Genomic DNA, 57,671 nt, shown 5'->3' with positions numbered 1-57,671 from the left:
CAAGCCCGCTCCCACATGTGATCTTCGCTGCTTTGAAGATTGCCTTCGCTTAACTGGGCAAGCCAGCTCCCACACAAACCCGTCCTGACAGGATCAGCCGCGTTCGCCGACCAGCCACTGCAGTTGCACTTCGTGCTGGCCGCGGTCATCGGTGACGAAAATCGTGCCTTCGCTGATCATCACATCCCACTTGATCACCCGGGGCATGTCCTTGGCCAGGGTTTCCAGAATTTCCTGGGGCACGGCGGCGATATGCACGTTTTTCAGGTTGTTGGCCACCGGCACCACCTTGCCTTCCCACACCCGCAGGCTGCCGTAGGCCAGCAAGCTGGTACGTTCGGTACGGCGCGAACACCAGGTCAGGCGGTCGGCATCGGGCTGGCCGACTTCGATCCAGTGCAAAACCCGATCATCCAGGCTTTTTTCCCACAGGGCTGGTTCGTCTACATCTGACAGTCCGCGACCAAACGACAACTGCTCGTTGTACCAAAGGGCGTAGGCCAGCAAACGCACGGTCATGCGTTCTTCGGTTTCCGAGGGGTGACGGGCGATGGTTTGCTTGACGCTCTCGTACACCGAACGATCGAGGTCGGTCAGGTTGAGTTCAAACTTGTAGGTCGTGGACGGCTGGGCCATGAACGGACTTCTAGAGACAGGGAAAGGCGGCCAGTCTAACCGATGGCGGGGTCATTCAACGAATCCTGCGCTGCATCATCCTTATCCCTGCAGCACTCGCCTATGTTAAAACGCAATACATACCTTCCTGCGTTAGTAAGGATCCTCATGTCGTTTACCGCCAAACCGCTCGCCGGCCTGAAAGTCATCGAACTGGGCACCCTGATCGCCGGCCCGTTCGCCTCGCGCATCTGCGCCGAGTTCGGTGCCCAAGTGATCAAGGTCGAATCCCCCGACGGCGGCGACCCGCTGCGCAAATGGCGCAAGCTGTATGAAGGCACGTCGCTGTGGTGGTTTGTCCAGGCACGCAATAAACAGTCCCTGACCCTCAACCTCAAGCATCCCGAGGGGCTGGCGATCCTCAAGCAGTTGCTGGCAGACGCCGACATCCTGATCGAGAATTTCCGCCCCGGCGTTCTGGAAAAACTCGGCCTGAGCTGGGACACCCTGCACGCCCTGAACCCCAAGCTGGTAATGGTAAGGCTCTCGGGCTTTGGCCAGACCGGGCCGATGAAGGATCAACCGGGCTTCGGCGCGGTCGGTGAATCCATGGGGGGCCTGCGCTACATCACCGGCTTCGAAGACCGCCCGCCGGTGCGCACCGGGATTTCCATCGGCGACTCCATCGCCGCGCTGTGGGCGGTGATTGGCGCGCTCATGGCCCTGCGCCATCGCGAGGTCAACGGCGGCCTCGGTCAAGTGGTGGATGTGGCGCTGTATGAAGCGATCTTCGCGATGATGGAAAGCATGATCCCCGAGTTCGATGTGTTCGGGTTTATCCGCGAGCGCACCGGCAACATCATGCCGGGCATTACCCCGTCATCAATCCATACCACCGCCGATGGCAAGCATGTGCAGATTGGCGCCAATGGCGATGCAATCTTCAAGCGCTTCATGCTGACCATTGGCCGTGAAGACCTGGCCAATGACCCACAACTGGCCAGCAATGATGGCCGCGATAGCCGGCGCGACGAGCTGTACGGCGTAATCGACCGCTGGGTCAACAGCTTGCCACTGGCCCAGGTGGTGGAGCAGTTGAACCAGGCCGAAGTGCCTGCCAGCCGGATTTACAGCGCCGAAGATATGCTGGGCGACCCGCAATACCTCGCCCGGGAAATGTTCCTCAAGGCCCAGTTGCCCGACGGCAAGGATTTCAAGATGCCCGGCATCGTGCCCAAGCTCTCGGACACCCCAGGCAGTTGCGAGTGGGTCGGGCCAGAGCTGGGCGAACACAATGCCGTGGTTCTGCAATCCCTGGGCTACGACAGCGACGCCGTGGCCCGTTTGCGCAAGGATGGCGCGATCTGATGCCCCGTGGAGCACTCTCAAGATAATGGCCGGCCGTTTTATCAGGGCGTTGCGGCGCCTATGGCTCATCGCCCCGCTGCTGGGGATGCTGCCACTCTCGAGCCAGGCACAGGACACCCTGACCTGGCTGGTGCGTGACCTGCCACCGATGACCATTTTCGATGGCCCGCAAAAGGGCCAGGGCAGCGTCGATAAACTGCTGCCGCTGTTGATCGAGCGCCTGCCGCAGTATCGCCACCAGATCCTGCACGTCAATCGCGCCCGAGGCCTGCAAATGCTCAACACGCCCTCCTTCACCTGCGATCCATCGTTGGTATGGACCCCCGTGCGGGCCAGGAACATTGTGTTTTCCGCACCGGCGTTCGCCGTACTGAGCAATGGCATTGCGATTCGCCGCAACCAGCAGGACGCCCTGGCAAGCTATGTGGTGGATGGCCAGTTCGATCTGGTGAGGTTCCTCGATGTGCAGCAGATGCGTCTTGGAATCGTCGCCGAGCGTAGCTACGGACCTGGGGTTGACGACCAGTTGAATCACGCCGATCCGCTCAAGCTGACCCCCCATTACGGTAACGATGCACTGGGCAGCTTGCTGCAGATGCAGCGTCTGGGGCGGCTGGAAGCCGTGTTGGGCTACTGGACGGAAATCCGATACCAGGCAGCGCAACAGGGTATTGATCCGCAAGACCTGGTGTTCTATCCGATCAAGGGCACGGCGCGCTATCAGCGGATTCATATCGGTTGCTCGGACACCCCGATGGGGCGCGAGGCCATTAGCCATATCAATCGCGAGTTGCAGAATATTCCCCAGGAGACGTTGCGCCAGACCTACGCCAACGGGCTGGACCCGCTGATGCGCGAGCAATACCTCAAGGACAACCCGAGGTTTTTCAGCGAAACGCCGCTGCCCTGATAAATCCAGGGCAAAAAGAAACCCCGAGCAGTGGGGAGACAACTCGGGGTTAAACGTGGCCTACAAAGACCAGTACAACAAGCTACAAGCACCGGAGCACAATGCTTGATCCTGCTGTTACATGGTCTGACTGGCCTTCCTATAGGAAGGTTCCGAAGATAAAAATTTCTTCACGCCTGGACGCTGATGCGCGTCTGGGCGGCGTTGCGCAAAGCCGCGATTACCGAAGGTTCCAGGCGCCCTTCGGCGATTTTCAGGTCGCGGAGCAGGCAGTCCACCACGTCCACCAAGGCGCGCTTGTCGGTCAATTGCGCACGATCCACTTCGCGTTCGACCACGATTGCGCCCGTGGGGCTCTTCACTGTCACCAGGCTCTCGCCGTGTACACCCGAGGTAGTCAGCGTGACCTGATAAGGGCTCAGCGCTTCACCGAGCAATAGGCTGATACTTTCCATCTCGATCACCACTCAATCATGAGAAAAATAAATAACCAGTGTAGGCGCGAGCTTGCTTGCGAAAAACCTGAGAGCGCCACGTTCGTTCAGGATGCCCTACATTATCGTTGACGTTTTTCGCGAGCAAGCTCGCGCCTACAGATAAGTGACCTACGCCAAAAGCACAAAGTTCGCCTTTGAGCTGAGCTTATCGAGCATGCATGGCAAATATGACAGAGAGAAAACAGCCGCCGACAGGCTAGAATCTCCTGATTATTGCCGGAGTCCACCGTGAGAGACGCGTCTGAACAGCCCTTGCGTATTGTCATCGCCGACGATCATCCGATTTTCCTGATCGGTTTGCGGGCAGTGCTGGAGCGCGACGAGCAGGTGCGCATCGTCGGTGAGGCCACCTCGCCCCAGGCCCTGGCCGCCCTGCTGCAACGCTGCCCCTGCGATGTACTGGTCACCGATTTCATGATGCCCGCCGAGCCCCAGGCCGATGGCCTGCGCCTGATCGAACACCTGCGCCGGCATTACCCGGACCTGCCGATTGTGGTGGTGACCATGCTCAACAACGCCGGCCTGTTCCACTCGATCCTGGAACTGGGGGTCATGGGTCTGTTGAGCAAGGCCAGCCTGGCCGACGAGTTGCCCGAAGCCATCGACAAGGTGCGCCAGCAGCGGCCCTATGTGGCCCGCACCATTGAACAAGCGCTCGCCCTGGCCGGTGCAGTGGGGGCTGATCGCCTGCACTCGCAGCACCAGTTGTCACCCCGGGAACTGGAGGTGATCCGCCTGCTGGCAGGTGGCAAGACGGTGGGCGAGATTGCCGCGCACCTCAATCGCAGCAAGCAGACCGTCAGCGCGCAGAAAGTCAGTGCCATGCGCAAGCTGGGGTTGATCAGCGATGCCGCGTTGTTCATCTATGTGCAGGAACACGGGTTGGCCTAGGTTTGTGCAGCGGCCGGCTTGCCGGCTCCTACAAGGCAATCGCCGTAGATTTCGCCAGCCAGTGTTGCAGCGCCTGGGCACTCATCGGATGAGCGATCAGGCAACCCTGCAGCCAGGCCGGCCCCAGCGCGCGCACCGCGTCACGGTCGGCGGGGGTTTCAATTCCGGTCACGACCACGCCAACCCCCAGGTGCTGGGCCATGCTCATGGCCCCGGCGACCACCGCACACTTGCGTTCGTCACCCGCCATCCCGCTGGCAAACGCCGGGGGAATCTTCAGCTCGGTGAACGGCAGCTCCAGCAACCGCTGCAGGCTGGTACCGCCGATGCCGAAATCGCCAATGGACAACTTGCAACCGATCATCCGCAGGCGCAGCAAACCGGTGACATGGGCGCTGTCGGTCTTCAGGCGCGAGGTTTCCACCAGTTCCAGGGTGAGGTTGCGCGCCGGGACGGCAAAGCGCTGCAGCAGGCCTTGCAGCGTGAGCGCGAAGTGTTCCTGATCCAGCAACCGCCCGGGAATGTTGACTGACACCGGCAGTTCCAGGCCCGTGTCCCGGGTCACCTGGGCGCATAGGCGCAACACCTGGTCCAGCACGTACCAGGTAAAGGCCTGCTCCAGGCCGGCCAACTCCAGCAGCGGCAGAAACTCGCTGGGCATCAACTGGCCATGCTCCGGGTCTTGCCAGCGCGCCAACGCCTCCACGCCTTGCAGATCACCGGCCTGGCTGACGATGGGTTGGTAGCAGACACGGGCGTAACGCTCAAAGGCGGCCTCGCCGACCTCAGCGCAAAGTTTCTCGGTCGCGAATTCACTCACTCCCAGCATCTGGTGCACACGCTCCCAGGACAGCGCTTGCGGGCTCGGCCGCAAGCGTTGCCGGCAGGCATCGAGCATCTGCCCGATGGAAGTGGCGGAAGCCGGCTTGGGCATGCACCCCAATACGTTCAACCCCGCATGACGCGCCATGCTCGCCACGCCTTCCAGTACATCCGGTTCGGCGTCGCTCAACAGGACCAGGACCTGGGCCTGGCTGTGCTCAGCCATTTCGCGGATCAGCCCCAGTGAGTCGCCATGCTCCAGGTACAGATCGCAGATGGCGATATCCACCGGCCCCTTGCTCGCCAGCGACTGGCGGGCGACCTCGACGCTGTCGGCCGTAAGCACGTTGAACACGCCGTTGGCGTTGAGCATCTGGTGCAGGGCCATCAGCTGGAACGGGTGATCTTCGAGAATCAGGACTTTGAGTGAGCGCATGGAAAACTCTGGGGCTGCGTGCAGGATGGCCCACATTAGCCAAAACCCGGACGCGACCACATAGGACGCGTCCTATTCTTGCTCCAGATAAGGCTGAATCTCCTCTCGCAGTGCCAGCAATGCCTGCGACAAGGCTTGCCAGCGCACTGGCAGCTCAGCGTCGCGGTGTTCCCGCGCACTGCTTTCAAGGGCGATGCAGGCCTTGGCCAGCGGCAGCGCATCCACCAGGCAACAAATGCCCTTGAGGCGATGCAGGCTGGCCCGCACCTGCACCAGGTCGTGCTCGGCCATGGCGTTGCCCAACAGATGGTGCTCGTGCTCCAAATTGTTCGCCAACTCCTGCAACATGCTTTGCAGAATCGGCCCGTCGGCCTGGGTCATCTTGCGCAGGGCCTGCAGGTCGAAGGCCGGCACCGCCGTGACCCGGGCCAGCACCCGCGCCCACTGCTCCAGGGTCACCGGCTTGACCAGCAGCACATCCATACCCGCCTGCTGGTCGCGCTGGCTTTCGTCCTCCTGGGCCGCAGCGGTGCAGCCAATCAACGCGCAGCGCGGGCGCTGCTCCTGGGTTTCGATCTGGCGAATAGCCTCGGCCAGGGCATAACCGGACATGCCCGGCATATGACAATCAGTCACCAGCACGTCGAACGCCTCGCTGCGCCAACGCTGCAATGCGGCCTCGGCACTATTGAGGGCCACCACCTGGTGCCCGAGGAATTGCAACTGCTGGACCAGCACCAAGCGGTTGGCCGGCAGGTCGTCGACAATCAGCACCGACAGCACCCGGCCCGCAGCCAGCACCGGCGCGGCGGCCACCGGCGCCGGCAGGTCGTCACTGCCGACCCGGTCCAGGCGCAGGTCGATACACACGGTGGTGCCTTCGCCCAGGGTGCTGCGCAGGGTGATTTGCCCGCCCATCAGGTCCACCAGTTGCTGGCAGATACTCAAACCCAGCCCGGTGCCGCCATGTTCGGCGGCCGTCAGCGGGCTGCCCTGGATAAACGGCCGGAACACTCGTGCCTGCTGTTCGACGCTGATGCCGGGGCCAGTATCTTCGACGCACAGGTGCAAGTATTCGTGACCCTCACCATCCACCTGGCAGGCGACACGCATACGCACATCTCCGCTTTGCGTGAACTTCAGCGCATTGCCCAAAAGGTTATGCATGACCTGGCGCAGGCGCAGCGGGTCGAACCAGTAAAAGCCTTGGGCCTGGGGATCGAACGCCAGGGTCAGGTGCAGGCCCTTTTTCTGCGCAGTGGCTTCAAACAGGCGCTGGATACCTTCGAAGAAACCTTTCAGGTCAGTGGTCTGTGGCGCCAATTGCAGATGGCCGGCTTCGATCTTCGCCAGATCAAGGCTATCTCCCATCAGGGCAATCAACTCCCGTGCCGAGCGATGGGCCACCTGCAACGCCTCGGAAACAGGGGCGCCCGAGGCCAGGGCGCGCTCCTGTTCCAGCTCCAGCAGGCCGATAATCGCCGTCATCGGCGTACGAATCTCATGACTGAGGTTCGACACAAAGGCACTCTTGGCGTAGTTCGCTTCATCGGCAGCGCGACGCGCGTCCATCAGTTGGGTTTCCAGGACCTTGCGCTCGTTGATATCGACCCAGCCCCCGAGCAAACCCCGCAACTGGCCCTCGGCATCGTAAAACGGCACGGTCCATTGATAGACATGGGCGATACCGCCGTTGAACTCCAGTTGGCGGTCGATAAACAACGATTGCTGCGTCTCCAGTTGCTCCATGTGCCCCACATGCAGGCGCAAGGCGGTGGCGGCCGGCAAAATTCCACTCTCCGGCAGGGTCAGGCCCTGGATCAGTTCAAGCCGGGTGGCCAACTGCTGTTCATAGCTTTTGTTGCAGGTGACCAAACGGCCAGCGAGGTCACGCACAAACACCGGGTTGGGCATGCCATCGAGCAGGGCGCGCTTGAACGCCAGTTGGTCATTGAGCCGTCGCTCGGCCTCCACACGCTGGCGAATCTGACGCTTGAGCCGGCTGTTCCAGACCAGAGATACCAGCACAAACAGCAACGCCGTGGCGACCGTCCAATAGGCCCATGGCGGCACACGCTGCCAGGCGGGCACCGGGACCGCCACCGCGCCCATCCAGCGCAGGCGCAACGCGCTCAGTTCGGCTACCGGCAAGGCTTCCAGGGCCTTGTTCAAAATACTCAGCAGCTCGGGATGGTCCTTGCGCACTGCCAGGTTGTCACTGGACCACTTGCCATCGACACTGCGACCGACCCGCAACTCATCGTTCGGATAACTCTGCACCTCGACTTCACTCTGGATGGTCGCAGCCGCTTCTCCCCGGGCTACCAGAGCGCGGGCCTCGGTGTAGTTGGCCACCGAGCGCAGGCGGATCTGCGGGTATTCACGCCGGATGTCGCCTTCGAGCACATGCCGCGCCGGCAGCGCCAACACCTCGCCCGAAAGCTGGCTGAGGCTGGTCAGCGGTGGCGTATCAAGACGCTCGACAAACACCCAGCCGGCACCGCCAAAGCCGTGGCTGAAATCCAGAAACCGCCGGCGTTCGGTGCTTTCCACCAGGGTAGTGCTCATATCCGCACTGCCCTTTTCCAGGATAGCCAGGGTCTGCGCGGTGGAAAACACTTCCTCCATGACGAACTGCAAACCGGTCATGCGCGACAGGCGATTGAGCAGATCGACATTCAGCCCGACCCAGCGCCCGTCCTTGTCTTTGAACACATAGGGCGAGTATTGCTGGGACGCCACCACCACATGGGGATGCTGCAGCACCCAGGCCTGCTCGGCGGCCGACAGGGGAATACGCTCACCGACGACGTCCACCCCCAGCCCGGTGGTCCAACGGGCCAGGATCTCACGGCGCACCGAGTCATCAATGCTCTGCAACGCCCGGTCCATCATCTTGCCCAGCAACGGATCGGCCTGGCGCGTGGCGAAGGCAAAACCAATCGGCGCCAGGCGGCTTTGCTCCTTGATCTGCATGCTCAGGTAAGGACGCAGGGACTTGTAGGCGCGCACGATCACTTCATTGCCGATAAACGCATCCACATCACCCTGCTCCAGGGCTTCGAGGCCGCTATAGAGATTGGGCGCCAGCATGATGTGGCTTTGCGGGTAGGCGGCATGCACGTTCTTGACGTTGGCGTAGCCATCGAGCAACACCACCTTCTTGTCCTGGAGTGCGTCGTTTGGCGTGGCGTCGGCACCGCGCGTCACCACCACCGAACGGTCGGGCATATAGTCCGCCGTAAAGGCCAGGCCGGGCACGTCACGTTCATAGCCGTTGGCGCTGGTGAGGATATCGATAGCCCCGCTGCGCAACGCCTCCACGGCCTGGGCCCGCTCGGCGAAGCCCATCACCTGCATCGACACGCCGAGTCGCGCCCCCACCAGGCTCAAGTAGTCGGCACTGATGCCCTGGTAGCGATTGCGATCGCGGGTGATGTCGATGGGTTGGTAGTCATCAATGGAAATCCCCACCCTCAGGGTTCGGTGTTGCGCCAGCCACTGGCGCTCGGCGGGTGCCAGGGGGATGGGCGCCAGGGTGATAAACGCCGGCACCAGATTGAACGGCAGGCTGACGGCGGCCAGGCTTGCAGGCAGGTGGCCGAGCAGCAGCGCGCTCAGTAGGCACAGGTGCCATCGGGTCGTGAACCGCACCGTAGGGGTTTCCTTGTGGGTTATTTTTGGTTCGGTGGACATATCCGTTGCAGGGGTAACGGGGCGCCCCGGATCAAAAACAGGGTGCGATACCCGCCAAGAAAAACGGCGCTTCCCCATCTCTGGACAAGCGCCGTTTGCCTTATTCGTGCAGCCTTTCAGAACTCAGAGCGGCTTACCACGATTGCCATGCTGGCTGACGAACGCCTGAATAGCCTTCAGGTCATTAGGCAATACCGTGCAACGCTCTTCCCGCTCAAACAGGTCAGCCAGGTGCGGCGGCAGTTCCAGAGCCTTGCCGACACCGGCCTTCTGCACCGCCTCAGGGAATTTCACCGGGTGGGCCGTGCCGAGGATCACCATCGGGATGTCCAGGCTGCGCCGGCATTCGCGCGCGGCCTTGACGCCAATGGCGGTGTGCGGGTCCAGCAGCTCGCCGGTCTGGGCATAGACTTCAGCGATGGTCTCGCAGGTCTGGGCATCGTCCACGGCCAGGGAGTCGAACAGCTTGCGGGTTTCGGTCCAGCGCTCCTGATCGACGCTGAAACCACCACCCTGCTTGAAGCTGTCCATCAGGCCGGCCAGGGCCGCGCCGTTACGACCGTGCATGTCGAACAGCAGGCGTTCGAAGTTCGACGAGACCATGATGTCCATCGACGGCGACAGGGTCGCGTGCAGGGTTTCCTTGACGTACTGGTTGCCGCTCATGAAGCGGTGCAGGATGTCGTTGCGGTTGGTGGCGACGATCAACTGGTTGATCGGCAGGCCCATGTTGCGTGCCAGGTAACCGGCGAAGATATCGCCAAAGTTGCCGGTCGGCACCGAGAACGACACCGAACGTGCCGGCCCGCCCAGCTGCAGCGAGGCGTGGAAGTAGTAGACGATCTGGGCCATGATCCGCGCCCAGTTGATCGAGTTCACCGCAACCAGACGCGTGCCTTTGAGGAAGCTCTGGTCAGCAAAGCTGGCCTTGACCATTTCCTGGCAGTCGTCGAAGTTGCCTTCGACCGCGATATTGTGGATGTTCTCGCCGAAGATGGTCGTCATCTGCCGGCGCTGCACCTCCGATACGCGGTTGTGCGGGTGCAGGATGAAGATGTCGACGTTTTCGCAGTGCTTGCAGCCTTCGATGGCCGCCGAGCCGGTATCACCGGAGGTGGCACCGATGATCACCACGCGCTCGCCGCGTTTCTCCAGCACGTAATCCAGCAGGCGACCGAGCAGTTGCAGGGCGAAATCCTTGAACGCCAGGGTCGGGCCGTGGAACAGCTCCAGCACCCATTCGTTGCCGTTCAGCTGACGCAGCGGGGCGATGGCGTTGTGCGAGAACACGCCGTAGGTTTCTTCGAGGATCTTCTTGAAATCGGCATCGGGGATGCTGCCGGTAACGAACGGGCGCATGACCCGGAACGCCAGCTCGTGGTACGGCAGGCCAGCCCAGGAGGCGATTTCTTCCTGGGTGAAGCGTGGCAGGTTTTCCGGCACGTACAGGCCACCGTCAGTGGCGAGGCCTGCGAGCAGGACGTCTTCGAAATTCAGGGCCGGTGCCTGGCCGCGGGTGCTGATGTAACGCATGACTGGCTCCTCTACAACATTCTTGAACAGAGGCCGCCGAACCTGCGGGGCCTCTGCAACCTATCGTTAGTTCAGGTGTTCGACGCGGATCCGCACCACCGGCCCGACCACGCCCTGCAGGGCTTCCAGCGCGGCAATGGCATCGTTCATGTGCTGTTCCAGCACACGGTGAGTCAGCAGGATCATGGGCACCAGGCCGTCGTGTTCTTCGACTTCCTTCTGCATGATCGACTCAATGTTGATGCCGCGCTCCGAGAGGATGCTGGCCACCTGGGCCAACACGCCCGGGTGGTCCTTGGCCTGGATCCGCAGGTAGTAGGAGCTTTCGCAGGCTTCGATCGGCAGGATCGGGTGGGCCGACAGCGAATCCGGCTGGAAGGCCAGGTGCGGCACGCGGTTTTCCGGGTCGCTGGTCATGGCGCGGACCACGTCCACCAGGTCGGCGATCACCGACGAAGCCGTCGGCTCCATGCCGGCACCGGCGCCGTAGAACAGGGTCGAACCGGCCGCATCACCATTGACCATCACCGCGTTCATCACGCCATTGACGTTGGCGATCAGGCGGTCGGCCGGAATCAGGGTCGGGTGTACGCGCAATTCGATACCGGCAGCGGTGCTGCGCGCCACGCCCAGGTGCTTGATGCGGTAGCCCAGGGCTTCGGCGTAGTTCACGTCGGCGGTGGTCAGCTTGGTGATGCCTTCGGTATAGGCCTTGTCGAACTGCAGCGGGATACCAAAGGCGATGGACGCCAGGATGGTCAGCTTGTGCGCCGCGTCGATACCTTCTACGTCAAACGTCGGGTCGGCTTCGGCGTAACCCAGGGCCTGGGCCTCGGCCAGCACGTCTTCGAAGGTACGGCCCTTCTCGCGCATTTCGGTAAGGATGAAGTTACCGGTGCCGTTGATGATGCCCGCAACCCAGTTGATACGGTTGGCCGACAGGCCTTCGCGGATCGCCTTGATCACCGGGATACCGCCAGCGACGGCGGCTTCGAACGCCACGATCACGCCCTTCTCGCGGGCCTTGGCGAAGATTTCGTTGCCGTGCACGGCAATCAGCGCCTTGTTGGCGGTAACCACGTGCTTGCCGTTTTCGATGGCCTTGAGCACCAACTCACGGGCGACGGTGTAGCCGCCGACCAACTCGATGACGATGTCGATTTCAGGGTTCGTGGCCACATCGAAGACATCGTTGGTAATCGCAATACCGGTCGTTTGGTACTGAGGCTTTGGCGTACGCATGGCAATTTGTGCCACTTCAATCCCGCGCCCTGCACGGCGGGAAATCTCCTCAGCGTTACGCTGAAGTACGTTCAAGGTGCCGCCACCGACGGTCCCTAACCCACAGATGCCTACTTTGACCGGTTTCACTGAAGAACTCCCCATGAAACGGCCGACTCAAGGTCGGCCGTGAAAAACAGCCGCACAACTGCGGCTCTCTGTTAATGACCCGTCGACGTGTCGGCGGGCCTGATCGTCAAAGGCTCGACAATACTGTTTATTTGGCACCCAGTGCCAGTTTGGCGACTTGTGGCGCAGGCTGGTAGCCCGGAATCACCTGGCCGTCAGCCAAGACGATGGCCGGCGTACCGTTCACCCCGATGGACTGACCCAGAGCGTACTGCTTGGAAACCGGATTGGCACACTTGGCGGACTTGATTTCTTTGCCATCGACCATCTTGTCCATGGCTGCTTTCTTGTCGGTTGCGCACCATACCGCTTGCAGTTGCTCGTCGCCCGGCGAACCGAGGCCCTGGCGCGGGAACGCTACGTAACGCACTTCGACACCCATCTTGTTCAGCGCAGGTATCTCGGCGTGCAGCTTGTGGCAGTACGGGCAAGTGGTGTCGGTGAACACAGTGATGTGGGTCTTGGTTTCGCCAATCGCGGGGTAGACCACGGTCTCGGCCACCGGGATACCGTTGATCAGCTTGGAGATCCCAACGCGCTCAGCCTTCTCGGTGAGGTTGACCGGCTTGCCGTCTTTCAACTGGAACAGGTAGCCCTGAACGATGTACTGACCGTCGGCGCTGGCATACAGCACGCGGCTGCCCTTGAGCTTGACTTCATACAGGCCGGCCATCGGGCTGGCGCTGATGCTTTCGACCGGGGTTTCGAGCTGGAGGCTTTCCAGACTCTTACGGATTGTCTTCTCGGCGGCGTCATCGGCGACGGCAAAGGTTGAAACCAACGCAATGGCTGCGGCGGCAAAAATCTGGGTCAAGCGCATGGGAACTCCTGAAGGCAGATGCAGGGACGAAGGCCAGGACGCCGATCTGGAAACACGGCTCGGGACCGTCCCCTTTGTAAACCGGCAAAGCCTACCACAATTGGGCGCCAGGGCAGACGCTGGCGGCCAAATTGGGGCCTGTCAGCCCCTTGGGTGATGTTTGGCATGCAGGTCCTGCAACCTTGCCCGCGCCACATGGGTATAAATCTGCGTGGTGGACAGGTCGCTATGACCCAGCAACATCTGCACCACGCGCAAATCCGCACCATGGTTGAGCAGATGGGTGGCAAATGCATGGCGCAGGGTGTGGGGGGACAGCGACTTGCCGATCCCGGCGACCTTGGCCTGGTGCTTGATGCGATGCCAGAAGGTCTGGCGGGTCATCTGCTCGCCGCGCAGGCTGGGGAACAGCACGTCACTGGGGCGCCCGCCGAGCAGCTCGCTGCGGGCATCGCGCATATAGCGCTCGACCCACACGATTGCCTCTTCGCCCATGGGCACCAGGCGCTCCTTGCTGCCCTTGCCCATCACCCGCAACACACCCTGGCGCAGGTTGACCTGCTCCAGGGTCAGGCTGATCAGCTCGGTGACGCGCAGGCCGCAGGCATACAAGACTTCCAGCATCGCGCGGTCGCGCTGGCCGATGGCCTCGCTCAGGTCGGGCGCGGCCAGCAGGGCTTCGACGTCGGCTTCTGACAGGGACTTGGGCAACGGCCTGCCGAGTTGCGGCATATCGACTTGCAGGGTCGGGTCGACAGCAATCAGCTTTTCCCGCAGCAAATAGCGATAAAACCCACGCACTCCCGAGAGGAATCGCGCAGTGGAGCGCGGCTTGTAGTTCTGCTCAAGGCGCCAGGCCAGGTGATCGAGGATCAACTCACGCCCGGCGTGGCTCAGCTCGAGGTTTCTCTCCAGCAACCAGCCATTGAACAGGGCCAGGTCGCTGCGGTAGGACTGGCGCGTGTTGTCCGACAGGCCTTTTTCCAGCCAGAGGGCGTCGAGGAAGCGGTCGATCAGGGGATGGTCAATGGCGGGCATGGGGGCTCAGGCTGAGTACTTTAGTGTCTGGTAGATCCTATCGCAGGCAAGCCCGCGCCCCCAGGGAAATGCATGGCTAATGTGGGAGCTGGCTGGCCTGCGATAGCGGCGACGCGGTCTCGGATCAGTCTACAAACCCAGGCAGCACTGGCACCGGGCGCTTATCGTCATCAATTGCGACAAAGCTGAACACACCCTGGATCGCCTTCTCGCGGCCATCGGCACTCATGCTCTCGACAAACACCTCCACTTCCACCTTGAGGCTGGTGTTACCGACTTTGATCACGCGGCCAATCAGCTCGACGATGGAACCGGCCGGGATCGCATGATTGAAGTCGATACGGTCGGTAGACACCGTCACCAGCGGCAAACGGCAAAACCGCGTGGCGGTGATGAACGACACTTCATCCATCCAGGCCAATGCAGTACCGCCAAACAGCGTGTTGTGGTGGTTGGTGGTCGGCGGAAATACGGCTTTGGTTACATGGGTCACGGACAGGTCGGTGCGGCGCTGGATTTCTTCGAGGCGGGTGGTCATGAACGGGTTCCGGGCAAGGGGCAAATTTCAGGCACAAAAAAGCAGCCCGTAGGCTGCTTTTTTCTGCATCGGGAAGCTGGACTTAAGCCAGTTTTTCCTTGATGCGAGCTGCTTTACCGGACAGGTCACGCAGGTAGTACAGCTTGGCTTTACGTACGTCACCGCGACGTTTAACGGCCATGCTGTCGATTTGCGGGCTGTAGGTCTGGAAAGTACGCTCTACGCCAACACCGTTGGAGATTTTACGAACAGTGAAAGCACTGTTCACACCACGGTTACGCTTGGCGATTACGACGCCTTCGAACGCTTGCAGACGCGAACGGTCGCCTTCCTTCACTTTCACCTGAACGACAATAGTGTCGCCCGGGGCAAAGGTAGGGATCTCTTTGGTCATCTGCTCTGCTTCGAGTGCAAGGATGATTTTGTTAGTCATGCTGTGCTCCTAAGGTAGATCGTCGGATCTACCATCGATACGTTGTTAACTATCGTCCCGCGCGAGGATGTATTCCTCGAGCAGCTTCTTCTCTTCTCCAGAAAGCGAGCGGCTTTCCAGAAGATCGGCGCGTCGTTCATAGGTCCGACCAAGGGACTGCTGTAAACGCCAACGCCGGATGTGTGCGTGATTGCCACTTAGCAACACGTCGGGAACACGCTGATCCGCATACACCTCCGGTCGGGTGTAGTGCGGGCAATCCAGCAAACCATCCGTGAAGGAATCTTCCTCCGCGGAGTCCGCATGCCCTAAAGCTCCAGGCAGCAGTCGTGTAACCGCATCTATCAGGACCATCGCCGGCAGCTCACCGCCAGACAGGACATAGTCCCCAATCGACCACTCTTCATCGACATGAGCTTCAATAAAACGCTCGTCAATGCCTTCATAGCGACCGGCAATCAGGATCAGTGCTTCCTCATTCGCCAGTTCGCGTACCGCCGCCTGTTTCAGCTGACGGCCTTGAGGGGACAGGTAAATTACCTTCGCCTTCTCCCCTGCTGCTGCCTTGGCCTGAACCAGGGCGTCTTCCAGGGGCTTGATCTTCATCACCATGCCCGGGCCACCGCCAAATGGGCGATCGTCCACAGTGTGATGTCGATCCGTCGTGTAGTCTCGCGGGTTCCAACAAGTGAGCTGCAAGAGCCCTTGTTTCACCGCCCGACTGGTGATGCCGTACTCGCTGATGGCAGAAAACATCTCGGGAAACAAACTGATCACTTCAATGCGCAAATTAGCCACGCTTAGAAGTCCGCGTCCCATTCCACCTTCATCTCGCCCGCTGCCAGGTCGACAGCCAACACGCATTGCTCGGTATAGGGCAACAGGCGTTCGCGATCATCCAGGCTGCCAGCGCAAGGCTTGACCACCATTACATCATTGGCGCCGGTTTCCAGAAGATGGTCGATTTTCCCGAGCAATTGCCCGAGTTGATCAATAACCTTCAGACCTTCCAGCTGGTACCAGTAGTACTCGCCGTCGGTCAATTCAGGGAACAGGTTGCGCGGCACGCAGATCTCATAACCGGCCAGAAGACGCGCTTCTTCACGATCATCGAGACCCTTGAGCTTTGCGACCAGGAACTTATCGTTCCCGCGTCCACTGACCAGCTCGACCTGTTTCACACTACCTTCGCGCTTGAGCGTCCAGGTCTTGTACTGCAACAGGTTTTCAGTCGGATCAGTAAAGGAATACACCTTCACTTCGCCGCGAACGCCATGAACAGAGTAAATCTTGCCGATAACGATCAAATCATCAGCAACAGCTGGCGTCGCGTTCATATTGCTCAGGCTGCGGCCTTAGCCGAGTCCTTCAACAACTTGGCAACACGCTCGGAAGGCTGTGCACCAACGCTCAGCCAGTAGGCTACGCGCTCTTGGTTCACGGACAGACGAACTTCTTGACCACGAGCAACAGGATTGAAGAAACCAACCTGTTCCTTGTGCGAACCGTCGCGCGGGTTGCGGCTGTCGGTTACGGTCAAGTGGTAAAACGGGCGCTTTTTGGAGCCGCCAAGGGCAAGACGGATTGTTAGCATGTGAACATCGTTCCTGTAGTCGGTGCTGCAAATCTAAATGCACAGCGGGCATGGGTGCCCGAAAGGCCGCATATTCTAAGGAATATCCGGACTTTTGCAAATGTCTTTTTCCGGCGCCTGACCGCGTGCCATTCAGATCTGCTATAGAGCCGTCGGTTAAAACGGCGAGTCAGCTCCCGCCAACGGCGGGTTTGCTGGAGATCCCACATCCTTGTGGGTCTGCGCAAGAGCAAGCCCTTGCGCGAATTCTTTACATCTTCGGCATGCCACGGCCGGGCATCATACCGCCCATGCCGCGCATCATTTTGGCCATGCCGCCTTTGGCGGAGAATTTCTTCATCATCTTTTGCATCTGCTTGTGCTGCTTGATCAAGCGACCGATGTCCTGCACCTGGGTGCCGGAACCCATGGCAATCCGACGTTTGCGCGAACCACTGATCAGCTCAGGGTCGCGGCGCTCGGCCGGGGTCATGGAGTTGATGATGGCTTCCATCTGCTTGAACTGCTTCTCTGCCGCACCCTGGGCATTGCCCATTTGCGCCAGGTTCACACCGCCGATGTTCGGCAGCTTGTCCATCAGGCCGCCGAGGCCGCCCATGTTCTTCATCTGTTGCAGCTGATCGCGGAAGTCTTCGAGGTCGAAGCCCTTGCCCTTTTTCAGCTTCTTGGCCAGTTTGTCGGCCTTGTCCTTGTCGAGGGTCTGCTCGGCCTGCTCGATCAGGCTGAGCACGTCGCCCATGCCGAGGATCCGCGAGGCAATCCGCTCAGGGTGGAACGGCTCGAGCGCTTCGGTCTTCTCGCCCATACCGATGAACTTGATCGGCTTACCGGTGATTGCGCGCACCGACAGTGCGGCACCGCCACGGGCATCACCGTCGACCTTGGTCAGGATCACGCCGGTCAGCGGCAGGGCATCACCAAAGGCCTTGGCGGTGTTCGCCGCGTCCTGGCCGGTCATGGCATCGACCACGAACAGGGTTTCTACCGGGTTGATCGCGGCATGCAGCGCCTTGATCTCGCCCATCATCTCTTCGTCGATGTGCAGGCGACCGGCGGTATCGACGATCACCACGTCGATGAACTTGAGCTTGGCTTCTTTAATGGCAGCGTTGGCGATGTCGACCGGCTTCTGGCTCAGGTCGGACGGGAAAAAGGTCACGCCGATTTCACCGGCGAGCATTTCCAGCTGCTTGATCGCGGCCGGACGGTACACGTCCGCCGACACCACCATCACGGATTTTTTCTTGCGCTCTTTAAGGAAGCGCGCCAGCTTGGCAGCGGTTGTGGTCTTGCCCGCCCCCTGCAAACCGGCCATCAACACCACGGCCGGCGGCACGGCGCTGAGGTTCAGGTCTTCGTTGGCCGCCCCCATCAGGCTTTCGAGCTCGGCCTGGACGACCTTCACAAAGGCCTGGCCCGGCGTCAGGCTGCGGGACACTTCAGTGCCGACCGCACGCTCCTTGACCGAGTTGACGAAATCCTTGACCACAGGCAAGGCAACGTCGGCTTCGAGCAACGCCATGCGCACTTCGCGCAGGGTGTCTTTAATATTGTCCTCGGTCAGCTTGGCCTTGCCGGTGACATGGCGCAGCGTCTGCGAGAGACGGTCAGTCAAGTTTTCAAACATGCGCGATCCTTTCAGGCCCTATTCATCGAAGTGCATCGGTAGACCGAGGTAATGGCGGCCCAGGCTGTGTAAATCGCTATTAAAAACAGCGCTTGGCGAGCCTGCGGCGTGGGCAGGTCGCGGATTATAGCGAAGACTGCCGTCATGCACACCCGCTGTCTGGCCCGCTGGTCTTTCGTGGAACGCAGGTGTGTGCCAAACTCATCGGCTTTCGGGCTTGCCTAACAGGATTTATGCTCCCTTTGTCACCCAGTTTGCTACCCAGTCTCGCCGCCGCACTCTTGTATGCCGCTGCGACCCTCTACCAGGGCACCCGTCTGGCCCAACGCGCCAGGGCGGACAAACGCCTGCTGGCCGGCCTCGGCGTGTTCGCCTTGCTGGCCCACGCTGCCAGCCTGTTCACCCACCTGATGACACCAGTGGGCCTGGGCCTGGATTTTTTCAGCGCCGCCAGCCTGATTGCCGCTGCGGTCATTGCCTTGACGCTACTGGCCTGCGCGCGGATCCCGGTGGAGAACCTGCTGTTGCTGCTCTTCCCCCTGGGGATGCTGACAGTGCTGCTGGCGCAATTTGCCCCCACTGGCACGGTGCAGGTGATCGACGAGGAGCCGGGCATCCTCGCGCATATCCTGCTGTCGATCCTCGCCTACGGCATGTTCACCATCGCCGTGTTCCAGGCGTTGCTGCTGCTCTTGCAGGACCACCAGCTCAAGCACAAGCACCCTTCCGGGCTGATCAAGAACTTCCCGCCGCTGCAGACCATGGAAAGCCTGCTGTTCGGTTTCCTCTGGGCCGGCTGGACGCTGCTGTCGCTGTCGCTGATTTCCGGCTGGCTGTTCGTCGAGAACCTGTTCGCCCAGCACCTGGTGCACAAAACCCTGCTGGCGTGCCTGGCCTGGGTGGTGTTCAGCGTGCTGCTGTGGGGCCGCAATCGCCTGGGCTGGCGCGGGCACAAGGCGATCCGCTGGACCCTGGCCGGCTTCTGCCTGCTGATGCTGGCGTATTTCGGCAGCAAGCTGGTTCGCGAATTCATCCTGCATATCTGACGGGCGGCAATCATGCACAACTTGCCCCTTGAGCCGATGCTCGCGGTAGTCGCGCTGCTGGTCTTGTGGTCGGCGCTGTTTACCGCCATCGAGGCGGCCCAGCACCATTTGCTGGCCCTGCGCCCCGGTACGCGGCAGGGCGACAAGGCCGCCGCCCGCCTCAACTTCCCGCGCAACAGCCTGATCCTGTGCAACACCCTGTGCCGCGCGGTGGTGGTGATTCTGTGCACCCTGCTGGCGATCTATGCCTGGGCCGAAAACGGTCCCTGGCTGGGTTGGCTGGTCTCCAGCGGGCTGTTGCTGGTGCTGGCCGACTACCTGCCGCGCACCCTCGCCACCCGCTATCCGCACGCGGTGCTGGGGTTTGGCAATACGCTGCTGGGTGTGCCGCTGAAAATCCTCTATCCCCTGGCCTGGCTGCTCAATGGCCTCAGCCTGCTGTTGCTGCGCCCTTTCGAACGCAAGTCGGGGATCGTCAAGAAAAGCGACGAGCCACAGAGCGACCCGTCCGACGAGCAAGCCTCAGACGCGAACGACGACCCTCGGCCGGGTATGCCGGGTATCCACGCCCTGGACAACATTACCGTCAATGACATCCTGGTGCCGCGCAGCGAAGTCGATGGCATCAACCTCGACGACCCTATCGAGGAGATCATCGAACAACTGCGCAGCTCCAAGCGCACGCGGCTGCCGGTGTTCCACAGCGATATCAACCAGGTCGAGGCGGTGCTCAACACCCGGCAGATCCAGCACCTGCTGCCCGATGCCAGCCTGACCAAGGAAGCCCTGCTCGCAGCCTGCCACGAGCCGTACTTCGTCCCGGAAAGCACGCCGCTGCAGCTGCAATTGCTCAACTTCCACAAGCAGCAACGCCGCCTGGGCATGGTGGTGGACGAATACGGCGAAGTGCTGGGCATCGTCACCCTGGAAGACATTCTGGAAGAGATCGTCGGCGAATTCGAAAGCGAGCAGAGCCTGGATAACCCGCTGATCCAGCCCCAGCCTGACGGCCGCTATGTGATCGACGGTGCCGTATCGATCCGCGAGCTGAACAAGTGCCTGGGCTGGCACCTGCCCAGCGACGGCCCCAAGACCCTCAACGGCCTGGTGACCGAAGCACTGGAGACCATTCCCGATTGCTCGGTGTGCGTGAAGATCGGCCGTTATCGCCTGGAAATCCTCGAAACTGAAGACAATCGGGTGAGCAAGGTGTTGATCTGGCATATCGGCTCAGCGCCGATTGCCACCTGACTCACGGTGGACAAGCCCGTGTGGAAGCGGGCTTGCCCGCGATAGCCTCACCTCAGTGTCACTGATACCCCGAGGCGCCCGCTTCTCCCACATTTGATCTTTTCAGCCCCTAAGACCGCGCTCCAGCCCTTGTTTGCAGCGCAACCCCCTTCCTATAATCAATCGCGCTTACCCAAGCCCTGCCCGACCGCGTGCTATCCGCACTGAGCGTGTCCAGGCACCGCAACCCCGTGTCTGACCGGTACCCGCTCCCATCCCGAGCCAACGCCGCGCACTGCCCTGATCCATGGGTGCAAGACCAATAATAATCCGCGCCAAGCGCGCAATGACCATCAGGGATACCTCAATGAGCACCACCTATAACGAGGCCGCTCCCGCCGCCCCGACCAACTCGACCAGCCGGGTCGCCACCGCGAGCATCATCGGCACCGCCATCGAGTTCTACGACTTCTATATCTACGCCACGGCCGCCGCGCTGGTGATCGGCCCGGTGTTCTTCCCGCAGAGTTCCGGCACCGCGCAGATGCTGGCGGCGTTCCTGACCTTCGGTATCGCCTTTATCGCGCGGCCACTGGGTTCGGCGCTGTTCGGCCACTTCGGTGACCGCATCGGGCGCAAGTCGACGCTGGTGGCCTCCTTGCTGCTGATGGGCGTGTGCACCACCCTGATCGGCCTGTTGCCGGGTTACGACACCATTGGTGCCTGGGCCCCGATCCTGTTGTGCGTGCTGCGTTTCGGCCAAGGCCTGGGGCTGGGCGGGGAATGGGGCGGCGCCGCGCTGCTGGCCACCGAGAACGCGCCCAAGGGCAAGCGTGCCTGGTTCGGCATGTTCCCGCAGCTGGGGCCTTCCATTGGCTTTTTGGCGGCCAATGGGCTGTTCCTGATCCTGGCGATGAACCTGGACGATGAACAATTCCGTAGTTGGGGCTGGCGTATTCCGTTCCTGCTCAGCGCCGCGCTGGTGATGGTGGGCCTGTATGCGCGCCTCAAACTGCATGAAACCCCGGTGTTCGCCAACGCCGTGGCCAAGGAAAAACCAGTAAAAGTGCCGCTGGTGGAGCTGTTCAGCCAGCATTGGTTGCAAGTGCTGCTGGGCGCGGCCGCGATGGTGGTGTGCTATGCGCTGTTCTATATCACCACGGCGTTTTCCCTGAGCTATGGCGTGAGCACCCTGGGCTACAGCCGCGAAACCTTCCTCGCCCTGCTGTGCTTTGCCGTGTTGTTCATGGGCGCGGCCACGCCGCTGGCAGCCCTGGCCAGTGACCGCTATGGGCGCAAGCCGGTGTTGATCGTCGGTGCGGTGCTGGCGATTCTGTCGGGTTTCACCATGGAACCATTGCTGACCCACGGCTCGACCTGGGCGGTGGCGCTGTTCCTGTGCCTGGAACTGTTCCTGATGGGCGTGACCTTTGCGCCGATGGGGGCGTTGTTGCCGGAACTGTTTCCGACACGCGTGCGTTATACCGGGGCGTCGGCGGCGTATAACCTGGGCGGGATTGTCGGGGCTTCGGCCGCACCGTTTTTCGCGACCAAACTGGTGGCGATGGGTGGGCTGAGTTATGTCGGCGGGTATGTGTCGGCGGCAGCGTTGCTCAGTTTGATTGCGGTGCTGTGCCTGAAAGAGACGCGGGATAACGATTTGAACAAGGTCGCCTGATAGACCGCTATCGCGGGTAACCCCGCCCCCACACTGGAACGCCTTCCACATGTGGGAGCGGGCTTGCCCGCGATGCTTTTACAGCTCTACAACCACCGCTTGAGAAGCACGGGTCGCCTTGGCCCGGGCAGCCTCGATCGACTCATCCCGCGCCAACGCCACGCCCATGCGGCGCTGACCATTCACTTCTGGCTTGCCGAACAGACGCAGTGCGGTATCCGGCTCGCTCAGGGCCGCGCCGAGGTTGGCGAACGCCGTCCGGGTCGATTGCCCCTCCACCAGAATCACCGCCGAAGCCGAAGGCCCGAACTGGCGGATCAATGGGATCGGCAGGCCAAGAATCGCCCGCGCGTGCAGGGCAAACTGCGACAAGTCCTGGGAAATCAGGGTCACCAGCCCGGTGTCGTGAGGGCGCGGCGAGACTTCGCTGAACCACACCTGGTCGCCCTTGATAAACAGCTCGACCCCAAACAGACCACGACCACCCAGGGCCTCGGTCACGGCTTTGGCGACGCGCTCGGATTCGGCCAGGGCCGCCGGGCTCATGGCCTGGGGCTGCCAGGATTCCTGGTAGTCGCCCTTCTCCTGACGATGACCCACAGGCGCGCAGAAGGTGGTGCCACCGACGTGACGCACGGTCAGCAGGGTGATTTCGTAGTCGAAGTCGATAAACCCTTCGATGATCACCCGACCTTTACCTGCACGCCCGCCTTCCTGGGCGTAGTCCCAGGCTTTCTGCACGTCATCGGCGCTACGCAACAGGCTTTGGCCCTTGCCCGACGAACTCATCACCGGCTTGACCACGCAGGGGAAGCCGAGGTCTTCGACGGCCTTGCGGTAGTCTTCCACGGTGTCGGCAAAATGGTACGGCGAGGTCGGCAGGTCCAGCTCTTCAGCGGCCAGGCGGCGGATGCCTTCACGGTTCATGGTCAACAGCGCCGCACGGGCGGTGGGGATCACGGTAAAGCCTTCAGCCTCCAGTTCCACCAGGGTGCCGGTGGCAATGGCTTCGATTTCCGGGACGATGAAGTGCGGCTTTTCCGCCTCGATCACCGCACGCAGGGCTGCGCCGTCGAGCATGTTGATCACGTGGCTGCGATGCGCCACCTGCATGGCCGGCGCGTTGGCGTAGCGATCCACGGCAATCACTTCAACGCCCAGGCGCTGCAGCTCAATTACCACTTCCTTGCCCAGCTCACCGCAGCCACACATCAATACGCGGGTCGCGGTTGGCGACAATGGAGTTCCGATTCGGGTCATCTCAGGTCCTCAGGGGAGCGGATCAGGGGGAGAAAGGCCGGCATTTTACATGAACGGCGGGCATTGGCCTCAGTTGGCGACACGCTGGCGCCGCAAACGCCAGGCCATGGCCAGCCACACCACGGTGACCCCGGCAAATTTCGAGGCCAGGGCGGTACCGACCACCGCCGGCGTCAACGCGCCGATCAGGCCAAAAAAGATAAAGGTATCGAGGGGAATGCTCAGCGCCGAGCTGATCCACAGCCGGTCATGCAACGGGCGCTTGGTGATGCTGAAGACCAGCCAGTCGATGCACTCGGAGACCGCGAACGCCGTGGCGCTGGCCAGGGCGATGGACGGATCGGAGGTGATGTAGGACAGCACCAGCGCCGCGAGCATGGCGATAATCGCCCCGTGGCCGAAGCGCGTTTGCACCATGTCCCGCAGGATAAACACCAGGCCACCCCAGGCGGACCAGATGACATCCAGGTGCGGGGCGGTGGAAAAGGCGAAGTTGATCAGCACGACGCTGCTGATATAGGCGATCAGGAAGAGCATGGGGCGAGGGACCTGTGGGTAATGCGCACAGGGTACACAATTAAAGGGATGTCGTCTGGAGGGGCCTCATCGCAGGCAAGCCAGCTCCCACATTGGAATGCATTTCAAAATGAGGGAGCTGGCTTGCCTGCGATAGCGCCCTGTCAGGCGCCAGATTTCCCAGGAATCATCCACAACACCCCACTGGCTTTCGCCCGCTCATGACATAACCCCAGCACCACCCGGCGCTCGGCGTTGTCCATGCGGCTCCAACGGGTGATTTCGTCGACATTGCGCTGGCAACCGGTGCAGATATCGTCGTCATCCAGCGCACAAATGCTCACGCAGGGCGAGGCGACGGGGCGTTCAACCGGGTTCATTCCGGCTGCTCGACCAGGTCACGGGCGTAGCGCTGAGAGTTATGCACATAGTGCGCAGCACTGGCCTCCAGCATGTTCTTCTGTTGCTCGGTCAATTCCCGCACCACCTTGCCGGGGGAGCCCATTACCAGCGAGCCATCAGGGATTTCCTTGCCTTCGCCGATCAACGAATTGGCGCCGATGATGCAGTGCCGGCCAATCTTGGCGCCGTTGAGGATCACCGCATTGATGCCAATCAGGCTGTAGTCGCCGACGGTACAGCCATGCAGCATGGCGTTATGCCCCACCGTCACACCGGTGCCCAGGGTCAGCGGGTAGCCCATGTCTGTGTGCATCACGCTGCCGTCCTGCACGTTGCTGTTCTTGCCGATCAGGATCAGTTCGTTGTCGCCACGCAACACCGCGTTGAACCAGACGTTGGCGCCCTCCTCCAGCTTGACCTTACCCACCAGCGTGGCATTGGGGGCTACCCAGCTGTGTGGATGTGTCTCGACGCGGGCATCGCCCAGGCGGTATTTCATGGTCTTCCCTCACGGCTTGCCATTCAAACGATGGCTTAAGTATTGATAAAGCTTTTCGGCGGACGGTGCAGGCTGATGTCGGCATCGTCATAGAGCAGGTTGATCAACTCGACGATCATGATCGCCGTCAGGCCCCAGATCTTGTATTCACCAAAGCGATAGCTGGGCACGTACCAACTGCGGCCCTGGTAGTCGATACGGTGGGTGTGCTCACGCGGGTCCTGGCGGAAAAACTCCAGGGGCACGCTGAATACGGCGGCAATCTCGGCATCGTTGGCCAGGTATTCGACATAGTCGGGGATCACACCCACATACGGGGTCACGCGGATGCCGTGCAGGGAGATCAGGGGGCTCAAGGGCCCGATCACTTCCACCAGGCCCGGTGGCAGGCCGATTTCCTCTTCGGCCTCGCGCAGCGCGGTGAACACCAGGTCCGGGTCTTCGGGGTCACGGCGCCCACCCGGAAACGCCACTTCGCCGCCATGGGTCGACAGGCCGCTGGCACGCAGGGTCAGGATCAGCTCGGGTTCGTCACTGCGGGTAATCGGCACCAGCACGGCGGCCTCGGGGAAACGGCTGTCAGTTTCCAGCGTGCGTGGCGTGTGATTGGTTACCCGGCGAAGTAGCTCGTCCAGCATGAGTCATCTCGATCTGTTGGCTACCTTGCATCATGCACCAAAGCGTACAGGTGCCCAACCCCAAAACCCCGGCGGTGTCGCTAAACGACAACTTGCAGGCCACTGCCCTGCACGCCAAGATAGGCGCAGTCCCCAGGAACCCAAGCATGAATTTCTGCAGCCAGTGCGGTAAACCGGTCATCCAGCGCATTCCCGAAGGCGACGCGCGCCTGCGTTATGTATGTGACCACTGTCAGACCATTCACTATCAGAATCCCAATATCGTCGCCGGCACCCTGCCCGTCTGGGGCAACCAAGTGCTGCTGTGCCGGCGCGCCATCGAGCCGCGCCTGGGCTACTGGACCCTGCCGGCAGGTTTTATGGAAAACGGCGAGACCGTGGAACAGGGCGCAATGCGCGAAACCCTCGAAGAAGCCTGCGCCAGGGTGCGCAACCTGACGATCTACACGCTGATCGACGTACCGCACATCAGCCAGGTGCATATCTTCTACCGCGCCGAACTGATCGACCTGGACTTTGCCGCCGGCCCCGAGAGCCTGGAAGTCAAACTGTTCGATGAAGCGGACATCCCTTGGTCCGACCTGGCTTTCCGCACGGTACGGCGTACCCTAGAATGCTTTTTCGCCGACCGTCGGCAACAGGTGTTTCCCGTGCGCAGCGAATCGGTGCCACCCTTGACTCACCCTGCACAATAACAATCGAAGGTCACCGTCAAAGGGATACCGCTGCAATGCGTTGGTTGCTTGCTCTGCTCTGCCTGTCGTTCGTCACCCTGTCGTCAGCCACCACCCTGCAAACCCTGGGCGGTAAAACCGTCGATAAGATCCTGGTGCTCAAGTCCGCCCATCAGTTGCAACTGATCCACGACGGCAAACCGCTGAAGACCTACCGCATCTCCCTGGGCAAGAACCCCAAGGGCCACAAGCTGATCGAAGGCGACCGCCGCACCCCGGAAGGCTTCTACTGGATCGACTGGCGCAAGACCAGCGACCGTTTCAACCTGTCCATGCATATCTCCTACCCCAATATCAGCGATGCCGCCCGCGCCCGCCGCGAAGGGGTCAAGCCCGGCAGCATGATCATGATCCACGGCACGCCAGACAGTGAGGAGTATCCGGAACAGTGGTTCCACACCCTGGACTGGACCGACGGCTGCATCGGCATGCGCAATGTCGACATGCGCGAAGTGTGGAACCTGGTCAAGGACGGCACGATGATCGAGATCCGTCCGTAACTTCGACCGTTGGTAAAATAATTCAAAAAAAACCTGCCTCTGCCACAGCCCCTGCCGGTGAATACCATTTCATCGGCGGGGGCTGTGCGTTTCTGCGCGCGACAAAGACCTCTCTAATACCACTTGATACCACCCCCTGAAAAAGTGCCCTGCAAGCCGGTTCCGCACGCTTTTGGCGGCATTGACATGGTATTTAAGTGGTATTAATTTCCGGCCATTACCGGGCGACAACACTCCAATAACGCATCGGAAACCCTACAGATGAATCCCATCCAGACCCTGCGTCCTGACGACCGACAATCCACGCCGTTGTACCTGCAACTGGCCCGCAACCTCGAAGCGGCGATCCATGCTGGCCAGTGGAAATCCGAGCAGGCCTTGCCCTCGGAGCGTGTGCTCAGCGAGCAGTTGGGTATTTCCCGGGTCACCGCCCGTAAAGCGCTGGAAGTGTTGTTTGCCCAAGGCCTGATCCGCCGCAGCCAGGGCTCTGGCACGTTTATTACGCCACGCCTGGAACAGCCGCTGTCACGCCTCTCGGGGTTCAGCGAAATGCTGCGGCTCAAGGGGTTTGCCCCCAGCTCCCAGTGGCTGGTGCGCGAGATCACCCCGCCGACCCACGAAGAGCTGATCCGCCTGTGCCTGTCGCCCACCGACAAAGTGGCGCGGCTCAAGCGCCTGCGCAAGGCAGATGACACCGTGATGGCCATTGAAATGAGCGCCCTGCCCGCCTCGATCGTGCCCACCCCCCAGGCCATCGGCAGCTCGCTCTACGAATACCTGGAAGGCATCGGCAAACCGGTGGTGCGGGCCCTGCAACATATCCAGGCCATCAACGCCTCGGATGAGTTCGCCGCCCTGGTGGGCATCGCCCCCGGCACCGCCATGCTGCTGATGACCCGGGTCGGCTACACCGCCGACAACACGCCGATCGAAATCACCGACACCTACTGCCGCAACGACTACTACGACTTTGTCGCTGAGCTGCGTAGGTACGACTTTTCCGCCGAACTGCGGCCTTAGAGAACTGCCATGTCCGAAGACAATATCCTCACGCCCCACGGCTGGATGCGCGGCCGCCTGGTGCACCACGAAGGCAAGGTCAGCGCCGTCGAAGGTGTGCCTTGCGACCCGGCCGACAACGACCTGCCCTACCTGCTGCCGGGTTTTATCGACCTGCATGTACACGGCGGCGGCGGCAAGGACATCATGGAAGGCCGCAGTGCCTTCGAGACCATCACCCGCACCCATGTGCGCTTCGGCACCACTTCGCTGCTGGCCACCACCATGACTGCACCGGTCGAGGAAATCTCCCGCGTGCTCGGCGAACTCGGCCAGTTCTGCGAAAACCGTCCAAGCGGCAGCGCCCGGGTGCTGGGGGTGCATCTGGAAGGCCCCTACATCAACCCAGGAAAGCTCGGCGCACAGCCCAACTTTGCCCACACGGCATTGATGGCCGAGGTCGAGGAGTACCTGCGCCTGGCACCGATCCGGGTCATCACCATTGCCCCGGAAATCGCCGGGCATGACGGCCTGATCCGCACCCTCAGCCAACGCGGCGTGCGCATGCAGATCGGCCATACCCTGGGCAGCTATGAAGAAGGCGTCGCAGCGCTGGCCGCCGGCGCCACCAGCTTCACCCACCTGTACAACGCCATGAGCCCGCTGCATCACCGCGAGCCGGGCATCGTCGGTGCCGCACTGGCCCACGCGCAATACGCCGAACTGATCCCGGACCTGTTGCACGTACACCCCGGGGCCATGCGCGTGGCCCTGCGCTCGATTCCCTGCCTGTACTGCGTCACCGACTCCACCGCCGCCGCCGGCATGCCCGACGGCGAATACAAGCTGGGCAGCCACACCGTGACCAAATGCCTGGGCGGCGTACGCCTGGCCGACGGCACCCTGGCCGGCAGCACCCTGACCATGGATCAGGCGCTGCGCAACCTGGTGAAGATCGGCCTGCCCATCAGCGAAGCCTCACAGCGCCTGTCGCAATTTCCTGCGGATTACCTGGGCCTGGAACAACGCGGCCGCCTGCAACCCGGCAGCTTTGCCGACTGCGTGCGCCTGGACCGCTCCCTGCACCTCACCGACGTAATGGTCGAAGGAAAAACCATTGACTTCAAAAATGCTTGAAGAGGCCCTGTCCTCCTGTGAGGCCGTCGCGGCCCAACTGCAATGCCTCGACCCGCTGCTGGCCGAGGTCGCCGGCCGCCTGCGCCGCCAGCCGCCGCAAGTGGCGATGACCGTCGCCCGTGGCAGTTCGGACCACGCCGCCAGTTACTTCGCCTACCTGACCATGCAGCATGTGGGCGTTCCCGTGGCGTCGCTGCCGATGTCGGTGGTGACCCTGGCGCAGGCGCCGCTGAAAGTCAGCGGCCAGGCGGCCTTCGGCTTCTCTCAGTCGGGGCAGAGCCCGGACCTGGTCAACAGCCTGCGCCTGCTGCGCAAGCGCGGGGCCTTGAGTGTGTCGATGGTCAACGCTGAAGACTCGCCCCTGGAAGCCGCCTGCGAATTCCATGTGCCGCTGTGCGCCGGCCCCGAGCGTAGCGTGGCCGCGACCAAGAGTTTTATCGCCACCTTGAGCGCCAGCGCCCAACTGGTCGGGCACTGGAACCAGGAAGACGGCCTGCTCGAAGCTTGCCACGCCCTGCCTGCCGGCCTGCGCGAAGCGGCGACCCAGGATTGGAGCCTGGCCATCGACGCCCTGCGCGACTGCCAGCGCCTGATGGTCATCGGCCGTGGCGCCGGGTTTGCCATCGCTCAGGAAGCCGCGCTCAAGCTCAAGGAAACCTCGGCGATCCAGGCCGAAGCCTTCAGCAGCGCCGAAGTGCGCCACGGGCCGATGGCCTTGATCGACGATAACTACCCGTTGCTGGTGTTCGCCCCGCGCGGCGCCGAACAGCCGGGCCTGCTGAGCCTGGCCACGGAAATGCGCCAGCGCGGGGCTCGGGTGCTGCTGGCCGCGCCCGACGATATCGCCGAACGCGACCTGACCCTCAGCCGCGCCGAACACCCGGCCCTGGACCCGATCCTGGCAATCCAGAGCTTCTACGTGATGGCCGCCGGCCTGGCGCAGGCCCGGGGCATGGACCCGGACCAGCCCCGCCACCTGAGCAAAGTCACTCGCACCCACTGAGTTGATTTCTGTCGTTTCCTGATGAGTACCGTGCCCATGCCCGACAATAATAATGACCTCACCCTCAGCGCCCCCCTCAGCGGGCCAGTGCTGACCCTGGGCAATGTGCCTGACGACGTGTTCGCCAGTGGCGCCATGGGCGACGGGATTGCCATCGACCCCCTCAACGATTGCCTGCATGCGCCGTGTGCCGGGGTCGTGATCCACGTTGCCCGTACCGGCCACGCCCTGACTATCCGCGCCGACAATGGCGCCGAGGTGCTGCTGCATGTGGGCATCGACACCGTCGAACTGCAAGGCGAAGGCTTTGCCTTGCTGGTCCAGCAAGGCGCACGGGTCAGCAATGGGCAGCCCCTGGTGCGCTTTGACCTGGATCGCATCGCCCGCCAGTGCAAAAGCCTGGTCAGCCTGATCATCCTCACTAACGGCGAGCAGTTCGAACTGCGCCCCGTGGCCGTGAACGCCGTCAAGGTCGGCGAAGCCCTGCTGCGCATCGTTGCGCGTCAGGCTGGCGTCGTGCAGCCCGTGATGGCCGACACCGCCGAGGCGCACGCCAGTGCCAGCGTGCGCATCACCCATCGCGGCGGCCTGCATGCGCGGCCCGCAGCGCTGATCCGCAAGACCGCCCAGGGTTTCAGCAGCCTGTCGCAGCTGCATTTCGCCGGTAAATCGGCGTCGTGCGCCAGCCTGATCGGCTTGATGGGGCTGGGCATTGGTGAACAGGATGAAGTGCAGGTCACGTGCCGTGGCCAGGATTGCGACGCGGCGTTGCAGGCACTGGTCGCCGCCCTTTCGCTAGCCACTGCCGAAGCCGTACAGGCCCCGGTGATAGCCGCTGCGCGTCCAGTCAACCGTGAAGCAGGCGTATTGCAAGGGGTGTGCGCCGCGCCGGGCCTGGTCTGCGGGCCGTTGTTCCGACTCAACAGCATCGAGTTGCCAGAAGACCCACGTAACCATGCGCGCCATGAGCAGTTGCAGCACCTGGACAGCGCCCTGGAACAGGTGCGCGGCGAAATCCGCAATACCCTGGAGCACGCCCGCCAGCGCCAGGCCGTCGAGGAAGAAGAGATCTTCGCCGCCCACCTGGCGCTGCTGGAAGACCCGACCCTGCTGGAGGCCGCCACCGCTGCCATCGAGCACGGCAGCGCCGCCACCCATGCCTGGCGCGATGCGATCCAGGCCCAATGCGCGGTGTTGCTGGGCTTGGGCAAGCCGTTGTTTGCCGAACGTGCCAACGACCTGCGGGACTTGCAGCAACGGGTGCTGCGCGCACTGCTGGGCGAAGCCTGGCAGTTCGAGTTGCCCGCCGGCGCGATTGTTGTCGCCCACGAGCTGACGCCTTCGGACCTGCTGCAACTGAGCGCACAAAACGCGGCCGGTATCTGCATGGCCGAAGGCGGCGCCACGTCCCATGTGGCGATCCTGGCCAGGGGCAAAGACTTGCCCTGCGTGGTGGCGCTGGGCAGTGAAGTATTGGCAATAACCCAAGGGCAACGGGTGGTGCTGGACGCCGTCAATGGGCGCTTGGAACTCAACCCGGACGATGCCCGCCACGCCCAGGTCCACCAGATCCGCGATGCGCAGAAACAGCGGCGCCAGCTGCAACAGGCCCAGGCCCATGCTGCCGCCAGCACCCTGGATGGCGTGGGCATTGAAGTGGCCGCCAATGTCGCCTCCAGCAGCGAGGCGCAGATCGCCTATGACAACGGCGCCGATGGCGTGGGTCTGTTGCGCACCGAGTTTCTGTTTGTCGACCGCCGCACCGCGCCCGATGAACAGGAACAGCGCCAGGCCTATCAAGCGGTAATGGACGCCATGGGCGACAAATCGGTGATCATCCGCACCATTGATATCGGCGGCGACAAGCAACTCGACTACCTGCCCTTGCCCGCCGAAGCCAATCCGGTACTGGGCCTGCGCGGTATTCGCATGGCCCAGGTGCGCCCGGAACTGCTCGACCAGCAACTGCGTGCCCTGCTGCAGGTCAGCCCGTTGCAACGTTGCCGGATCCTGTTGCCGATGGTCAGTGAAGTCGACGAGTTGCTGCACATTCGCCAGCGCCTCGATGAACTGTGCGCCGAACTGCAACTGACCCAGCGCCCGGAGCTGGGGGTGATGATCGAAGTCCCGGCCGCCGCGCTGATGGCTGAGCAACTGGCCGAGCACGCGGACTTTTTGTCGATCGGCACCAATGACCTGTCCCAGTACACCCTGGCCATGGACCGCGACCACGCCGGCCTCGCCGCGCGGGTCGATGCGTTGCACCCGGCGCTGCTGCGCCTGATCGCCCAGACCTGCAGCGGCGCGGCTAAACACGGGCGCTGGGTCGGTGTGTGCGGTGCCCTCGCTTCCGACCCGCTGGCCACCCCCGTGCTGGTGGGCCTGGGGGTGCGGGAGCTGTCCGTCAGCCCGCCGCAGATTGCCGCCATCAAAGACCGCGTGCGTCACCTCGACGCCGCGCAATGCCGGCAACTGAGCCAGGCCCTGCTCAACCTGAGCAGCGCCGGCGCCGTGCGCCAAGCCTGCCAACACCATTGGCCGTTGAGCTGACAACAACAAGAAAAAGGAGACTCGCCATGTACCAATTGTTTATCGAAGGCCTGCAACGCCTGGGCCGTGCGCTGATGCTACCCATCGCCATCCTGCCGATTGCCGGCCTGCTGCTGCGCCTGGGTGACACCGACCTGTTGAACATCGCGGTGATGCACGACGCCGGGCAAGCGATCTTTGCCAACCTGGCGCTGATCTTCGCCATCGGCATCGCCGTGGGCTTTGCCCGCGACAACAACGGCACCGCCGGACTGGCCGGAGCCATTGGCTACCTGGTGATGGTCTCCACCCTCAAGGTCATGGACAGCACCATCAACATGGGCATGCTCGCCGGGATCGTCAGCGGGCTGATGGCCGGGGCCCTGTACAACCGCTTCAAGGACATCAAGCTGCCGGAGTACCTGGCGTTCTTTGGCGGGCGACGCTTTGTGCCGATTGTCACCGGGTTTTCGGCGGTGGGCCTGGGGGTGATCTTCGGCCTGATCTGGCCGCCGGTGCAGCACGGCATCAACAGTTTTGGCGTGCTGCTGATGGAAAGCGGCAGCCTCGGCGCCTTTGTGTTCGGCGTGTTCAACCGCTTGCTGATCGTCACCGGGCTGCACCATATCCTCAACAACATGGCCTGGTTTGTGTTTGGCAGCTTCACTGATCCGGCCACCGGCGCAGTGGTCACCGGCGACCTGACCCGCTACTTTGCCGGCGACCCCAAAGGCGGCCAGTTCATGACCGGCATGTTCCCGGTGATGCTCTTCGGCCTGCCCGCCGCGTGCCTGGCGATGTACCGCAACGCCCTGCCGGAGCGGCGCAAGATCATGGGCGGGATCTTCCTGTCGATGGCCCTGACCTCATTCCTCACCGGGGTCACCGAGCCGATCGAATTCGCCTTTATGTTCCTCGCGCCGTTCCTGTACCTGCTGCATGCGCTGCTCACCGGCCTGTCGATGGCGGTCACCAACCTGCTGGATATTCACCTGGGCTTTACCTTCTCCGGTGGGTTCATCGACATGGTTTTGGGCTGGGGCAAGTCCACCAATGGCTGGCTGGTGATCCCGGTGGGCCTGGCCTACGCGGTGATCTACTACAGCGTGTTCAACTACTGCATCCGTCGCTTCAACCTGAAGACCCCTGGCCGTGAAGACATCCAGGTGGTACAGGCCGAAGCGATGAGTGATAACCAGCGGGCCAGTGCCTATATCCGCGCCCTGGGCGGCGCCGACAACCTGCTCAGCGTCGGCGCCTGCACCACCCGTCTGCGCCTGGACATGGTCGACCGTAACAAGGCCGTGGACGCCGAGCTCAAGGCCCTGGGGGCGATGGCCGTGGTGCGCCCCGGCAATGGCGGCAGCTTGCAGGTGGTGGTGGGGCCGATGGCCGACAGCATTGCCGATGAGATTCGCTTGGCCATGCCGACAGCCGGCCAGCCCTCGCCCTCATCTCCCAGCCCTCAGCCCGCGGTGGCCAACGTTGCCCCGCCCCAGGCCGAACAATGGCTGAACGCACTGGGCGGCGGCGACAATGTGCTGCAGCTCGATTGCGTGGCCATGACCCGTCTGCGCCTGCGCCTGGCCGATGACCGGGCATTGTCGGAATCCCAGCTCAAGACCCTTGGTTGCCAGGGCATCAGCCGGCTCGACGGCGGTATCTGGCACCTGCTGGTGGGCGAGTCGGCCCAAGGCTTGAGCACTGCCCTCAAGGCCCTTGCCAGCCGCGACCCGGTGCGTACCGGGGCCTGAGCCCGCTACTTATCTACCGCCCTGCCCAGGGCACGGCTGCCCATGCTGAGGGTTCTTATCCTCAGCATGGAGAGCGTGCCTGTGAGCACCACATCCCCAACCTTTGAAGGCATCAAAGGCCACCTCAATCAGATCGGTCATCACCTGCTTCAAGTCGATGCGCCGCTAGTGCCCGAACACAAACCCTCTGCTGCACTGGCCTATCTGGAAAAACTCAACGGCATGCTGATGTCCTATCGGCAGCTGTATCTGAACAAGAGCCGGCCGCTCTACCGAGGGCTTACCCAGAGCAACCTGGCCAGCCGCGTGGCAACGCTCAAGACCACGCTCAACGCCCATCTGCAGCACCTCGACCGCTATGAGCAGATAGATGGCAAGCCACGCAAATCCTTTATGACCTTTGAAGCCGGGTACGTCGCCCTGGCCCATGCAACAACCCTCAGTGCCGAGGACCGCCTGTTGCACCCGCAACAGCAGGCCTTGCTTGGGCGTATAGCGCAGGGCATAACCCTGCGCCCGGGGCTGTATGCGCTGACCTTGCGTTATCAGGAACAGAGCGTCGAGCTGGCGGGGGCCTTCGTGGTGACCGAGAAGTCCAGCCCGGTGCCCAGCGATCTGAGTTCTGCACTGCCCCTGGGTGAGGTAATGCTGTTTACCCCCACCCGCGGGATCGAGTGCCTGGGCTCCCTGGCGCAATTGAATACGCACTTGCGCCAAGGCATGGACGATGCCGAGCAACGGCGCGACTTCATGCAACTGCTGCCCGTGCGTTATCGCGATATAACACCGGCCGCGATCTGGCCGCTGGAATTGACGCCGATCGACAAGACCCCGCTGTTTGAACACACCGACGCCGCCCTGATCGCCAAGCGCACCCAGGACATCGAGCGGGCGCTGAGCCTGGTCGACAATCCGCAGCCGTCAGCCGCTCAACTGATCAGTGACCTGGATCGCGCCATCAGCGCCTCTGTGCCGGACATCAGCCCACGCCTGGCATGGCGCGCCCGCCGCTTGCTGGAGCGCTACCTGCGCCAGAGCGCACCGGACTGGTACCGCAGCGCCAGTGCAGACCGTCGGGCCACACTCGCCACCCACTTGGCGAGCTACAACGAGGCACGCCAGCATCTGCTCGACCTGCTGAGTCCGGTCACCAGCCCCGAGGCACTGGCCCGCTACCAACTGCTCGAACGCCTGAGCGATGAGCTGGACATCCAAGACCTGATGCCCGAGCACCTGGTGATCAACACCCGGCGCTACGTGGACCCCATCGGCGAGTACGAACATGACCGCAACCTGATCGACCTGGCCCTGCGCGGCCTGCAAACCGGCGATGCACTGGCGGGCTCGGACTTTCTCAACAAAACCACACTCACCTACCGGGATGCCGTGTTGCCCAAGGCCTATCGGGACCTGACACCCGCCTGGCTGGCGCAGACGCTGAGCACCCTGCAGCCACGTATCGACTTTGCCGACGCCCAGCAGCAGATGCACGGCAAACCCGCCGTCAGCCGGGCAATCGAACAGATGCTCGACCAGCGGATCAACGCGCTGGCCTACACCGCCTTGCTTCAGGGGCACCTCACTGAAGAGGACTTCCAGTTGGTGCAGAGCCTGCGCCAAGGCACCGACCCGCGCCTGAGCGCCGCCACCCTGTCGCTGCACGAAGCCCAGTTGCAGGATATGTGGGTGCTGCGCCAGACCGATGCCAACGGCAGCGTGATCCGTGTGCTGTTATGCACCCCCGAGGCACCGCGCGAGCAGCAGTTTCAGGCATTCGACAGTGAGATCGCGTGCCAGAACCATATCCTCGGCTGGAGCCAGGACAGCGGCGGCCTCACCGACTACCTGATCAAGCGGGTTGCCCTGCGTTTTCGCGATGCAATGAAACAGGTATTGACGGGCCTGAGCTTCAAGTTTCACGCCCGGGAATACACACAGATCCGCTTTGGCAATATCGGCAAGCATGCCGACTGCCTCCAGGCCATGTCGGCCCATGTCCTGGCAACCCGGGTCGATGACTATGAATTCGGCACCCCGAACTGGTATCGCTCCACCAGCGTCGACAACCGCCAGAAACTGCTGAAACTGGCGCAAGACAGCGAAGGCGCACTGCAGGCCTACAACGACTTCCCGTTGTCCGATGCACACGTTCCCAGCTTCTCCACCTACGTGCACGAACGGGCCAGAAAACGCCTGAACGAACTGCTCGGACGCCATCAGAACGACATCGACCCCGATACGGTCTGGGCCTTCTCGCCCCCGGCGCTGCTCGCCTCATGGACCCCTGCCCCCCTGACCTACACCCAGCTGTACCGCGATGGCTACGCCGACGGCGTAGGCTTTCTTGACGCGAAATTTTCGCGCGCCGCTCGCTTCAAAGGCCCGCCCGGTGTTGACCTGAGCCCGCTGACCGCTGAAAAGGTCGCCCGCTCGATCACCGGCACCTGGGTTGGCCAACACTACATCAACGAAGTCAAACGCCGGCTGCTCAACGCCGGCAGTGCCGACTATGCCTTGCGGCGCAATGCCACCCTGAGCATTACCCAACGGCAGATGCAGAACGCCGCCCTGGAATGCCGCCTGCAAGGGCATATCGCCGGGGTCGATGGCGACTGGCTGGAACGCAGCATTGCCAGCATGGGCGATACCCGCACCGAGGTCCGTGGCACCTACGCCCTCCACCGCTTGCTGGTAGACGGCGAATGGGTGATCGATAACTTCCTCTTCAGCCACGTCGGTTTCCCGACGTTGCTTTACACCCCAAACGCACCCGACGGCATCAGCTTTCGTGAGGCGCGACAGTTCAACTATCTGCTGAAAAAGACTCCCGGCATGGTCGGCTATTTCACCCTGCGGGTCGGTGCTCAATCCCAGGCGCGCGTACGCACCTTCCTGGAAGAGGCCAAGGCGCAATTACCCGAGGACTTGAACAAAACCTCCGTGAGTCCGCCGCGCTACGACTCGACCCACGGGCAAACCCCATTACTGGATCTGCGCCAGGCGCTGTACGACATGAAGCAGCAGCGCAAGATTGACGACGTTGAAGGCACCACGGCGAATCGCAGCCAGATGATCAGCAGTATTCTGTGGACCTGCGTGGAGTGGGTCAGCGGTATCGCTACCGCGCCGTTCCCCACCCTCAGCCTGAGCCTGGGCATGCTGTTGGCATTCAAGGACGGCATGCTGGCGCTGCACGCCTATCAGCAGGGCGATACGGGGGCGGCCGTGGAACACTTGATCGGTTACGTGCTCAACAGCGCCGGGGCGGCCTTTACCGATCTGCGCCCGGCCCTGGTGTCGCTCAAACAACTGGTAAAACCGGCCGTGCGCCCGGCCACCGAGGCTGCGGCGGCGCTGAACGAGGTCTTGAAGCTGATCCAGCCACTAGAGCCCAAGCCGCTGGCGCTTGAGGACATGCAAGCCGTGCTGTTCGGTGGCGAAGGCCTGTGGGCAAAAAAGACCCCCGACCCGATCGGCCGTTATTTGCTGTACCGCCTGGACCCGGCGACCGGCAGACTGGTTTCCACTACCCGCCTCGCCGCCCCCGATGCGCAAGGCGTCTGGCGGCGTACCGGGGTGACTGGCGGCGCGCCGAAATATGAAAAGCTGCCCGAGCCACCCGAGCCATTGAAGAACTATGAAATCCCGGCGAAGTACGCGGGCAAACTGGAGCTGGCCCTGAACCCGGATGTACGGGCCGGGATAGTGCAGCGAACCGAATGGGAGTTCGGCTCCCGGGACGTCGCACTGGAGAATGCTGCCCGAGACTTGAAAGCGGTGCGCGCCGCCTACTTGCAACAGGCCGAGCAACTGACAGCCGACGCCCGCCACTTTTTCAAACATCTCGCCCCACTACCAGCCCGCACCGATGTGCCGGCCATCGGCGCCGACACGTCCTTCTCGCAATGGATCGCCAGCAATGCCTTTGCCGGGAACAAGCCCCTGGTCATCGGCGCGATACCCGGCTCCATTGCCGCTAAACAACTGCTGATCACGCAGATGGACAGCTTGCTCAACCAAGGCTTCAAACACCTGTACATCGAGCACCTGCCAGCCGATATATTCCGGGCGAAACTGGAGAAGCTGAACAGCGGGAAATCCTGGCAACATATCCAACGGCACCTGAAAACCATCGATACCGCCTTGGGTTTTGCCGAGAATGCCGAATACTCCTACGTGGCCCTGGTGCGCAAGGCCCAGGAAAAGGGCATGAAGATCAGGGCCCTGGACGCATCCACCTCCTATCTACTGGATGACGTCCTGCAAATGGCCGACACCCCGACCACCACGCCCCGGGACAACGGGATCAGGAACTTCTACTCCCACAAAGCCCTCGAGACCGACGCCATCGACACACCCGGTGAGCGCTGGGTGGCCCTGGTGGATTCATCGCGCCTGCGCACTTTCGATGACACCCCCGGCCTGGCCGACTTGCAAGGTGCCGTTGCCCTGCGGGTGGACGACGTGGCCCCGGGCCAACCCGTGGGGATCTGGCTCGACACCGCCGGTGCCATTGCGGGCGATCCCTTGGCCAAGGGCGATTACCGCCTGGCCCTGCAGACCGCGTACAAGGCACCCGAACCCGCAGCGTCGTCCAGCGCGGCGACTGCCGCGGTCGTGACGCATTACAGCGACTACGACATTCCCCTACCGCTCAGGGACAACCTTGCGCAACAGATCGTCGCCCACCGCGGGTTGGACAGCCGCTACTTTGCGCTGAATCCGCACGAGCGCGAAGCATTCCAGGCCTTCCAGAGCGCCAGGGATCGCCTGAGTAGCGATGCCCAGGCCTACCTGGCCAGCCAGGTACCGCCGGCAAGGCCAGACCCGGCCGAACTGGCCGCCCACACGACCCCAGAGGCATTTCTGGAAAAACTGCGTCAAAGCGAGTTCCCGGGACTGATCCTTGGTGAAGGGCACCAGGAGCAATCCAGCAAGCGCTGGCTGCGCGACCACATGAAAAAACTCAAGGAACTGGAGTTCAAGACGCTGTACGTCGAACATCTGCTGACCGATATGCATCAGGCGGACCTGGACATGTTCCTCAGCACGCAACGGCTGCCGGACACACTCAAGCGCTACCTCACACGGCTGGATCGCGGCCATATGCCAGGCTACAACGGCGACGATACCTACACCGAAGTCATCCAGGTGGCGGCCAGGCATGGCCTGCGCATCCGGGCCCTGGACTGCACGGCCAGTTACCACGTCAAGGGGCTGCGGGACACGGTGCAGTCGCGCAACCAGATGTTCAGCTACTTCGCATCGCAGGTGATCAAGGCCGACCAGGCGGCCCACGGGCCGCATAAATGGCTGGCCTTCATCGGCAGCGCCCACACCAACATCAACCTGGGGGTGCCCGGCCTGGCGGAGCTGCAAGGCGCCGTCAGCCTGCAAATCCGGGACACGGCCCCGGCACTGGCGCAGAACATTCGCCCCGGCACCTGGGAGACGTTTGCCGAAGGCCTGACGCCTTACACCCGAGCCCTGCGCAGCGATTTCATCCTGGACGCCGGCGTAGAAGGCATCAAGGCCCCCTCCCCCTTCGTCCCCGCGGACAGGACACGCCTGAACCGTCCCGGCCTGTTCCTGATCGAACGCCCGTCGCCGGCGCAGAGCAACCTGCTGCATCGTTCCCGCAGCGGGGAAATCGTCTCGACACCGATCAAGGTCGACCACAACGGCCTATTTTATGTCGAGCGCTGGGAGCCGATGCAGGGCAAGCGGTTCGGCTACGAAAACCTGTTGATCAGCGCCTTGAAGGCTGAAGTGGGGCTGGTGCCCGCACCGTGAGTGATTGAGGCTTGCCCATGGCGGCATGATCGCCCACAAAAAAACCCGCTGGCCAAGTCGGCCCAGCGGGTTTTCTGTCTACAGCCGGCCGATCAGAAATCCGCCAGCTGCCACACCTCATAAGCCGGTGTTTCATAGGGGTGGCTGAGCTTCAACGCAGCGACAACTGCCTTGATCAACTCATCAGCCACCACCAGCTCGACCTTCCATTCTTCAACCACTTCGACCTGGCCCACCTGCCCGATAAACGGCTGGCTGCCGTCCATCGGGCGGAATTGGCCCTGGCCCAGCACTTGCCAGGCACAGCTGTCGTAGTCGCCGATGCGCCCGCCACCGGCCGCGAAGACGGCGCTTTTCACCGCCTCCACATGGCTGTCGGGCACAAAGAAGCTGAGCTTGTACACGGCCTTAGTTCACCCACACACGAGCGTTACGGAACATGCGCATCCACGCACCGTCTTCGTTCCACTCTTCCGGGCGCCACGAGTTCTGCACCGCGCGGAACACACGCTCCGGGTGCGGCATCATGATGGTCACACGACCGTCGCGGCTGGTCAGCCCGGTGATCCCGCGCGGCGAGCCGTTCGGGTTGGCCGGGTAGTTTTCGGTGACCTTGCCGTGGTTGTCGACAAAGCGCAGGGCCACGGTGCCGGACAGGTCGGCTTCGAGCAGCGCTTCTTCGCTGGCGAACTCGGCATGGCCTTCACCGTGGGCAATGGCGATTGGCATGCGCGAACCGGCCATGCCTTGCAGGAAGATCGAGTTCGATTCCTGCACCTGCACCATGGCCACACGGGCCTCGAACTGCTCGGAACGGTTACGCACGAAGTGCGGCCAGAACTCGCTGCCCGGGATCAGTTCGTGGAGGTTGGACATCATCTGGCAACCGTTGCACACACCCAGGGTGAAGCTGTCGTTACGCTCGAAGAAACCCTGGAACGCATCGCGGGCACGGCTGTTGAACAGGGCCGACTTGGCCCAGCCTTCACCGGCACCCAGCACGTCGCCGTAGGAGAAACCGCCGCAGGCCACCAGGCCCTTGAACTCATTGAGGTCAACACGACCGGCGAGGATATCGCTCATGTGCACGTCAATCGCATTGAAGCCGGCACGGTCGAACGCGGCCGCCATTTCCACCTGGCCGTTGACGCCCTGCTCACGCAGCACGGCAACCTGTGGGCGGATGCCTTTCTTGATGTACGGCGCGGCAATGTCCTGGTTGACGTCGAAGCTGAGCTTGGTGCTCAGGCCCGGGTTGTCTTCTTCCAGGATCACGTCGAATTCCTGCTCGGCACAGGCGACGTTATCGCGCAGGCGCTGGATCTGGTAGCTGGTCTCGGCCCACTGGCGTTGCAGCAGGCGGCGCTGGCCTTCAAACACGGTGTCGCCGTTGAACACGATGTTGATCACACCGTTGTTGATCGGCTGGCCGACCACGGCCACGCAGTCGCCCAGGCCAGCGGCGCTGAACTGTGCAAGCACGTCCGGGGTGGCGTCCTGGCGCACCTGGATGACCGCGCCCAATTCTTCGTTGAACAGGATGGCAGCGATGTCAGCGGAAGTTTCCGCCAGGCCGTCGAGGTTCAGGCTCAGGCCGCAGTGACCGGCGAAAGCCATTTCCACGACGCTGGTCAGCAAACCACCGTCGGAACGGTCGTGGTAAGCCAGCAGGTGGCCATCGGCATTCAGGCCCTGGATCACGGCGAAGAAGGCTTTGAGGTCTTCGGCGTCATCGACGTCCGGCGCCTGCTTGCCGAGCTTGCCGTGGGTCTGGGCAAGGATCGAGGCGCCCATGCGGTTCTGGCCACGACCGAGGTCGATCAGGATCAGGTCGGTGGTGCCCTTGTCCATGCGCAGTTGCGGGGTCAGGGTCTGGCGGACATCGGTGACTGGCGCAAAGCCGGTGACGATCAGCGACAGCGGCGAGGTAACGCTCTTGTCGGTGCCTTCATCGTTCCAACGGGTGGCCATGGACATGGAGTCCTTGCCCACCGGAATGGTGATCCCCAGTTCCGGGCACAGCTCCATGCCGACTGCCTTGACGGTGTCGTACAGGCGCGCATCTTCACCGGGGTGGCCGGCAGCGGACATCCAGTTGGCCGACAGCTTGATATCGGACAGCTTGCCAATACGCGATGCGGCGATGTTGGTGATGGTTTCACCAATGGCCATGCGGCCCGACGCCGGGGCGTCCAGCAGGGCCAGCGGGGTACGCTCGCCCATGGCCATGGCTTCACCGGTGTACACATCAAAGCTGGTGGCGGTCACGGCAACGTCAGCCACCGGCACCTGCCAAGGGCCGACCATCTGGTCACGGGCAACCAGACCGGTGATGGTGCGGTCGCCGATGGTGATCAGGAAGCTTTTGCTCGCCACGGCCGGGTGGTGCAGCACGCGCTCGATGCTGTCGGTCAGGTCCAGGCTGCTTGGGTCGAAATCATCGCCCAGTTCGGCTTCACGTACCGCCGAACGGTGCATGCGCGGGGCCTTGCCCAGCAGCACTTCGAGGGGCATGTCCACCGGGCTGTTGCCGAAGTGGCTGTCGGTCACGGTCAGTTGCGGCTCGGCAGTGGCTTCGCCGACCACGGCAAACGGGCAACGCTCGCGTTCGCAGATGGCCTGGAAGCGCGCGAAGTCTTCAGGGCCGACCGCCAGTACGTAACGTTCCTGGGATTCGTTGCTCCAGATTTCGTGCGGGGCCATGCCCGGCTCGTCGTTTGGAATATTGCGCAGTTCGAAACGGCCGCCACGGTCGCCGTCATTGACCAGTTCCGGGAAGGCGTTGGACAAACCGCCGGCGCCGACGTCGTGGATAAAGCTGATGGGGTTCTTGTCACCCAACTGCCAGCAACGGTCGATGACTTCCTGGCAACGGCGTTCCATCTCAGGGTTTTCGCGCTGAACAGAAGCAAAGTCCAGGTCCGCCGAGCTGGTGCCGGTGGCCATGGAGGAAGCCGCGCCGCCGCCCAGGCCGATCAACATGGCCGGGCCGCCGAGCACGATCAGCTTCGAGCCGACGAGGATCTCGCCCTTCTGCACGTGGTCTTCACGGATGTTGCCCATACCGCCGGCCAACATGATCGGCTTGTGGTAACCGCGCACTTCATCGCCACGGGGGGTGGTGATGGACTGCTCGAAGGTACGGAAATAACCGGTCAGGGCCGGACGCCCGAATTCGTTGTTGAACGCGGCGCCGCCCAGCGGGCCTTCGATCATGATGTCGAGTGCGGTAACGATGCGCTCAGGCTTGCCGTATGGCACTTCCCACGGCTGTTCGAAGCCTGGGATCTGCAGGTTGGACACGGTGAAACCGGTCAGGCCCGCCTTGGGCTTGGCGCCACGGCCGGTGGCGCCCTCGTCGCGGATCTCGCCGCCCGAGCCGGTGGCTGCGCCCGGGAACGGGGCAATCGCGGTCGGGTGGTTGTGGGTTTCAACCTTCATCAGGATGTGCACCGGCTCCTGCACCGCGCCGTACTGGCGGGTTTCCGGGTCCGGGAAGAAACGGCCGGCGACAGAGCCGACGATCACCGAGGCGTTGTCTTTATAAGCCGACAGAACGCCTTCGCTGTGCATCACGTAGGTGTTCTTGATCATGCCGAACAGGCTTTTTTCCTGGCTCTGGCCGTCGATATCCCAACTGGCGTTGAAAATCTTGTGGCGGCAGTGCTCGGAGTTGGCCTGGGCGAACATCATCAGTTCGATGTCGTGGGGGTTGCGCTGCAAACCGTTGAAGGCGTTGACCAGGTAGTCGATCTCGTCTTCGGCCAGGGCCAGGCCCAGCTCGGTGTTGGCCTTCTCGAGGGCGGCGCGGCCACCGCCGAGCACGTCAATCGCGGTCAGCGGCTTGGGCTCGGCATGGCTGAACAGGCCGGCAGCCTGTTCCAGTTGGCTGACGATGATCTGGGTCATGCGGTCGTGCAGGCTGCTGGCAATCAGCTCGGCTTCGGCATCGCTGAACTGGCCAGCCACGTAGAAGGCGATCCCGCGTTCCAGGCGCTGGATTTTTTCCAGGCCACAGTTGCGGGCGATATCGCTGGCCTTGCTCGACCAGGGCGAGATGGTGCCGAACCGTGGCAGAACCAGGAACAAGCGGCCAGTCGGCTCTTGAACGGGAACGCTGGGGCCGTACTTCAGAAGGCGTGCCAGCACTTGCTGTTCGTCGGCGGTCAAAACGCCGTTAACGTCGGCGAAGTGAGCAAATTCAGCATACAAGCCAGTGACAGCTGGAACCTTCTGGCTCAGTTGCTCAAGGAGTTTGCTGTGGCGAAAGGCAGAAAGGGCAGGAGCGCCGCGCAGGATCAACATCTTCGGGACAGCCTCGGGAAGGGGGTGTGCTTTGAGGCCGTGCATTCTAGCGTAAACCTGCGCCAACGGCACCCGAAACGGTGCCGCTGGCCGCTGCCGAACGTCAGTTGGCACAGATTGCACGGTATCGGGGCGTTTTCCAGGGTGGCCGACGCAGTTATTTTCACCCTCACCATTGCGCCCCAGGCCACGTTTCTGCGGGCTGCAGCACAGTTTCGCAGGCGCTAGCAGACAACTCCCATGCTGTCGAGATATGGCGCCGTGGGCCGTTTGCGTATACTGCCCAGATGTTCTCCCCAACTGCTTTGCGCCCGCGATGTGCCAAATGGCTCCTCGCCACCGGACTCTTCCTGATGCTCAGCGCCTGTGTTGATAAGCCCAGCACGCTCGAGCGAATCAAGGAGGATGGCGTATTGCGGGTGGTCACCCGAAACAGCCCGGCCACCTATTTCCAGGACCGCAACGGCGAAACCGGTTTCGAATACGAACTGGTCAAGCGCTTTGCCGACGACCTGGGGGTCAAGCTTGAAATCGAGACCGCCGACAACCTCGACGACCTGTTCGACCAGTTGGGCAAACCCGACGGTCCGGTATTGGCCGCCGCTGGCCTGGTCAGCAGCGAGCAGCGTAAACAACAGGTGCGCTTTTCCCATGCGTACCTGGAAGTCACCCCGCAGATCATCTATCGCAACGGCCAGTCCCGCCCCACCAACGCGGCCGACCTGGTGGGCAAAAAGATCATGGTGCTCAAGGGCAGCACCCATGCCGAGCAACTGGCCGAGCTGAAAAAGCAGAATCCTGCGATTGAGTACGAAGAGTCCGATGCCGTTGAAGTGGTCGACCTGCTGCGCATGGTCGATGAAGGGCAGATCGACCTGACCCTGGTCGACTCCAATGAAGTGGCGATGAACCAGGTGTACTTCCCCAACGTGCGGGTGGCCTTCGATCTGGGCAACGCCAGCAACCAGAGCTGGGCCGTGGCTGCCGGTGAAGACAACAGCCTGCTCAACGAGGTCAACAGCTACCTCGACAAGGTCGAGAAGAACGGCACCCTGCAACGCCTCAAGGATCGTTATTACGGGCATGTCGATGTACTGGGGTACGTCGGCGCCTACACCTTTGCCCAGCACTTGCAGCAGCGCCTGCCCAAGTACGAGAAGTTCTTCAAGACCTCGGCCAAGGAAGAAAAGGTCGATTGGCGGCTACTGGCAGCCATTGGTTACCAGGAATCGCTGTGGCAACCGACCGTCACTTCCAAGACCGGCGTGCGCGGCCTGATGATGCTGACCCAGAACACCGCCCAGGCCATGGGCGTGTCCAACCGCCTGGACGCGCGGCAGAGCATCAAGGGTGGCGCCAAGTACCTGGCGATGATCAAGAGCGAACTGGACGACAAGATTCTCGAACCTGACCGCACCTGGTTTGCCCTGGCGGCCTATAACGTCGGCGGCGGTCACCTGGATGACGCGCGCAAGCTGGCGCAAAAGGAAGGCCTGAACCCGAACAAGTGGCTGGACGTGAAGAAAATGCTGCCGCGCCTGTCGCAGAAGCAGTGGTACAGCAAGACCCGCTACGGCTACGCCCGGGGCGGCGAGCCGGTGCACTTCGTGGCCAACATCCGCCGTTACTACGACATCCTGACCTGGGTGACCCAGCCGCAGCTGGAGGGCAACCAGATGGTGGAAGGCAACCTGCATGTGCCGGGCGTGGACAAGACCAAGCCGCCGCAAGATACCCCCCAACTCTGACCCCCGGGTCCGATCAGACAGCACAAAACCCAATGTGGGAGCGGGCTTGCCCGCGATAGCGGTGGGTCAGTTGATGAGTATTTGACTGACCCACCGCTATCGCGGGCAAGCCCGCTCCCACATTTATTTTGTGGTGTTCTACAGGCCAGTGATCAGATGCACCACCCCGCCCGCCAGCACCATCACCGCCGTGATACCCGCCGCCTTCAGCGCCGCCTCGTCCACTAGCGCCGGGTCCTGTAGCTGCACGCGGGTCCGCGTCAACGCCACCCGCTGCTGTGTCTTGAGATTCGCCGCCCCACCCAATGCACTCAGCACCGCCGGCGCCAACATGCCGTCAGCCTTCGGCTCGGCAACCGCCGTTTCCGCCACCAGGTCCGGGGTCAGGGCTTTCCAGAATGCCTGCTGCAATTTCTCGAACATATTCAGTTCTCCACAACCAATGAGGTTTCGACGGTCGCTGCGTGGTACAGGCTCAGAGCCTCGCGCACCTGGGCGGCCTCTTCCAGGTTCAACACCTGGTGGGCGATCAGTTGGCAGTCCGCCAGGTCCAGGTCACGCACGGTGGCCTTGATACTCGGGATCAACGGTACACTGACAGACAACTCGTCCACCCCCAGCCCGATCAACATCGGCACCGCCAGTGTTTCGGACGCCAGCGCGCCACACACACCCACCCACTTGCCATGGGCATGGGCGGCCTTGACCGTGGTGGCGATCAGGCGCAGCACCGCCGGGTGAAAGCTGTCGGCCTGGCTGGCCAGGCGCGGGTGGTCGCGGTCCATGGCCAGGGTGTATTGGGTCAGGTCATTGGTGCCGATCGAGAAAAAGTCCACATGGGGCGCAAACACATCCGCCATCAATGCCGCCGACGGCACCTCAATCATGATCCCCAGCTTCGGCAGCTCGGCAAGCCCCAGGGCCAGCGCTTCCTCTTCGAGGATCTGCCGGGCCTGGTGCAGCTCCGACAACAGGCTGACCATCGGCAACATGATATGCAGCCGCGCCAGGCCCGCGCTGGCAAGGATTGCGCGGAACTGCTCGCGCAGCAGTTGCGGGCGCTCCAGGCACAGGCGAATGCCGCGCAGGCCAAGAAAGGGGTTGGTCTCGCTGTCCATCGGCACATAGGCCAAGGGTTTGTCACCGCCCACATCCAGCGTGCGTACCACCAGATTGCGCTCGGTGCCCAGGACACCGGCAATGGCGCTGTAGGTCTGGGCCTGTTCCTGCGGGCTCGGCGCGCGGTTGCGGTCCAGGTAGAGAAACTCCGAGCGCAACAGCCCGACCCCCTCGGCCCCCAGGACCAGGGCTTGCTGCACCTCCTGCAGCGAAGCGACGTTGGCGGTCACCTCAATATGATGACCATCGCGAGTGATGGCGGCCAAGGCGGCCTGCTGCAGATCGCGCTGGTGGCGCACAACCTGCTGCTCGCGCGCAGCCCGCAGCGTCTCGATCACCGCCAGGTCCGGGTCGAGGTGCAGTTCGCCTTTGTCGGCGTCCAGCAACACGGGCTTGCCATCGGGCAACGCCAGGACCTGGGCCGGCACACCGCACATCGCCGGCAAGCCCAGGGCGCGAGCAAGAATGGCGACGTGGCTGGTGGCCCCTCCGGCCACGGTGATAAACCCCAGCACCTTGCCCGGATCGAGGCTGGCGGTTTGCGAAGGGGTCAATTGCTCGGCAATCAGGATGGCCTGCTCCGGCAACTCCCAGGCGCCGTCTTGAACCCCGAGAATCAGCTTGAGCACGCGCTGGCCAACATCCGCCATGTCGGCGGCGCGTTCGGCCAGCAGGGGGCTGCCTGATTGCTCGAATAGCTCGGCGGTAGCGAGTGTGGCGCTGTTCCAGGCAAACGCGGCGCTCTTGCCTTTGGCGAGCAGGGCGTGGGCTTGTTCAAGCAGGGTCGGGTCTTCAAGCAATTCCTGATGGGCACGGAAAATCTCTACCTGGGCACTGCCGCCGGGCTTGTCCTGCAACGCCTGCAGCGCCTGGGTTGCAGCGCGCAAGCCACGTTCCAGGGCGGCCCGTTCCAGCGCCTCGCCAGCCCCCTCTTCAGGCACATTCAGCTGCGGCTCGGCCACCTGCACTACTTGGCCAAACGCCGAACCGGGCGACGCACAGACGCCGCGCAACACGCTCGCCGACGACAGCGGCGCGACCGGTTTAACCTCCTCGGCCAGCACCGCTACGGTTTCGCCACAGCCCTCCAGCAACAGCGCGACCAGCGCCTGGATCGCCGCCTCGGCGTCCTGCCCCGCGGCGCTGACTTGCAAGGTATCGCCCTGCACCGTCTGCAACGCCATGATCGCCACCAGGGACTTGGCGTTGGCGCTCTGGGTTTGCTTGTGCAGGCAGATGCTCGCATTGAAGCCCTTGGCCGCCTGGGCCAGCACCGCCGCCGGGCGGGCATGCAGGCCGTTGGCATTGGGCAACGTGAGGGGTTTGGAAAACAGTGCGTCGCCCTCCTCTTCCTCGTCGTTGGCCGCACGGATTACCGGGGTCACCCGCAGCAACGGTTGCCCGGCGGCGACGAGTCCGGTGTCCGTCGCCAGCAGCACAAATGGCTCGCCGCTGACCACCAGCATCAGGGTCAGCAGGCTGCGAGCATTGAGCGCGATAAAGTCGGCATCAAACTCGATCAACGGCTGACCCGCCTCGACCCGCTGGCCTTCCTCGACCAGCCGGGTGAAGCCCTTGCCCGCCAGGTTCACGGTATCCAGGCCGATATGCATCAGCACCTGCACGCCGTAGTCGTCGGTGACGCTGACCGCATGCCCACTGTCCTGGACATTGCTGATCACCCCGGCCAGCGGCGCGCAGAGGGTCTGCGAGGTGGGGTCGATACACACGCCATCGCCGATCAGGCGACTGGAGAACACCGGATCCGGCACCTGGTCCAGGGGCAACAGCACACCCGCCAGGGGCGCCAGCAGTTCCAGGGGTTGAGTTGTGGTCATGACATCACCTGCTGTTTGGTTCTGTAAAAATCATCGGCCGAGTACAAATCCCGGGGTGAAATGGGCCCCAGTGGGAGCTGGCTTGCCTGCGATTGCATCAATACGGTTGCACTGGAACACCGAGCCGCCGGTATCGCGGGCAAGCCCGGCTCCCACATAAAGCCGGTGTTTATTTCCACCAGTATTCGACCTGCACACCGAAGTTGGAGCCATGCCGCGCGGTGCCATAGGAGCCGGTGTCGGACAACGCCGAACCCGCCGCCAGTTCGTTGGCCGCACGCTTGGCCGCTTCGTTCCAGGTGGCATAGGTGTAGTACAAACGCACCTCCGGCCGCGCCCAGAAATCCGGGCCTTTGGGCGACCAGGTCGGGGCGAAGGTGAATTTGCTGAGTTTGCGCGTGCCGCCGCTGGCGTCGACCTGATCATGTCCCAGTTCGGTGACCAGCTTGAACTGCTCGCTGATGGCATACGCCGGGCGCACACCGATGGACATCCAGGTCTGGTCCTGGCTGCCGGGGCGCACGTCTTTCTGGTACACCGCCTCGACCTGGCCGCCAAAACGCGGGGTCACTTGCCAGTCGAAAAACTCCACCGCGCGGTAGCTTTTGCTGCTGCGCTCCAGTGCCGTGTTGCCGGTGTAGCCAAGGCCAGTGCCCGGCCCTTCGCCGTACTGCAGGGCGAACTTGTTCTTGCCACCGAGGAACGCGGCTTGCACATGCTGCGCAGTGAGGGCCCAGCCGCTGTGGGTGTCGCGCCCGCCCGCCTGTTCGATATAGCTCAGGCCCAGCTCCAGCTCGCCGCCGGGGTTGGTTTTGAAGCCTGCGACGTTGAAGTCGTGACGGGTGGCATATTCCTTCTGGTACAGGTTGTCCTTGCGCGACAAGGCGTAGCTGTATTTCAGATCGCCGATCAGCACGTCCTCGATGCCGCCGCCGGTGGCGCTCTGGTTCCAGTAGTAGAAGTCGGAAATATGGATGTCATTACGTTTGTAGTAGCGCCGGCCGGCCCACAATGAGCCGCCATTGAGGCTGGGCATATTCGACCACTGCGCATACATCTGCGGCATGCGCGCCGAGCCGTTGTTTTCGCCCTGGAACTTCAGCTCGCGGTCGTACTTGTTGTACAGCGAGGCCATGGCATCCACGCTCAGCACCGAGCCGTCATCCAGGGTGAACAGGTCCTGGCGCAACTCCAGCTCGGCATATTGTTCGCATTCGTTGCCCAGGCGGTATTTGGATTGGGCGCCCGGCAGTTGGAAACATTGCTGCGGGCCGCTGCCGGTCGAGGTGCCGGCGCCGCTGCGCAGGTAGCCGGCAAATTCCAGGGCATGCGCCGCCAGGGGCAGGGTCAGACAGGATGCAACGAGGCCCAGCTTTATTGTTGTTTTCATGAAGCGCTCCATTATTTTTTCTTATTTTTTCCCTGTCGGAGCCGGCAAGCCGGCGCCTGAAAAGGGGATGTTTCAGTCGGTCAGGTGCAGCACAAAAGACTCGTAAGGACGCAAGATGACCGTGTCCGTGGGTACCGGGCAGTCGGGGTAGTTGCTGATCAGCAGGCGTTGCTCACTCGCCGCGCTGATCAGGTTGTTGGGCAACTGGATTTCGCAGGGCTGGCCATAGAAGTTGTTCAGCACCAACAGACGCTCGCCATGGCCTTCACGCAGGTACGCCCAGACCTTGTCGTGGTCTTGCAGCAGTTGGCGGTAGACGCCTTCTTGAATCAGCGGCTCAAGGCGCCGCAAGGCGATCAGCGCACGGTAGTGATGCAGTACCGAATCCGGGTCATCCAGCTGGCTCTGGACATTGATCTGCGCCGCATTGGCCGGGATGCCGATCCACGGTTCAGCGCGGCTGAAACCGGCATTGGCCTGGCTATCCCACTGCATCGGGGTACGGCCGTTATCGCGGGATTTCTGCATGATCGCAGCCATGCTCGAGGCCTCGGACTCACCGGCATCGCGCTTGAGGCGGTAGATGTTGAGGGTCTCGACATCACGGTACTGCTCGATGCTGTCGAAGCCCGGATTGGTCATGCCCAGCTCTTCGCCCTGGTACACAAACGGCGTGCCCTGGAGGAAGTGCAAGGCCGTGGCGAGCATCTTGGCCGAGACCACGCGGTGCTCGCCGTCATCACCAAAGCGCGAGACCACCCGCGGCTGATCATGGTTGCACCAGAACAACGCGTTCCAGCCGCCACCGGCCTGCATGCCCAGTTGCCAGTCGGAGAAAATCCGTTTGAGTTGCTGGAAGTCGAAGTCGGCGCGCACCCACTTTTGCAGGTTGGGGTAATCGACTTTCAGGTGATGAAAGTTGAAGGTCATCGACAGCTCTTTCGACTCTGGTCGCGAGTAGCGAATGCAGTGTTCGAGGCTGGTGGAGGACATCTCGCCAACGTTGATCAGCGCGTGGCCCTCGAACACTTCGCGGTGCATTTCCTGCAGGTAGGCATGCACGTTCGGCCCATCGGTGTAGAAGCGCCGGCCGTCGCTGTTGTCTTCGGGAAAATCCGCCGGCTTGGAGATCAGGTTGATCACGTCCAGACGGAAGCCGCCCACGCCCTTGTCACGCCAGAAGCGCATGAGTTTGTAGACTTCGGCGCGCACCTTGGGGTTGTCCCAATTGAGGTCGGCCTGGGTGTGGTCGAACAGGTGCAGAAAGTACTGGCCGGTCTGCGCCTCGTATTCCCAGGCCGAGCCGCCGAACTTGGATTCCCAGTTATTGGGCTGGTCGCGCCAGATGTAGAAGTCGCGGTACGGGTTGTCGAGGCTGCTGCGCGCCTGCTGGAACCACTCGTGCTCGATGGAGGTGTGGTTGACCACGATATCGAGCATCAGCTTGATGCCGCGCTTGGCCGCTTCGCTGATCAGCAGGTCGCAGTCGGCCATGGTCCCGTAGCTGGGGTCGATGGCGTAGTAGTCGCTGATGTCATAGCCATTGTCGCGCTGGGGCGAGCGCAGGAACGGGGTGATCCACAGGCAATCGACGCCCAGCCACTGGAGGTAGTCGAGTTTGTCCACGATGCCCAGCAGGTCACCGGTGGCGTTACCCGCATGGCTGTGGAAGCTTTTGGGGTAGATCTGGTAGATCACCGAGTGTTGCCAGTCTTGCATGGTGGGCTCCTTCAGTAGAGTGGTGTGCTGGTCTTGCGGGCCTCATCGCGGGCAAGCCCGGCTCCCACAGAGGAACGCATTCCAGATGTGGGAGCTGGCTTGCCTGCGATGGCGATCTATCAGGCGACGCGATAACCCGGCCGAACAATTTTCATGCTCAACCCACAGGTCAGAACAAACGGCACGACAATCGCGATGACCATGCCGATCACAAACATCGCGATGGATTGCGGCACGATCGAAATAAATCCGGGCAGGCCGCCCACGCCGATGGCCGAGGCCTGCACCTTGTTCAGCGAGAGGAAAATGCTGCCCAGGGCCGAGCCCAGCAGGGCGGCATAGAACGGGAACTTGAAGCGCAGGTTCACCCCAAACATCGCCGGCTCAGTGATGCCGAAGTAAGCGGAAATCGCCGAGGTCGAGGCCATGCTTTTATCCCGCGCATTGCGGCTCATGTAGAACACCCCGAGGGCCGCGCTGCCCTGGGCCAGGTTGGACATGACAATCATCGGCCAGATAAACGTGCCGCCCTGGGTCGAGATCAGCTGCAGGTCCACGGCAAGGAACATGTGGTGCATGCCGGTAATCACCAGCGGCGCATACAGCAGGCCGAAAATCGCCCCGCCCACCATTGGCGCCAGGTCAAACAGAGTGACCACGCCTTCGGTGATCAGGATGCCGAGGTGCCGGGTCACCGGGCCGATGATTGCCAGGGCCAGCACGCCGGTGACGACGATGGTGGTGATCGGCACGACGAGCAATTGGATGGCATTCGGCACCCGCGCCCGCAGCCATTTTTCAATCACGCTCATGACGTAGGCGGCCATCAGGATCGGCAGGATCTGGCCTTGATAGCCGACCTTCTCGATCTGGAACCAGCCCAGAATATCGAAGTACGGCAAGCTCTGGCCGTCGAGCCCGGCCACCGCCTTGCCGTAGTTCCAGGCGTTGAGCAAGTCCGGGTGGACCAGCATCAGGCCGAGCACGATGCCGAGGATTTCACTGCCGCCAAAGCGCTTGGCCGCCGACCAGCCCACCAGCGCCGGGAGGAACACAAACGAGGTGTTGGCCATCAGGTTGATCAGGCTCCACAGGCCATCCAGGTTCGGATAAGCCTCGAGCAAGGTCTGGCCCTCAATGAACATGCCCTTGGCGCCCATCAGGTTGTTGATGCCCATCAGCAGGCCGGCAATGATCAGCGCCGGCAGGATCGGCATGAACACATCGGAGAACACCCGCACCAGGCGCTGCATGGCGTTGGTCTTGTCGGCGCCCTTCTTCTTCACATCGGCAATGGTGGCGGCGGCCAGGCCAGTCTGCTCGCGCAAGGCGGCGTAGACCTTTTCGACTTCGCCGGGGCCGATGACGATCTGGAACAGACCGCCGGTGAAGAACGAGCCCTTGACCAGGTCGACCTGGTTCAACGCACTGCCGTTGACCAGGCTCGGGTCCTTGAGGGCCAGGCGCAGGCGCGTCACGCAGTGGGCCGCCTGCTCAAGGTTATCGCTGCCCCCGAGGTTCTGGAGAATCTCGCGGGCGATGTTGGAATAGTCGTGGCTCATGCTTGTTCTTCCACTTTAGATTCTTGTTATTGGCAGCATGCCGAGGGCAAAAGTACTCGTACAGACGAGTTAAAGCAACAACTCGTCTGTACGAGTTACAAAAATAGTCGCCCACCGCTTTCCAAGGGGCCAATGGACAAAGCCCGCCTCTGCCACTAAGGTTCCTGCCTTGAAAGCAAACGCGGCACAGAGCCCTCTCCATGAGTAAATACAACCAGATCTACACCGATCTGCTTGCCAGCATCACCACCGAACGCCTGCAACGCGGCACGCGCCTGCCCTCCGAAACCGAATTGATGGACACCTACCAGGCCAGCCGTGGCACCGTGCGCCGGGCCATCGAGCAATTGCAGGAGCGTGGGTTCGCGCAAAAAATCCATGGCAAGGGCACCTTCGTGCTGTCGCCCAACCCGATTGAGTTTCAACTGGGCGGCATCGTCAGCTTCCACGAAACCCACGCCGACCTGGGCGATGATGTACGCACCGAAGTGGTCGAGTTCACCCAACTCCCGCTGGAAGGCTCGCTGCTGCAACATATCGAGGCCGAGCCCGGCACCCTGATTACCCGCATCAAACGGGTGCGGCGCATCGGCGGCAAACGGGTGATCCTCGACATCAACCACTTCGTCGCCGAGTTGATCCCCGGATTGGACCAGGCGATTGCCGAGCAGTCGATCTACGCCTTCATCGAACAGACCCTGCATCTGCAGATCAGCTACGCCCAGCGCACCATCGAAGCCCTGCCCCGCAGCAAGGACGACCAGGCGCACCTGGACCTCGACGGCCAGAGCCATGTGATTGTGGTGAGCAACCAGACATTTTTGCAGGACGGGCGGCAGTTCGAATACACCGAGTCGCGGCATACGCTGGATAAGTTTTACTTCTCGGATATTGCACGGCGCTGAAGCAGGAAAAAGGAAAAGCCCTGTGAATATTCCAAACAAATGGCGTGAACAGTTCCCCCATGCGCTGATCGAGCAGCAGGCCATCGGCGAGTCGCGGGCTGACGTCTTCCGGCTACGCAGGGACAACGGCACGGACCTGTTCCTGAAGGCCGAGCCCCTCGTAGAACACGCCGAGCTTGCCGATGAAATCGAGCGCCTTCACTGGCTGCAACAGCAGGGCCTGCCGGCGCCGGTGGTGCTGGATGAGGTGCAGGAAAACCTTCACCACTGGCTGCTGATGAGCGCCATCCCGGGACAGGACCTGGCCAGTAGCAGTGACCTTTCTGCCGCGCAGATCATCGACATCCTGGCCAACGCCCTGCGTACATTGCACCAGATCCCCGTGGCGCAATGCCCCTTCGATCACACCCTGGAACTGCGCATCACCGTCGCCCAGGCACATATCAACGCCGGGCTGATTGATGTAACGGACTTCGACGATGAGCGATTGGGACGTAGCGCCACCGATGTGTTCGCCGAACTCCTGTCGACACGGCCCACCACCCATGACTTGGTGGTAACCCACGGCGACGCCTGCCTGCCGAACTTCATGGCAGCGGACGGTCACTTCAGTGGTTTTATCGACTGCGGCCGCCTGGGGGTCAGTGACCGTTATCAAGATCTGGCCCTGGCGGCCCGCAGTGTCGAGCGCAACTTGGGGCAGGAATGGGTCAGGCCGTTCTTTGAGAGGTATGGTGTGGAACCTGATGAGCAGCGAATGGCTTTTTACTGCCTGTTGGATGAGTTTTTCTAGTTACTCCTGAGCAGCCCTCGACACTACCTCGACAAGCTCGCTGATACGACGCATACGATATCCGAGCCAAACCATGAGGAAGAACGCCATGCTCACGAAGAGCCTGTTGCTGAGTTTTTGCGCTGTGTTATTGATTGGCTGCACGGGCAGGGGCTTTCAACCTCCGCCGCCGGAATTTACCAATTGGAAGAAGAACGGAGTGTCTGAAGAAGGCGTCAAGAGTGCTATGACCGCCTGCGGCTATACCAACCTGACAGGGACAGGGGACAGGACGCCGATTGACCAGGTGCTCACGCAGTTTTATTGCATGAAAGACGCCGGCTTCAAGCGCACAGATAACATCGACCTGTGCAAGGAAGGCCGCATCGGCGAATCACCGGTGTGCGAAGGCCGCCGGTAACCCATTACCAAAAGCCCGCAATTAAGCGGGCTTCAGGGTACTTTTTGCTAGAGGGTGCCGGTCAGTGCCGGACGCCTGATCATTCCCACTCAATCGTCGCCGGCGGCTTGCTCGACACGTCATACGTCACGCGCGAGATACCTTCGATTTCATTGATGATACGGCCGCTGACAGTCTCCAGCAGTTCGTACGGCAGGTGTGCCCAGCGGGCGGTCATGAAGTCGATGGTTTCTACGGCACGCAGGGCCACGACCCAGGCGTAGCGACGGCCATCGCCGACCACCCCAACCGATTTCACCGGCTGGAACACGACGAAGGCCTGGCTGACTTTGTGGTACCAGTCGGCCTTGCGCAGTTCTTCGATGAAGATGTGGTCGGCACGACGCAGCAGGTCGGCGTATTCCTTTTTCACTTCACCGAGGATGCGCACGCCCAGGCCCGGGCCTGGGAATGGGTGGCGGTAGACCATGTCGTACGGCAGGCCCAGTTCCAGGCCCAGACGGCGGACTTCGTCCTTGAACAGTTCGCGCAGCGGTTCTACCAGCTTGAGGTTCATTTCCTCAGGCAGGCCACCCACGTTGTGGTGGGACTTGATCACGTGGGCCTTGCCGCTCTTGGCGCCGGCCGACTCGATCACGTCGGGGTAGATGGTGCCCTGGGCGAGGTACTTGATGTTGTCCAGTTTGTTGGACTGGGCATCGAAGACGTCGATGAAGGTGCGGCCGATGATCTTGCGCTTCTTCTCTGGGTCGGACTCGCCGGCCAGGTTGTTGAGGAACTGATCTTCGGCGTTGGCACGGATCACCTTGACGCCCATGTTCTCGGCGAACATGGCCATCACTTGCTCGCCTTCGTGCAGGCGCAGCAGGCCGTTGTCGACGAATACGCAAGTCAGTTGGTCGCCGATGGCCTTGTGCAGCAGCGCAGCAACCACGGAGGAGTCAACGCCGCCGGACAGGCCGAGCAGGACGTTATCAGTACCGACCTGGGCACGCACGTTGGCGATGGCGTCTTCAGCGATCTTCGACGGGGTCCACAGGGCTTCGCACTGGCAGATGTCGAGGATGAAGCGCGACAGGATGCGGCCGCCCTGCTTGGTGTGGGTCACTTCCGGGTGGAACTGCACGCCGTAGTAGCCGCGCTCGTCGTTGAACATGCCGGCAATCGGGCAGCTCGGCGTGCTGGCCAGGATGTGGAAGTCTTCCGGCATCTTGGTGACCTTGTCACCGTGGCTCATCCAGACGTCGAGGCCGAACAGGCCGTCGGCGTCGATGTGGTCTTCGATGCCGTCCAGCAGGCGGCTCTTGCCGACCACGTCGACACGGGCATAACCGAATTCACGCAGTTCGGAACCTTCAACCTTGCCGCCCAGTTGCTCGGCCATGGTCTGCATGCCGTAGCAGATACCGAAGACCGGCACGCCCAGGTCAAACACCGCTTGCGGGCAACGCGGGCTGTTGGCTTCGTGCACGGACTCGGGGCCACCGGCCAGGATGACGCCTTTAGGGGCGAATTCGCGGATCGCTTCGTCATCCATGTCGAACGGGTGCAGTTCGCAGTACACGCCGATTTCACGCACGCGGCGGGCGATCAGTTGGGTGTACTGGGAACCGAAGTCGAGGATCAGGATGCGGTGGGCGTGAATGTCGAGGGCCATGAAGTCAGTCTCGTCTAATGAATCAGAAACAACTCGGGGCTGAAAGAACAGCCCCGGTTACTTAACGTTTTGCTGGAAGCCTCAACCTACGCGGTAGTTTGGCGCTTCCTTGGTGATCTGCACGTCGTGGACATGGGATTCAGCCATGCCGGCGCCGGTGATCCGTACGAACTCTGGCTTGGTGCGCATTTCTTCGATGTCGGCGCTGCCGGTGTAGCCCATCGAGGAACGCAGGCCGCCCATCAGTTGATGGATGATGGCGCTCAGGGTGCCCTTGTACGGCACACGG

General features: G+C 62.2%; 46 protein-coding genes (1 of these 46 only partly in view). 18 read left to right on the top strand and 28 right to left on the bottom strand.

Features of this window, described 5'->3' with window-relative positions:
- Positions 1-93 precede the first annotated feature (93 nt).
- Entirely contained in the window at positions 94-636 is a 543-nt protein-coding gene (locus PSH73_RS05275) for a YaeQ family protein (RefSeq protein WP_057438005.1), read from the bottom strand.
- Between the two features lie 147 nt (positions 637-783).
- Here PSH73_RS05275 and PSH73_RS05270 point away from each other — a divergent pair, with 147 nt between their 5' ends.
- Both PSH73_RS05270 and PSH73_RS05265 read left to right on the top strand, forming a co-directional pair.
- Positions 784-1,983, top strand: a complete 1,200-nt coding sequence (locus PSH73_RS05270; protein WP_057444507.1) for a CaiB/BaiF CoA-transferase family protein — start codon at positions 784-786, stop codon at positions 1,981-1,983.
- 25 nt (positions 1,984-2,008) lie between these two features.
- The gene (locus PSH73_RS05265; protein ID WP_305462062.1) at positions 2,009-2,893 is read left to right on the top strand and encodes a TIGR02285 family protein; all 885 of its coding nucleotides are present in this window, start codon (positions 2,009-2,011) and stop codon (positions 2,891-2,893) included.
- 170 nt (positions 2,894-3,063) lie between these two features.
- Here the strand turns inward: PSH73_RS05265 and PSH73_RS05260 are convergent, their stop codons facing one another.
- Positions 3,064-3,348, bottom strand: coding sequence for a DUF3509 domain-containing protein (locus PSH73_RS05260; RefSeq protein ID WP_057438042.1), 285 nt, complete (start codon positions 3,346-3,348; stop codon positions 3,064-3,066).
- A 270-nt stretch (positions 3,349-3,618) separates the two neighbouring features.
- Here PSH73_RS05260 and PSH73_RS05255 point away from each other — a divergent pair, with 270 nt between their 5' ends.
- Positions 3,619-4,281: a response regulator transcription factor gene (locus tag PSH73_RS05255; protein ID WP_057959551.1), complete on the top strand. Its 663-nt coding sequence runs from the start codon at positions 3,619-3,621 to the stop codon at positions 4,279-4,281.
- 28 nt (positions 4,282-4,309) lie between these two features.
- Here the strand turns inward: PSH73_RS05255 and PSH73_RS05250 are convergent, their stop codons facing one another.
- From PSH73_RS05250 to ffh, 12 genes are all read right to left on the bottom strand, one after another.
- Positions 4,310-5,539, bottom strand: coding sequence for an EAL domain-containing protein (locus tag PSH73_RS05250; protein WP_128593887.1), 1,230 nt, complete (start codon positions 5,537-5,539; stop codon positions 4,310-4,312).
- Between the two features lie 72 nt (positions 5,540-5,611).
- Positions 5,612-9,235 carry a transporter substrate-binding domain-containing protein gene (locus tag PSH73_RS05245; RefSeq protein WP_220172743.1) on the bottom strand — a complete coding sequence of 1,208 codons (3,624 nt, stop codon included), beginning with the start codon at positions 9,233-9,235 and terminating at the stop codon, positions 5,612-5,614.
- Positions 9,236-9,358: 123 nt separating this feature from the next.
- Positions 9,359-10,768 (bottom strand): threonine synthase, encoded by a 1,410-nt coding sequence (thrC, locus tag PSH73_RS05240; protein ID WP_057959549.1) that lies wholly within the window; start codon positions 10,766-10,768, stop codon positions 9,359-9,361.
- Positions 10,769-10,834: 66 nt separating this feature from the next.
- Positions 10,835-12,139, bottom strand: coding sequence for a homoserine dehydrogenase (locus tag PSH73_RS05235; RefSeq protein ID WP_029296281.1), 1,305 nt, complete (start codon positions 12,137-12,139; stop codon positions 10,835-10,837).
- Between the two features lie 127 nt (positions 12,140-12,266).
- Positions 12,267-12,998 (bottom strand): thioredoxin fold domain-containing protein, encoded by a 732-nt coding sequence (locus tag PSH73_RS05230; protein WP_057437999.1) that lies wholly within the window; start codon positions 12,996-12,998, stop codon positions 12,267-12,269.
- Positions 12,999-13,139: 141 nt separating this feature from the next.
- Positions 13,140-14,036, bottom strand: a complete 897-nt coding sequence (gene xerD / locus PSH73_RS05225) for a site-specific tyrosine recombinase XerD (protein WP_057437997.1) — start codon at positions 14,034-14,036, stop codon at positions 13,140-13,142.
- Positions 14,037-14,160: 124 nt separating this feature from the next.
- Positions 14,161-14,574 (bottom strand): acyl-CoA thioesterase, encoded by a 414-nt coding sequence (locus PSH73_RS05220; protein WP_057437995.1) that lies wholly within the window; start codon positions 14,572-14,574, stop codon positions 14,161-14,163.
- Positions 14,575-14,656: 82 nt separating this feature from the next.
- A complete protein-coding gene (gene rplS, locus PSH73_RS05215) occupies positions 14,657-15,007 on the bottom strand; it encodes a 50S ribosomal protein L19 (protein WP_003175895.1) in 351 nt (116 codons plus the stop codon).
- 45 nt (positions 15,008-15,052) lie between these two features.
- Positions 15,053-15,826: a tRNA (guanosine(37)-N1)-methyltransferase TrmD gene (trmD, locus tag PSH73_RS05210; RefSeq protein WP_024077235.1), complete on the bottom strand. Its 774-nt coding sequence runs from the start codon at positions 15,824-15,826 to the stop codon at positions 15,053-15,055.
- Positions 15,808-16,344 (bottom strand): ribosome maturation factor RimM, encoded by a 537-nt coding sequence (gene rimM / locus PSH73_RS05205; RefSeq protein WP_010565276.1) that lies wholly within the window; start codon positions 16,342-16,344, stop codon positions 15,808-15,810. The genes trmD and rimM overlap by 19 nt, the downstream gene beginning before the upstream one ends.
- A 5-nt stretch (positions 16,345-16,349) precedes the next feature.
- Entirely contained in the window at positions 16,350-16,601 is a 252-nt protein-coding gene (gene rpsP / locus PSH73_RS05200; RefSeq protein ID WP_003175899.1) for a 30S ribosomal protein S16, read from the bottom strand.
- Positions 16,602-16,851: 250 nt separating this feature from the next.
- The gene (ffh, locus tag PSH73_RS05195) at positions 16,852-18,228 is read right to left on the bottom strand and encodes a signal recognition particle protein (RefSeq protein WP_029296179.1); all 1,377 of its coding nucleotides are present in this window, start codon (positions 18,226-18,228) and stop codon (positions 16,852-16,854) included.
- Positions 18,229-18,461: 233 nt separating this feature from the next.
- On the opposite strand from ffh, the gene PSH73_RS05190 reads away from it, so the two are divergent.
- The 3 genes from PSH73_RS05190 to PSH73_RS05180 all read left to right on the top strand — a co-directional run bounded on the left by PSH73_RS05190 (position 18,462) and on the right by PSH73_RS05180 (position 22,182).
- Positions 18,462-19,274, top strand: coding sequence for an inner membrane protein YpjD (locus PSH73_RS05190; protein ID WP_057437993.1), 813 nt, complete (start codon positions 18,462-18,464; stop codon positions 19,272-19,274).
- Between the two features lie 12 nt (positions 19,275-19,286).
- The gene (locus tag PSH73_RS05185; protein WP_200660294.1) at positions 19,287-20,525 is read left to right on the top strand and encodes a transporter associated domain-containing protein; all 1,239 of its coding nucleotides are present in this window, start codon (positions 19,287-19,289) and stop codon (positions 20,523-20,525) included.
- Between the two features lie 346 nt (positions 20,526-20,871).
- Entirely contained in the window at positions 20,872-22,182 is a 1,311-nt protein-coding gene (locus tag PSH73_RS05180) for an MFS transporter (RefSeq protein ID WP_029296174.1), read from the top strand.
- 78 nt (positions 22,183-22,260) lie between these two features.
- Here PSH73_RS05180 and purT read toward each other — a convergent pair whose 3' ends face one another.
- The 5 genes from purT to PSH73_RS05155 all read right to left on the bottom strand — a co-directional run bounded on the left by purT (position 22,261) and on the right by PSH73_RS05155 (position 25,497).
- Positions 22,261-23,442: a formate-dependent phosphoribosylglycinamide formyltransferase gene (gene purT / locus PSH73_RS05175; RefSeq protein ID WP_057959546.1), complete on the bottom strand. Its 1,182-nt coding sequence runs from the start codon at positions 23,440-23,442 to the stop codon at positions 22,261-22,263.
- A gap of 69 nt (positions 23,443-23,511) precedes the next feature.
- Positions 23,512-23,979 (bottom strand): VUT family protein, encoded by a 468-nt coding sequence (locus PSH73_RS05170; protein WP_029296170.1) that lies wholly within the window; start codon positions 23,977-23,979, stop codon positions 23,512-23,514.
- A gap of 143 nt (positions 23,980-24,122) precedes the next feature.
- Positions 24,123-24,338 (bottom strand): DUF1289 domain-containing protein, encoded by a 216-nt coding sequence (locus PSH73_RS05165; protein WP_057437987.1) that lies wholly within the window; start codon positions 24,336-24,338, stop codon positions 24,123-24,125.
- Positions 24,335-24,859 (bottom strand): gamma carbonic anhydrase family protein, encoded by a 525-nt coding sequence (locus tag PSH73_RS05160; RefSeq protein ID WP_186626222.1) that lies wholly within the window; start codon positions 24,857-24,859, stop codon positions 24,335-24,337. Before PSH73_RS05160 ends, PSH73_RS05165 begins: the two co-directional genes overlap by 4 nt.
- Before the next feature lie 35 nt (positions 24,860-24,894).
- Positions 24,895-25,497 (bottom strand): CoA pyrophosphatase, encoded by a 603-nt coding sequence (locus tag PSH73_RS05155; protein ID WP_057959545.1) that lies wholly within the window; start codon positions 25,495-25,497, stop codon positions 24,895-24,897.
- Positions 25,498-25,643: 146 nt separating this feature from the next.
- Here PSH73_RS05155 and PSH73_RS05150 point away from each other — a divergent pair, with 146 nt between their 5' ends.
- From PSH73_RS05150 to PSH73_RS05115, 8 genes are all read left to right on the top strand, one after another.
- Entirely contained in the window at positions 25,644-26,192 is a 549-nt protein-coding gene (locus PSH73_RS05150) for an NUDIX hydrolase (protein WP_057959544.1), read from the top strand.
- 35 nt (positions 26,193-26,227) lie between these two features.
- Positions 26,228-26,731, top strand: coding sequence for a murein L,D-transpeptidase family protein (locus tag PSH73_RS05145; protein WP_057437979.1), 504 nt, complete (start codon positions 26,228-26,230; stop codon positions 26,729-26,731).
- A 261-nt stretch (positions 26,732-26,992) separates the two neighbouring features.
- On the top strand, positions 26,993-27,751 hold the full coding sequence (locus tag PSH73_RS05140; RefSeq protein WP_057959542.1) for a GntR family transcriptional regulator: 759 nt from the start codon (positions 26,993-26,995) through the stop codon (positions 27,749-27,751).
- Positions 27,752-27,760: 9 nt separating this feature from the next.
- A complete protein-coding gene (nagA, locus tag PSH73_RS05135) occupies positions 27,761-28,867 on the top strand; it encodes an N-acetylglucosamine-6-phosphate deacetylase (RefSeq protein WP_305462057.1) in 1,107 nt (368 codons plus the stop codon).
- Positions 28,848-29,870: an SIS domain-containing protein gene (locus PSH73_RS05130; RefSeq protein WP_115127493.1), complete on the top strand. Its 1,023-nt coding sequence runs from the start codon at positions 28,848-28,850 to the stop codon at positions 29,868-29,870. Before nagA ends, PSH73_RS05130 begins: the two co-directional genes overlap by 20 nt.
- 36 nt (positions 29,871-29,906) lie before the next feature.
- Positions 29,907-32,420, top strand: a complete 2,514-nt coding sequence (ptsP, locus tag PSH73_RS05125; RefSeq protein WP_305462055.1) for a phosphoenolpyruvate--protein phosphotransferase — start codon at positions 29,907-29,909, stop codon at positions 32,418-32,420.
- A gap of 26 nt (positions 32,421-32,446) precedes the next feature.
- Positions 32,447-34,153 (top strand): N-acetylglucosamine-specific PTS transporter subunit IIBC, encoded by a 1,707-nt coding sequence (gene nagE / locus PSH73_RS05120; RefSeq protein ID WP_057960551.1) that lies wholly within the window; start codon positions 32,447-32,449, stop codon positions 34,151-34,153.
- 81 nt (positions 34,154-34,234) lie between these two features.
- Positions 34,235-39,946, top strand: a complete 5,712-nt coding sequence (locus PSH73_RS05115) for a membrane-targeted effector domain-containing toxin (RefSeq protein ID WP_305462053.1) — start codon at positions 34,235-34,237, stop codon at positions 39,944-39,946.
- Positions 39,947-40,038: 92 nt separating this feature from the next.
- Here PSH73_RS05115 and PSH73_RS05110 read toward each other — a convergent pair whose 3' ends face one another.
- Positions 40,039-40,350: a hypothetical protein gene (locus PSH73_RS05110; protein ID WP_057437975.1), complete on the bottom strand. Its 312-nt coding sequence runs from the start codon at positions 40,348-40,350 to the stop codon at positions 40,039-40,041.
- Positions 40,351-40,354: 4 nt separating this feature from the next.
- Positions 40,355-44,251, bottom strand: coding sequence for a phosphoribosylformylglycinamidine synthase (purL, locus tag PSH73_RS05105; RefSeq protein WP_115127489.1), 3,897 nt, complete (start codon positions 44,249-44,251; stop codon positions 40,355-40,357).
- Positions 44,252-44,538: 287 nt separating this feature from the next.
- Between purL and mltF the strand changes: the two genes are divergently transcribed.
- Positions 44,539-45,999 carry a membrane-bound lytic murein transglycosylase MltF gene (mltF, locus tag PSH73_RS05100; protein WP_128593877.1) on the top strand — a complete coding sequence of 487 codons (1,461 nt, stop codon included), beginning with the start codon at positions 44,539-44,541 and terminating at the stop codon, positions 45,997-45,999.
- A 138-nt stretch (positions 46,000-46,137) separates the two neighbouring features.
- Here the strand turns inward: mltF and PSH73_RS05095 are convergent, their stop codons facing one another.
- The 5 genes from PSH73_RS05095 to treP all read right to left on the bottom strand — a co-directional run bounded on the left by PSH73_RS05095 (position 46,138) and on the right by treP (position 53,627).
- Positions 46,138-46,422: a PTS transporter subunit EIIB gene (locus tag PSH73_RS05095; RefSeq protein WP_128593878.1), complete on the bottom strand. Its 285-nt coding sequence runs from the start codon at positions 46,420-46,422 to the stop codon at positions 46,138-46,140.
- 2 nt (positions 46,423-46,424) lie between these two features.
- Positions 46,425-48,956 carry a phosphoenolpyruvate--protein phosphotransferase gene (gene ptsP / locus PSH73_RS05090; protein ID WP_305462050.1) on the bottom strand — a complete coding sequence of 844 codons (2,532 nt, stop codon included), beginning with the start codon at positions 48,954-48,956 and terminating at the stop codon, positions 46,425-46,427.
- Between the two features lie 169 nt (positions 48,957-49,125).
- A complete protein-coding gene (locus tag PSH73_RS05085; RefSeq protein WP_057444517.1) occupies positions 49,126-50,346 on the bottom strand; it encodes a carbohydrate porin in 1,221 nt (406 codons plus the stop codon).
- Between the two features lie 72 nt (positions 50,347-50,418).
- Positions 50,419-52,065 (bottom strand): alpha,alpha-phosphotrehalase, encoded by a 1,647-nt coding sequence (treC, locus tag PSH73_RS05080; protein WP_120731751.1) that lies wholly within the window; start codon positions 52,063-52,065, stop codon positions 50,419-50,421.
- A gap of 119 nt (positions 52,066-52,184) precedes the next feature.
- Positions 52,185-53,627 carry a PTS system trehalose-specific EIIBC component gene (treP, locus tag PSH73_RS05075; RefSeq protein ID WP_057437971.1) on the bottom strand — a complete coding sequence of 481 codons (1,443 nt, stop codon included), beginning with the start codon at positions 53,625-53,627 and terminating at the stop codon, positions 52,185-52,187.
- 200 nt (positions 53,628-53,827) lie between these two features.
- Between treP and treR the strand changes: the two genes are divergently transcribed.
- From treR to PSH73_RS05060, 3 genes are all read left to right on the top strand, one after another.
- Complete coding sequence (treR, locus tag PSH73_RS05070) at positions 53,828-54,532, top strand: trehalose operon repressor (RefSeq protein ID WP_057960558.1); 705 nt, start codon at positions 53,828-53,830, stop codon at positions 54,530-54,532.
- Positions 54,533-54,554: 22 nt separating this feature from the next.
- Positions 54,555-55,325, top strand: a complete 771-nt coding sequence (locus PSH73_RS05065) for an APH(3')-II family aminoglycoside O-phosphotransferase (RefSeq protein ID WP_169990401.1) — start codon at positions 54,555-54,557, stop codon at positions 55,323-55,325.
- Positions 55,326-55,413: 88 nt separating this feature from the next.
- Positions 55,414-55,725: a hypothetical protein gene (locus PSH73_RS05060; protein WP_057960560.1), complete on the top strand. Its 312-nt coding sequence runs from the start codon at positions 55,414-55,416 to the stop codon at positions 55,723-55,725.
- A gap of 79 nt (positions 55,726-55,804) precedes the next feature.
- Here the strand turns inward: PSH73_RS05060 and guaA are convergent, their stop codons facing one another.
- Together guaA and guaB are read right to left on the bottom strand one after the other, a co-directional pair.
- Positions 55,805-57,382 (bottom strand): glutamine-hydrolyzing GMP synthase, encoded by a 1,578-nt coding sequence (guaA, locus tag PSH73_RS05055; protein WP_017134673.1) that lies wholly within the window; start codon positions 57,380-57,382, stop codon positions 55,805-55,807.
- An 81-nt stretch (positions 57,383-57,463) separates the two neighbouring features.
- A protein-coding gene (gene guaB / locus PSH73_RS05050) for an IMP dehydrogenase (RefSeq protein ID WP_003209646.1) crosses the window boundary here: on the bottom strand, positions 57,464-57,671 show its final stretch. 1,262 nt of this gene lie beyond the right edge of the window; only the last 208 of its 1,470 coding nucleotides appear in the window; its start codon lies beyond the right edge, outside the window — the gene reads right to left on this strand; the stop codon is at positions 57,464-57,466.

This window comes from Pseudomonas sp. FP2294, assembly GCF_030687625.1.
Classification (GTDB): domain Bacteria; phylum Pseudomonadota; class Gammaproteobacteria; order Pseudomonadales; family Pseudomonadaceae; genus Aquipseudomonas; species Aquipseudomonas shahriarae.
Note: the sequence above shows the minus strand (reverse complement) of the source record. Positions and strands in the feature narration are given on the sequence as shown.

Excerpts from the sequence above, each read along its gene's own strand:
- PSH73_RS05275 (WP_057438005.1), bottom strand. The coding sequence starts at position 636 with ATGGCCCAGCCGTCCACGACCTACAAGTTTGAACTCAACCTGACCGAC.
- PSH73_RS05270 (WP_057444507.1), top strand. The coding sequence starts at position 784 with ATGTCGTTTACCGCCAAACCGCTCGCCGGCCTGAAAGTCATCGAACTG.
- PSH73_RS05265 (WP_305462062.1), top strand. The coding sequence starts at position 2,009 with ATGGCCGGCCGTTTTATCAGGGCGTTGCGGCGCCTATGGCTCATCGCC.
- PSH73_RS05260 (WP_057438042.1), bottom strand. The coding sequence starts at position 3,348 with ATGGAAAGTATCAGCCTATTGCTCGGTGAAGCGCTGAGCCCTTATCAG.
- PSH73_RS05250 (WP_128593887.1), bottom strand. The coding sequence starts at position 5,539 with ATGCGCTCACTCAAAGTCCTGATTCTCGAAGATCACCCGTTCCAGCTG.
- PSH73_RS05245 (WP_220172743.1), bottom strand. The coding sequence starts at position 9,235 with ATGTCCACCGAACCAAAAATAACCCACAAGGAAACCCCTACGGTGCGG.
- thrC (WP_057959549.1), bottom strand. The coding sequence starts at position 10,768 with ATGCGTTACATCAGCACCCGCGGCCAGGCACCGGCCCTGAATTTCGAA.
- PSH73_RS05230 (WP_057437999.1), bottom strand. The coding sequence starts at position 12,998 with ATGCGCTTGACCCAGATTTTTGCCGCCGCAGCCATTGCGTTGGTTTCA.
- xerD (WP_057437997.1), bottom strand. The coding sequence starts at position 14,036 with ATGCCCGCCATTGACCATCCCCTGATCGACCGCTTCCTCGACGCCCTC.
- PSH73_RS05220 (WP_057437995.1), bottom strand. The coding sequence starts at position 14,574 with ATGACCACCCGCCTCGAAGAAATCCAGCGCCGCACCGACCTGTCCGTG.
- rplS (WP_003175895.1), bottom strand. The coding sequence starts at position 15,007 with ATGACTAACAAAATCATCCTTGCACTCGAAGCAGAGCAGATGACCAAA.
- trmD (WP_024077235.1), bottom strand. The coding sequence starts at position 15,826 with ATGGGACGCGGACTTCTAAGCGTGGCTAATTTGCGCATTGAAGTGATC.
- rimM (WP_010565276.1), bottom strand. The coding sequence starts at position 16,344 with ATGAACGCGACGCCAGCTGTTGCTGATGATTTGATCGTTATCGGCAAG.
- rpsP (WP_003175899.1), bottom strand. The coding sequence starts at position 16,601 with ATGCTAACAATCCGTCTTGCCCTTGGCGGCTCCAAAAAGCGCCCGTTT.
- ffh (WP_029296179.1), bottom strand. The coding sequence starts at position 18,228 with ATGTTTGAAAACTTGACTGACCGTCTCTCGCAGACGCTGCGCCATGTC.
- PSH73_RS05190 (WP_057437993.1), top strand. The coding sequence starts at position 18,462 with ATGCTCCCTTTGTCACCCAGTTTGCTACCCAGTCTCGCCGCCGCACTC.
- PSH73_RS05185 (WP_200660294.1), top strand. The coding sequence starts at position 19,287 with ATGCACAACTTGCCCCTTGAGCCGATGCTCGCGGTAGTCGCGCTGCTG.
- PSH73_RS05180 (WP_029296174.1), top strand. The coding sequence starts at position 20,872 with ATGAGCACCACCTATAACGAGGCCGCTCCCGCCGCCCCGACCAACTCG.
- purT (WP_057959546.1), bottom strand. The coding sequence starts at position 23,442 with ATGACCCGAATCGGAACTCCATTGTCGCCAACCGCGACCCGCGTATTG.
- PSH73_RS05170 (WP_029296170.1), bottom strand. The coding sequence starts at position 23,979 with ATGCTCTTCCTGATCGCCTATATCAGCAGCGTCGTGCTGATCAACTTC.
- PSH73_RS05165 (WP_057437987.1), bottom strand. The coding sequence starts at position 24,338 with ATGAACCCGGTTGAACGCCCCGTCGCCTCGCCCTGCGTGAGCATTTGT.
- PSH73_RS05160 (WP_186626222.1), bottom strand. The coding sequence starts at position 24,859 with ATGAAATACCGCCTGGGCGATGCCCGCGTCGAGACACATCCACACAGC.
- PSH73_RS05155 (WP_057959545.1), bottom strand. The coding sequence starts at position 25,497 with ATGCTGGACGAGCTACTTCGCCGGGTAACCAATCACACGCCACGCACG.
- PSH73_RS05150 (WP_057959544.1), top strand. The coding sequence starts at position 25,644 with ATGAATTTCTGCAGCCAGTGCGGTAAACCGGTCATCCAGCGCATTCCC.
- PSH73_RS05145 (WP_057437979.1), top strand. The coding sequence starts at position 26,228 with ATGCGTTGGTTGCTTGCTCTGCTCTGCCTGTCGTTCGTCACCCTGTCG.
- PSH73_RS05140 (WP_057959542.1), top strand. The coding sequence starts at position 26,993 with ATGAATCCCATCCAGACCCTGCGTCCTGACGACCGACAATCCACGCCG.
- nagA (WP_305462057.1), top strand. The coding sequence starts at position 27,761 with ATGTCCGAAGACAATATCCTCACGCCCCACGGCTGGATGCGCGGCCGC.
- ptsP (WP_305462055.1), top strand. The coding sequence starts at position 29,907 with ATGCCCGACAATAATAATGACCTCACCCTCAGCGCCCCCCTCAGCGGG.
- nagE (WP_057960551.1), top strand. The coding sequence starts at position 32,447 with ATGTACCAATTGTTTATCGAAGGCCTGCAACGCCTGGGCCGTGCGCTG.
- purL (WP_115127489.1), bottom strand. The coding sequence starts at position 44,251 with ATGTTGATCCTGCGCGGCGCTCCTGCCCTTTCTGCCTTTCGCCACAGC.
- mltF (WP_128593877.1), top strand. The coding sequence starts at position 44,539 with ATGTTCTCCCCAACTGCTTTGCGCCCGCGATGTGCCAAATGGCTCCTC.
- PSH73_RS05095 (WP_128593878.1), bottom strand. The coding sequence starts at position 46,422 with ATGTTCGAGAAATTGCAGCAGGCATTCTGGAAAGCCCTGACCCCGGAC.
- ptsP (WP_305462050.1), bottom strand. The coding sequence starts at position 48,956 with ATGACCACAACTCAACCCCTGGAACTGCTGGCGCCCCTGGCGGGTGTG.
- PSH73_RS05085 (WP_057444517.1), bottom strand. The coding sequence starts at position 50,346 with ATGAAAACAACAATAAAGCTGGGCCTCGTTGCATCCTGTCTGACCCTG.
- treC (WP_120731751.1), bottom strand. The coding sequence starts at position 52,065 with ATGCAAGACTGGCAACACTCGGTGATCTACCAGATCTACCCCAAAAGC.
- treP (WP_057437971.1), bottom strand. The coding sequence starts at position 53,627 with ATGAGCCACGACTATTCCAACATCGCCCGCGAGATTCTCCAGAACCTC.
- treR (WP_057960558.1), top strand. The coding sequence starts at position 53,828 with ATGAGTAAATACAACCAGATCTACACCGATCTGCTTGCCAGCATCACC.
- PSH73_RS05060 (WP_057960560.1), top strand. The coding sequence starts at position 55,414 with ATGCTCACGAAGAGCCTGTTGCTGAGTTTTTGCGCTGTGTTATTGATT.
- guaA (WP_017134673.1), bottom strand. The coding sequence starts at position 57,382 with ATGGCCCTCGACATTCACGCCCACCGCATCCTGATCCTCGACTTCGGT.